Source organism: Sinomonas susongensis (assembly GCF_005877005.1).
Taxonomy (GTDB): Bacteria; Actinomycetota; Actinomycetes; order Actinomycetales; family Micrococcaceae; genus Sinomonas; species Sinomonas susongensis.
The window spans coordinates 229,289-284,300 of the sequence record NZ_SSNH01000003.1; the positions used below are offsets into that span (position 1 = coordinate 229,289).

Genomic DNA, 55,012 nt, shown 5'->3' on the forward strand with positions numbered 1-55,012 from the left:
TGCCTGCGATGACAAGCATGATGTTCGTGTGGTCGATCCGCTTGAGGATCGCCTTCACGGGAGGTGACCACCTGCCGCGGTGGTAGACCGCGGAAACGCTGAACAGGGCGAGGCCGGTGAATGCGTAGACGGCGCACGCGATCTTCCGGTCGGGCGTGGGAGCCAACGCGACGAGGACGATGCCGGCCACAAGCGCGATGGGCGCGGCGACGGTGTGGATCCAACCCCGCCACGACGGCTTGAGCGCCAAGAGTTCCGCGCGGTTCACCTCGTGCTGCCGCATGTTTCGAGTCTAGCCTCCATGTACCTAAGTTACTCCCCGGTAGCCAGCCGCCGGGGCCAGCCCCACCCGTGGGTCCAGCGCCGGCGCCCGCCGCGCTGCCGGTAGGCTGGGGGCCATGCGTGAGCGGTGGCCGGGACTCTGGTGCGTCGGTCCGGCGTCGAGTCGGGCCGCGGCCTGGCTGCACCCCGAGACCCGGGCGGTGACGGCGCCGTGACCGCGCGACGGCGTCACGGGAAGGACCGGATGGAGCTTCCCGCCTTCCTCTACGGGTACTACGAGCGACGGCTCCAGCGTGTCCTGACGCCCGAGAACATCCCCGGGCACATCGGCGTGATGGTGGACGGCAATCGCCGCTGGGCCCGGCAGTTCAACGCCCCGACGGCCCAAGGCCACCGGGCCGGGGCGGACAAGATCCACGAATTCCTTGGCTGGTGCCGCGAGCTCGGGGTGCGGGTCGTGACCCTGTACATGCTCTCGACCGACAACATGAACCGCTCGAGCGACGAGCTGGCGGAGCTCACGGAGATCATTGCCGAGACGCTCGACAGGCTCGACGACGACCCGAAAGTCTCCGTCCACGCTATGGGCGCCCCCGAGCTCCTCCCCGACCACCTCGCGGAACGCCTGGCCCGTCTCACGGCGAAGCCGAGCCCGTCGGAACCCCTCCACGTCAACGTCGCCGTCGGCTATGGCGGCCGCCGCGAGATCGTCGACGCCGTCCGAGATCTCCTCAGGGACGCGCTCGCCCGCGGCGAGGACATCACGGCGCTCGCCGATCGGCTCGACGTCGACGACATCTCCCGCTTCCTCTACACCGCGGGGCAGCCGGACCCCGACCTCGTGATCCGCACGTCGGGGGAGCAGCGGCTCTCCGGCTTCCTCATGTGGCAGAGCGCCTACAGCGAGTTCTACTTCTGCGAGGCCCTGTGGCCGGACTTCCGGAAGGTCGACTTCCTGCGCGCCCTCCGCGACTATGCGGGGCGTCAGCGCCGCTTCGGCGCCTGAGCGGCGCGCTTTTTAGGCCGCGCTGTTCAGGCCGCCGTACTTTTCAGGCCGCCGCGCTGTTCAGGTCGCCGCGCTGTTCAGGCGGTCGTGCTGTTCAGATCGCCCGCGCTGTTCAGATCGCCCGCGCTGTTCAGGCCGCCGCGCTTTTCAGGCCGCCGTCGACCTGATTCCGCGCGCGACCGCGACGAGGCACGCGAGGCACACGGCGGCGACCACGAGGAGCAGCACCGCGTAGGGGGCGAACCCTGCGAGGCCGGCCAGCACGATCGGGAGCAGGAAGCCGAGGTAGCTCAGGCTGTAGTAGACGCCCGTGAGGCCGGCGAGATCGTCGGGGCCCGCGATCGACTGCACCTCGCCCAGGCCCGAGACGAGACACGTCCCGTAGGCGGCCCCCAGGATCGCCGCCGCGAGTGCGCCGAGCCACGGTGAGAGGACGACGGCGTTTCCGGCGGCAGCCAGGAGCCCGACGAGCATTGCCGCCAGGCCGGCGACCCCGGCCCGCCCGTGCGTCAGGGCGTTGATCCGGGGAACGAACGGCTGCACGACGGCGCCCACGCCGAGGGTCAGCACCGTGAGGCCGGTTGCGTAGGCGAGAGCCCAGCGTCCGACGACGGGTGCTTCGAGCAGCGGAATGACGGCGTACCCGATTCCGGCGGTAGCGAAGATCCACGGCGCCCCGGGCACGACAACGCGCACGAATCTCTCATGCCCGACGAGCGGCACCCGGAGGTCGTCCCAGAGGCCCCTGGAGCTCCGGCTGCCCCCTGCGGACTTCGTTTCGGGCACGGAGGCGACGAGCGCGAGCGACGCGAGCGCGAGCACCACGTGGACCGCGTAGGGGAGGACCGACGGGAGGGGGCCCCATTGGGCGAGGGAGCCCGCCACCCCTGCGCCTAGCCCGAAACCGAGGGTGAGCGCGAGGGCGGGGCGTCGCGCCCCTGCGGCGGAACTGCCTTCCGGAGCGAGTGTCGGGTCGAACCGCGGTCCCGAGAGTTCCTTGACCCAACTCGTGCCGACTGACATCGCAACGCCCACCGAGGCACCGGCCAGAAACCGTCCGCCGCACATGGCCACGGCCGAGGCGGACCCCACGGCGAGGACGATGCTCGCAGCGGCCGAGAGCAGGACGCCGGCGAGCACGAGGGGGCGGCGTCCGTGGCGATCGGACAGTGCGCCCCCGAGCAGGAGACCGGGGACGAGTCCGGCCACGTAGGTTCCGAGGAAGACGTCGACCGCGAGCACCGAGTAGTGGAAGTTCACCTCGTAGAGGTGCAGGAGCGGGGTGAAGTGGTTCCCGCCCCACGCGATGGCGAACAGGGCAGACGAGGCACGGAGCCAGGGGCGGCGCATGAGGGGCTTTCTGTTGTTGGGGAGCGGGTAGGGTGCTGGGGCCCCGGGCTGCTGTCGGGACGGGCCCCCGATTCTGGCGGGCGGAGCCGTGTCAGGAGCCCGAAGCACCGCGGCCGCCGAGGCCGACGTGTGCGCGCAGCAGGCGGGAGTATCCCGCGGCATCACCGTGGGCGAAGAGCTCGGCGAGTTCCCGGTGCTGCGCAAGGAAGCGCGCGACGTCGGACCTGCCGCTGCGGACGACGGCGTGCGTGAGCCGCGCGAGCCGTGGGCGGAGCTGGGCGTAGAAGCCGTCGAGGATCGGATTCCGCGAGGCGCTTGCAACGGCCGCATGGAAGGCGTGGTCCGCACTCGCGAACGCGAGCGCATCCCCGCGTTCTCGGGCCCGCGCCTGCTCGTCGAGGAAGCCCCTGAGGGCAGATTCGGTGGTGGTCCGCGCCTCGGCCTCGGCGACCCGGACCGATTCCGCCTCGAGCATGACCCGGGCTTCGAGGAGATGCCGCGCGGCGGCGTCGTCCTCGGCGGTGACGATCGCGCCCTTCTTGGGGTAGAGGCGGAGCAGGCCTTCGGCGGCAAGCCGGAGGAAGGCTTCCCGGACGGGCGTCCGGCTCATGCCCAGGGAGTCGGCACGCTCGCCTTCGGTGATGAGCGATCCCGCCTGGAGCGTTCCCGAGACGATGTCCTCGGCGAGCGAGGCATAGGCCCTCTCGGCGGCAGTGGCGGGCGATCCGGGAAGAACCGGCGACAGGAACGACACAACCACAACTCTAGCCTGTTGTACGCAATGATAGATGCAACAACGGATCCCAGTGATTCAGGCAACATGCCCGGCATGTTCATTTCGCGGCAACCTCGTGCGGCGTAATGTGGCGGCATCGGGGGCATCCGCTTCCCGAACGGGGAGGCCGAATTGGGCGTTGCGTTTGCAGCTGCTCCAGGAGGCCGGTTCGGCCTCACGGCCGAGCCGGAAAAATCTGGAGACTGCCGGGGAAACCCGGGGGCTGGAGTCGACGTGACGACCACAGGAACGCTGTCCGGAGAGCCCACCGCCGCTGTCGGTCGGCGGACTTATGTGCTGGACACCTCCGTGCTGCTGTCGGACCCGAGGGCCGTGCTGCGCTTTGCGGAGCACGAGGTCGTGATCCCCGTTGTCGTGATCACCGAACTCGAGGCGAAACGCCATGATCCCGAGCTGGGCTACTTCGCCCGCAAGGCGCTGCGACTGCTGGACGATCTCCGCCTCGAGCACGGGAGCCTCGGCAGCCCGATTCCGATCGGTGCGCTGGGCGGGACGCTCGTAGTCGAGCTCAACCACATTTCGGCAGAGGTGCTGCCCGCCGGCTTCCGCAGCGGTGACAACGACTCGCGGATCCTCGCCGTCGCGAAGAACCTCGGCAATGAGGGACGTTCCGTCACGGTCGTCTCGAAGGACCTCCCGATGCGCGTCAAGGCGTCCGCGATGCAGCTCGACGCGGACGAGTACCGCAACGAGCAGATCGTCGATTCGGGGTGGACCGGGGTCGCGGAGATCGAGGCGAGCGAGGCGGAGGTCTCGGCGCTGTACGGCCACGAGCCGGTCTTCCTTCCGGAAGCGGCCGAGATGCCCGTCAACACGGGGCTTGTCATCATGTCCTCCCGCGGCTCGGCCCTCGGCCGCGTCGGCGCGGACAAGCAGGTCCGCCTCGTCCGCGGCGACCGTGACGTCTTCGGGCTCCACGGGCGCTCCGCGGAGCAGCGGCTCGCGATCGACCTCCTCATGGATCCCGCTGTCGGGATCGTGTCCCTCGGAGGGAAGGCCGGCACGGGCAAGTCGGCCCTCGCGTTGTGTGCCGGCCTCGAGGCCGTCATGGAGCGCCGCGAGCACAAGAAGGTCGTAGTGTTCCGGCCGCTGTTCGCCGTGGGCGGCCAGGAGCTCGGCTACCTGCCGGGCACTGAGGCCGAGAAGATGAACCCCTGGGGCCAGGCGGTCTTCGACACGCTCGGTGCGGTGACCAGCCCCGCCGTCATCGACGAGGTCATGGACCGCGGGATGCTCGAGGTACTGCCCCTCACCCACATCCGGGGACGGTCGCTGCACGACTCCTTCGTCATCGTCGACGAGGCGCAGTCGCTCGAGAAGAACGTCCTGCTCACGGTCATGAGCCGCATCGGTCAGAACTCGAAGATCGTCCTCACACACGACGTCGCCCAGCGCGACAACCTGCGGGTGGGGCGGCACGACGGGATCGCAGCCGTCGTCGAGACGCTCAAGGGCCACCCGCTCTTCGCGCACGTGACGCTCACACGGTCCGAGCGTTCGCCCATCGCGGCGCTCGTGACAGAGCTGCTCGAGCGGGCCGAGATCTAAGGGGCGATCTAGGAGCCGAGATCCAAGGGTGATTGCCACGGAGTGAGGGAGTCGTCGGATAGGGTCCAACTGTGACCCACCGACTCCCCGAGCTCTGGCACACGAGCCCGGTCGCGTTCTGGCTTGTCGCGGCGTGCCTGGCGTACTTCGTCTGGATGGCGGCGCGGCTCGCCGTGATCGACATCCGGAGCCATCTCCTGCCGAACCGGATTGTGCTGCCGAGCTACTGGGCGGCGTTGCCGCTCGCCGTTGCCGCCGCGATCGGTTCGGCGGGCGCCACGTTCGACGGCGGAGCGGTGGCTCGCGTGGTCGGCGGCGGGGCGGTGCTGTGGGCCGTCTACTTCGTGCTCCGCGTCGTGTACCCCGCCGGCATGGGCCTCGGCGACGTGAAGCTGGCGGGCGTCCTCGGCCTGTACCTCGGATACCTCAGCTGGGAGCACCTCCTCTGGGGCACCGCGGCCGCGTTCCTGCTCGGTGGACTCTACGGCGTCGTCCTCATCGTGCTGCGGCGCGCGACCGGCAAGACGGCCATCCCATTCGGGCCGTTCATGCTGGCTGGCGCCGCCCTCGCGCTCCTGCTGCCCGCCTAGCTGCTAGGACTCTCCCGCAGGAGCGCCCACGAAGTGCGCCCCGCGCCCGGGGTCGAGGGCCCACTCGATCGCCCTCCGGTGCAGCGGCGGCAGGTCCGGAACGCCCTCGGGCTCGAACCAGCGCACCTCGAGGTTCTCGTCGTCGTTGACCCTGGCGTCGCCCGAGACGTAGGCACACGCCATCACGACGTCGAGGTACTGTGCCCGGTCGCCGTTCGGATACACGACGGGAGCTGTCGTTCCGACACCGGCGAGGTGGCTGACCCGCACGTGCACCCCGGTCTCCTCGAGCACTTCCCGGACGGCCGTGGCCGCGGGTTCTTCGCCCGGTTCGACAATCCCGGCGGGGACCGTCCAGCGGCCGTTGTCGGCGCGGCGCACGAGGAGCAGCCGCCCGGCGTCGTCAGTCACCACTGCCTTGACGCCGGGCAGCCACAGAGGGTGGACGCCGATCATGTCCCGGAGCGCCAGGACGAAGTCGGGGGTGGGCATGGCTGTCTAGGCCTTGGCCTGCCCCGTCATCGTCGTGACGTCGAGGGCCTTGTCGAGCTGCTCCTCCGTGAGCTCGCCGCGCTCGACGAAGCCGAGGGCGATCGTGGCCTCGCGGATCGTGAGGCCCTCCTTGACGGCCTTCTTCGCGATGGCGGCTGCGTTCTCGTAGCCGATGTACTTGTTGAGCGGCGTGACGATCGACGGCGACGCCTCGGCGAGGAAGCGGGCGCGCTCGACGTTCGCGGTGATTCCGTCGACCATCTTGTCTGCCATCACGCGCGCCGTGTTGGCCAGCAGGCGGATCGACTCGAGCAGGTTGGCGGCCATGACCGGGATGCCGACGTTGAGCTCGAAGGCACCGTTCGTCGAGGACAGGGCGATGGTCGTGTCGTTGCCGATGACCTGCGCCGCGACCATGATCGCGGCCTCGCAGATGACCGGGTTGACCTTGCCAGGCATGATCGACGACCCGGGCTGCAGGTCGGGGAGGGCGATCTCACCGAGGCCCGTGTTGGGGCCAGACCCCATCCAGCGGAGGTCGTTCGAGATCTTCATCACGGAGTACGCGATGTTGCGGAGCTGGCCGGACGCCTCGATGAGGCCGTCGCGGTTCGCCTGCGCCTCGAAGTGGTTCCGGGCCTCTGTGATGGGGAGCGCCGTGTCCTCGGCGAGGAGCTTGATCACGCGCTGAGGGAAGCCCGCCGGCGTGTTGATGCCGGTGCCGACCGCGGTGCCTCCGAGTGGGACTTCCGCGACGCGCGGAAGGGACGCTTCGATCCGCTCGATGCCGTACCGGACCTGGGCCTCGTAGCCCGAGAACTCCTGCCCGAGGGTGACGGGCGTGGCGTCCATGAGGTGCGTGCGGCCCGACTTCACGACGTCCTTGAACTCCTCGGCCTTGCGGCCGAGCGCCGCCGCGAGATGCGTGAGCGCGGGGACGAGGTCGTTGAGCAGGGCGTTGGTCGCAGCCACGTGGACCGACGTCGGGAAGACGTCGTTCGAGGACTGCGAGGCGTTGACATGGTCGTTCGGATGGACCACCTTGTCCACGCCCTTCTCCCGGAGCGCGCGGCTCGCGAGCTCGGCGAGGACCTCGTTCATGTTCATGTTCGAGGACGTGCCGGAGCCCGTCTGGAACACGTCGATGGGGAAGTGGCTGTCGAATTCGCCAGCGGCCACGCGATCGGCGGCGCCGGCGATGGCGTCCGCGAGATCCCCGTCGATCACGCCGAGCTCCTCGTTCGCGCGGGCCGCGGCCTTCTTGACGCGGGCCAGGGCCTCGATGTGCTTGCGCTCGAGGGTCTTGCCCGAGATCGGGAAGTTCTCGACGGCGCGCTGGGTCTGGGCCCGGTACAGGGCGGCCGCGGGCACACGCACCTCGCCCATCGTGTCGTGTTCGATCCGGTATTCGGCAGAATCCTGCACGGCAGAGTCAGTCATGCCACCCAGATTAGCCCCCGGGCGGGGGCCGTTCCGAACCGGCTTTTGGACGTTGCGCCCGAGCTCCGGCTCAGATGTTGCCGAGGCTCGAGACGAGCTCGGCCTTGCCCTCGCCGAGGTGGTAGCAGACGCCGAGGACGGCGGTGCGGCCTTCCTCGACCGCCCGGGCGATGACCTGGGACGTCTCGAGCAGACGGTCGCCGGTCTGCTTGACGTGCTCGACGACCGTCTCGTCCACGGTCGTGGCGCCGTTGCGCTGCGCGGTGATGACGGACGGCATGATGCGCTCGACGAGGTCCCGCACGAAGCCCTGGGGCATGGTGCCGGTCGAGAACGCGTTCACGCTGGCCGTCACGGCACCGCATGAGTCATGGCCGAGGATCACGATGAGCGGGACCCCGAGCGGGTCGATCGCGTACTCGAGCGAGCCGAGCACCGCGTCGTCGATGACTTGGCCCGCCGACCGGACCACGAAGGCGTCGCCGAGGCCCAGATCGAAGATGATCTCGGCGGCCAGACGCGAGTCGGAGCACCCGAAGATGACGCAGAAGGGGTTCTGCGTCGCGACGAGCTCGCTGCGTCGGGCGGCATTCTGGTTCGGATGGATCGACATCCCGGCGACGAAGCGTTCGTTGCCGTCGCGGAGGGTTTGCCAGGCTTCTGCGGGGGTCAGGGTCTCAGACACGAGGCCACTCTAGACCCATCTGTCTACCTGTTGTCCGCATTGGTGTCATCGCAGCGTCACAACACTGGAGCTGCCGGCCCGGCGGCCCATCGGTGGGCAGCGCCGCGGGCAGGGCCGGTCTTTTGGCCCCCAGTACGGCCTATCGGCCCCCGGTGGCCGCGACGGCGGCGGCTACCACGTCGAACTCGGAGAAGCCCGCCGAGCCGCTCACGATCACCGTGGTCTTGCCGATCTTGCCCACGTAGCTCTTCTCGACTCCCGGCTTGTCGTAGAGCGTCCACGTGATCCCACCCGCGTCTCGGGTTCCGGTGGTGGGCGCCTCTTTGACCTGCTGCGTGATCCACGTCGGGTTCGCCATCGCCGTCTGCTCGATGGACACGAACTGCTGTTGGGGAGTGACCCAGCCGACGTCCCAGTGGTCGACGCCGTCGGAAGACCCCGACACCCAGCGCGCATAGTTCGCGGAATAGCCGGCAGGGAGCGACGGCGCGGCGGGGGAGAACCCGGCTACGCCCCTTGCGTCCGAAGCCACCGCGGAGACGTCGATCGTGGGGCGCTGCACCTGCGACCCCGAGTTCGCGCTGAGCAGCATGACAGGGACGATGGCGAGCAGGGACACGGCGAGGGCCATGATCATGCCGATGACCGAAGCGTTCGCGCGCTTTGCCGCGGCGGGGGTCAGGACCGGCTTCGCGATCGGGCGGTCGGTGCCGGGCTGGGCCTCTTCGTGCGTGCTGCTCACCCATCCATTGTCCCGCATCCCACGGGCCCGGCTGTCCCGCGTTTCCCGTCACATCCGGACCCATGTGACCCCCGTCATCGCAAGGGTGCGCTGCCGCCCCGCAGACTATGATCGAAAGAAATCCGACTCGAAGAAGAGGTCACCGTGTCCCCTGCGCCGATTGACAGCCAGTACTCGACCCTTTCCAGCTCTCTCACCCTCGGAGCCGACGAGCCGGACCGCAACCTCGCCCTCGAGCTCGTGCGCGTCACCGAGGCCGCGGCCATCGCCGGCGGCCACTGGGTGGGCTTCGGCGACAAGAACCACGCGGACGGCGCCGCCGTCGACGCGATGCGCTCGTTCCTCCACACGGTCCACTTCAACGGTGTCGTGGTGATCGGCGAGGGGGAGAAGGACGAGGCGCCCATGCTGTACAACGGCGAGCGCGTCGGCGACGGAACGGGTCCTGAGGTCGACGTCGCGGTCGACCCGATCGACGGCACCCGTCTCACGGCGCTCGGAATCAACAACGCCCTCGCGGTGCTCGCGGTCGCGGAGCGCGGCACGATGTTCGATCCCTCCGCCGTCTTCTACATGGAGAAGCTCGTGACGGGCCCCGAAGCGGCAGACCTCGTCGACCTCCGGCTCCCCGTCAAGCAGAACCTCCACCTCATCGCCAAGGCGAAAGGCGTCAAGGTCAACCAGATCAACGTGTGCATCCTTGACCGCGATCGCCACAAGCCGCTCGTCGAGGAGATCAGGGCCGCGGGCGCGCGCACGAAGTTCATCATGGACGGCGACGTCGCCGGCGCGATCGCGGCGGCGCGGGCGGGTACGGGCGTCGACGCGCTCATGGGCATCGGCGGCACGCCGGAGGGCATCGTCGCCGCGTGCGCGATCAAGTCGCTCGGCGGCGTGATCCAGGGTCGCCTGTGGCCCACGAGCGACGAGGAGAAGCAGAAGGCCCTCGATGCCGGCCACGACCTCGATCGCGTGCTCACCACGAACGACCTCGTGAAGAGCGACAACTGCTACTTCGCTGCCACCGGGATCACCGATGGGGACCTCCTGAAGGGCGTCCGGTACGAGAAGGACCGCGTGAAGACGCAGTCGATCGTGATGCGTTCCAAGTCCGGGACCGTCCGCTTCGTCGAGGCCGAGCACCTCGCGAGCAAGTGGGAGCCCTGGGCGCGTCAGGCCTGAAGCCCGGGCCCGTCCCAGTCCAGATCCGCCTCGGGCGGCTAGACTGGCCCGCGGCCTTTAGCGTTGCCCCACCACAGGAGGAACATGACCCCCCCGCCTAGCCTGACCGTCCGTGCCTGCACTGACCGGGGCGTCTGGGACAGCCTCGTCAACGAGCACGGCGGACACCCGCTGCAGCTGTGGGGCTGGGGCGAGGTCAAGGCCGCGCACCACTGGCAGGTCGAGCGCCTCACGGTCCTGGACGGCGACGCCACGATCGGAGGCGCACAGGTCCTGTACCGGGCGCTGCCGTGGCCGCTCAAGTCGCTCGCCTACCTCTCGCGCGGTCCCGTCTGCGCGCCGGAGGACGCCGCGAAGGTGGTCGACGCCGTCGCCCGCCACGTGCGCGCGACGCGGGGTTCGGTCGCCCTCGTCGCGGAGCCGGACTGGGACTCCGGCTCGGTGGGGGAGCAGCGCCTCGCGGCGGCCGGGTTCAAGCGCACCGAGAACACGATCCTCATCCCGCGAACCCTCATCCTCGACCTCACCCAGAGCGAGGACGAGCTCATGGCGGCGATGTCCCGCACGACGCGGTCGAACGTGCGCAAGAACCTCAAGAGCGAGCTGAAGTTCCGCCGGGTCGCGGGCGAGGAGGAGCTCGAGAAGATCCTCGCCATCTATCACGAGACGGCGAGTCGGGCAGGCTTCGGCATCCATTCGGACGCCTATTACCGGGACATCTGGCGCTGCCTGGGCGAGGACTCGCCGATCGTGGCGGCGTTCGACGACGGCGAGCCCGTGGCGTTCGTCTGGATCGCCAAGAGCGCGGGGACAGCGTTCGAGCTCTACGGCGGTGTAACCGCGGCGGGCCAGAAGGCGCGCGCGAACTATGGGGTCAAGTGGGCCGCCTTCACTGAGATGAAGGCCGACGGCTGCACGCGCTACGACCTCAACGGGCTCCTCAACGACGGCATTTCGGACTTCAAGAAGCAGTTCGCACCGCACGAGAACCTGCTCGCCGGGACCTGGGAACTGCCGCTCTCGCCCCTCTACCCGGTCTACGCGACGGGCATGCCGCTCGCCCGCCGGACCCTGCAGAGTGGCCGGTCCGCAGCCAAGGCAGCCGTCGGCCAGGCCAAGGCAGCCGTCGGCCGGGCCAAGGGTGCCCGCGGCCGGGCCAAGCAGCTCGCCGGGCGGTAGGCCGGCCAAAAGTGAACATCGGCCCGGGTGCGCTCTTCGATACCGTCGACCTCACGGGCGTGCTCGCGAACGCCATCCTGGGCGGGGCTGTGGCAAGGGAGCTCAAGCTCGACCCCGTGGGCTTCGTCGTGCTGGGCATCGTGTCGGGGTTGGGCGGCGGCCTCCTCAGGGACACCCTGCTGCAGGTGGGCTTCCCGGTCGCCTTCACGAACTCGGGTTATCTCATCTTCGCCATCGCGGGCGCCGCGGTCGCCTTCGTGCTGCCGCTCAAGGGCCGCTTCGCGCGAGGAGGCCTTCTCTTCGCGGACTCGCTCGCCCTCGGCTGCTGGGCGGCCACCGGCGCGGCGAAGGCCCTCGGGGCGGGGCTCGGGTGGCTCCCCGCGATCCTCCTCGGCGTCCTCACGGCCGTGGGCGGCGGCATGATCCGTGACATCGTGATCGGCCGCCTGCCCGTGATCTTCGGCGGCAACACCCTCTACGCCACGGGCGCGCTCATAGGGAGTGCCGAGATGACGCTGCTCATGAGCCTCGGGCACCCGACCTGGGGGATGGCGGTCTCGATCCTCACGACGTCTGCGATCAGCATCCTCGCGCGTTGGCGCGGCTGGGTGCTCCCGGCGCCCGGCGAGCTCCGGCTGCCGAAGCGCGGTCCGGGGAACGGGCAGCGCTAGGCGAGGTCCGTCCCGAGCCCCGTCGTGACAGCGAACGCGAGCACTCCGCCGTCGCCCGCGTGCGCGAGGGCGGGAGCTTCGATGTCCGGCACGAAGGCCGCCTGCCCACGCGAGACGACGAGGTCGCCCTTGGGGGTGTCGAGGGTGAGCGAGCCGTCCACGACGAGGACGACCGCGGCCCCGGCCTGCGCGACCGGCACCGGTTCCGGACTGGGGGCGCCCATCCCGGCCTCCGACGCCGGGACGTGGATGCGCTGGAGCTGGAACTCCGCGAAGCCCGGCCGGTAGAGCTCCTGGCCGAGGGCAGACTCGTCGGCCTCGACCGTCGGCAGGGGGAGCGAGCTGAAGTCCACCGTCTCCAGGAGCTCGGCGACGTCGACGTGCTTCGGGGTGAGGCCCCCGCGCAGCACGTTGTCCGAGGAGGCCATGACCTCGATCCCGAGCCCCGAGAGGTAGGCGTGGACGTTGCCCGCATCCAGGGCGAGCGCCTCTCCGGGCTCGAGGGTGACGCGGTTGAGCAGGAGGGAGACTAGGACGCCCGGATCCTCGGGGTACTCGCGGGCGAGCGCCGCAACGGTGAGGAGCCCGGCGTCGTCCGTCGCGGACGCTTCGATAGCGGCTGCGGCCGCTTGCACGGCGGTCCGCACCTGGCTGCCGCCTGCCATGAGCCGTGCGAAGGCCTCCCGCAGCGCCTCGCCCTCGTCCGGGCCCCGGAGGAGCTCCGCGACCTGCTCCGTGACCTCTGCCGCCTCGTGTCCGGCGAGCAGTGCGGTGAGCACCTCGAAGCGCGCCGCAGCGTCCGCCGTCGCCCGGAACCCGCACAGGGCCTCGAAGCGGCTCAGCGCGAAGATCATCTCGGGCTTGTGGTTGTCGTCCTTGTAGTTGCGGTGCGGCGCCCCGCGGTCGACGCCGGCACTCTCCTCGGCCGCGAAGCCCGCTTGAGCCTGTTCGAGGGTCGGGTGGACCTGGAGCGAGAGGGCGTGGTCGGCGGCGAGGACCTTGAGGAGGAACGGGAGTCGCGGCCCGAACGCCGCGATGCTCTCGGCACCGAGTGCAGCCTCGGGGTCGCGGGCGATGAGCTCGTCGAGCCCGCCGCCGTCTTCACGCTCCGCTCCCGGGCCCTCGGCAGGAGCTTCGGCCTCCTGCTCACCCGCTTCGCCGACGACGCGCGACGGCGAGTCCGGGTGCGCGCCGATCCACAGCTCGGCCTCGGGCCCTCCCGAGGGTTCGCGTCCGAGGAGCTCCGCTATCGCGGTGGTCGAGCCCCAAGCGTAGGGGCGGAGGGTGTTCAGCAGGAGGTGCATGGGCTGCTCTGGCTGCCTCTCAGGTAGGTCCACTAAAGGGAGAAGGGCTCTCCCGGCGCGGCTTCCGGCGCGAGCTGGGCCGGTGCGTCCTGCGCCGGTGCGTCTCGTGGCGCGAACACTTCCGCGACCTTGCTCCGCAGCGATTCGCCCTTTCGCGCCGCCGTGGCATTGAGTTCGTCCGCAAAGCGCGAGAGGTCCGCCGAGAGCCGGTCGGCGAGGGCGTCGGAGCCTGAGGCGAGGATCCGCACCGCGAGGAGCCCCGCGTTGCGAGCTCCGCCGATCGAGACGGTCGCGACCGGCACGCCGGCCGGCATCTGCACGATCGAGAGGAGCGAGTCCATCCCGTCGAGAGTCTTGAGCGGGACGGGGACGCCGATGACCGGGAGCGTCGTGACGGCCGCAAGCATGCCCGGAAGGTGGGCTGCCCCGCCGGCGCCCGCGATCACGACGCGCAGCCCGCGCTCGCGCGCCGAGGCTCCGTAGGCGACCATCTCATGCGGCATCCGGTGGGCGGAGACGACGTCGGCCTCGAACGGCACACCGAACTCCGCGAGGGCCTCTGCTGCGGCCTCCATGACGTTCCAATCGGAGTCGGACCCCATGACGAGGCCGACGAGCGGCTGGACGGCTCCGGGGGTGCTCACGCGGTCTCCTTCGTGTCGCTGTGGGAGTTGGTCTGGAAGTCGGCACTCGCTAGGCCGTCGCGAACGACGCCGGCGACCCGGGCGGCCCGGGACCGCAGTTCCTCGGGGTCATTGCCCCCCCGGCCGACAAGGTTCACGTGGCCGATCTTCCGGCCCGGTCGGACCGACTTGCCGTACGTGTGGAGCTTCGCGTCGGCGTCGGCCGCGAGGGCCGCGGGGAACGCGGAGTAGAGGTCGTTGTTCTCGCCGCCGAGGATGTTCTTCATGACGGCCCATTCTCCGAGCACGCCGGTGCCCCCGAGCGGGAGGTCGAGGACGGCGCGGAGGTGCTGCTCGAACTGGCTCGTGACGCAGCCGTCCTGCGTCCAGTGGCCTGTGTTGTGCGGGCGCATCGCGAGCTCGTTGATGAGGAAGCCGGGACCGCGGCCCGGCGTCTCGAAGAGCTCGGCCGCCATGACGCCCGTGACGCCGAGCTCGGTGGCGATCGCGAGAGCCGCAGACTGCGCGGCCTCGGCGACGGCGGGATCGAGGTTCGGGGCGGGCGCGATGACTTCGTCGCACACGCCGTCGACCTGCACGGTGTGGACGACGGGCCACGCCCGGGAGGCGCCGCTCGGGGTGCGGGCGATGAGCGCCGAGAGCTCACGCGAGAACGGGACCATCTCTTCGGCAAGGAGCGGGGTCATGGCGCCGAACCAGTCAATCGACGCAGCGGCATCCGCGGATGAGCCGAGGACGCGGACGCCCTTTCCGTCGTAGCCGCCCCTAGGGGTCTTGAGGACGATCGGCCAGCCGATCTCGTGGCCGAACGCGACGAGGTCGTCGACGTGGTGGACTGCGGCCCAGCGTGGGTTGGGGAGGCCGAGGCGGTCGACGGCGGCGCGCATCCTGAGCTTGTCCTGCGCGTGGACGAGCGCGGCGGGCCCGGGCTGGACGTTGACTCCTTCGGCCATGAGCGTCAGGAGGTGCTCGGTCGGCACATGCTCGTGGTCGAAAGTGAGGACGTCGACGCCTCGGGCGAACGCACGCAGGTCGTCGAGGCTCCGGTAGTCGCCCACGGGTGCGGTCGCGACGGCCGGCACCGCTGAGACGTCCGCGGCCTCGGCCAGGACGCGCAGTTCGATACCGAGGGCAGTGGCGGGAGGAGCCATCATGCGGGCCAGCTGGCCGCCGCCGACGACTCCGATCACAGGGAAACTCACCCGCCAAGCCTACCGAACCCGTTGCCCCTGGCTGTGAACCCTGAGAACTGCCTGAGGGCACTTCCTGGTTCGCGCGTAGAATGTATCCCTGAGCGTCGCGCGGCCAGATCCTCCCAGAGCTTCCACGGCTCCTGGGTCCCGCTTCTACGGCTCGTGAAGCGGCACTTGGGGCCTGGCTTCATGGCCGGTCCTGCCGCCGACGACAGGCCCGAGGCAAGGGGCCGCAGTGCACGGACTCGGAGGAACATGATCAACGCCATCTCGGATCGATTGAACGGTCTCGTCTCGCTCTTCTGGCGGGAAGTGGCGAAGTTCGGAGCTGTCGGCGGCATCGCGTTCGTCGTCGACTCCGCCATCTTCATCTGGCTCCTCAACGGTCCGCTCCACAGCGGCGAGGTCTGGGCCAAGTCGATCGCGACGATCGTCGCGAGCATCTTCTCGTGGGTCGCGAACCGGTACTGGACGTTCCGTCACCGCAAGCAGGCGAACGTCGTGCGCGAGGCAGTCCTCTTCGCCGTCATGAACGGCGTGGGCCTCCTCATCGCTGCCGGCTGCGTCGCCTTCACGAAGTACGTCCTGCTCATGACCGACAAGGTCTCGATCTTCGTCGCCGGCAGCGTCGTCGGCCTCATCCTCGGCACGATCTTCCGCTTCTTCGCGTACCGCTTCTGGGTGTTCAACACCGAGCTGGACGCCGAGCCCGGCTTCGAGGTCGACCACGAGATCATCGAGGGGCACCACGAGTCCGGGCACCTGGCCGCCGCGGGCGAGTCCGCGCAGGGCGGGACGGCCCACGGAGGGCACGGACCAACCGAGCAGCGCGAAGCCTAGCGCCAGCGCCTACCCGGGCCGTCGAGCGCTTACCCGGCCGTCCCGCGCCTATCCGGCAGTGATTCGCTCGGTGGCGCGCAGGTTCGGTGTGTCCTCCACGTCCGGGTGGCGGAGGACCGCTGAGCCGTCGGCCGCCCAGACGCCGAGAAGCGTCGCGAGCACCTCTCGCAGCGGCCGCCCCCCGTCCACCAGCACCCTGGCGCCCGGCTCGGCAGCTCGGGCGAACTGCTCAAGCAGCCCAGACTGTGTGATCCGCTCTCCGTCGAGCTCCGCGGCGACATCGTTCCCCGCGGGTGGATCGAAGGGCTCGAAGGAGTCGGCGAACTGGCGCACGAGTGCGGCGTAGTCGATGTCGCCCGGCGCAAGGACGCCCCGATAGGCGAGGTCGAGTGCCCCGAGGGCGACGACGACGCGCACCCCTGAGCCTTCCCGCTCCTGCCCGGCCTCGGCCGAGAACACAAGGTCGGCGGCGCCGTCGACGAGCACCGCTCCCGCCTGCCAGGCCCCTAGGGCGATGACCGCGCTCTTCCAGTGCGGGGGAAGGTCCATGCGGAAGCGCACGCCGGTCTCGGCGTCGAGCTCCTCCGTGAGCAGGTTCGATGTCTTGGCCGCCCAGTTGTCCAGCACCCGCCCGGAGAGCTCGACCCGTTCGGCATCGGGGCCGTACCAGGTCAGCCTGGGGGCCGAGGAGTTCCCTCCACGGAGTCGGTGAAGGACGGTGGCGACGGTCGATTCCATGGCTCTATTGTGGCCTGACCTCGGACGTCGTTCCCTCCACGGTTACTCCGAGCCCACGCGCTCGGGCGTGGCGAAGCCGGATCCGGCAATTTCGCTCGCTACAATTCCCGCCCCCCGCTTGACCGGACCGACTTACACACGTGTAATTAGAACCGGACAGCAACTGCGCCGGCAGATGGGGCCAAGCCGGGAGCCTCCCGGAGTCTGGTGCCTTTTCAGGCAGGCAGGCGTGGACGACCACCGAGGAGGAGCACCGTGGGACAGGCGGAGCGTTTCCAGAACGAAGAAATCGAGGCCGCACAGGCCATGTACGCGCATCCGCGGGGCATTCCCGCGGACTGGTACGTGGACCCGGCCGACCCTGAGGCGGGGGAGCGGTATCGCGAGATGTCGGCCGCCGCCCTCGAGGATGCGGCAACCGCGTTCCTCGCCGAGCATGCGCTGGGCGACGCCGCGCTCGACGGCGGCGACCTCGCCGACGACGACGCCGACGAGCCGGGCGACGAGCACGAGGCCGAGGTGGTCTCGCTGCTCGATCGGCAGGCGCCCGGTCGGCCCACGCCCGAGCGCGTGCCGATGGCGCGTCCGGTGGAGCCGGTGTGGCTGACGCTTCTGCAGTCGGCCCCGCCGATCGACGGCGAGCTCGCATGGCAGGCCGACGCGCTCTGTGCGCAGACCGATCCCGAGGCGTTCTTCCCCGAGAAGGGCGGCTCGACCCGGGACGCCAAGAAGGTGTGCGGCTCGTGCACCGTGCGGGCCGAGTGCCTCGAGTACGCGCTCTCCAACGACGAGCGCTTCGGCATCTGGGGCGGGCTGTCGGAACGCGAGCGCCGCCGCCTGCGCAAGCGGGCGGTCTGATCCTGGACGGCGTGCACGTCACCGCAGTCGTCGTCGCCCAGGACGGCGCCGGCTACCTCCCGCGTACCCTCGCGGCCATTGCCGCGCAGACACGTCCCGCGGACGTCCTGATCGGCGCCGACGCGGCCTCCCGCGACGGCTCCGGGGACATTCTGCGCCGCACGCTCGGCGCCGACTCCGTCGTCGACGCCCCCGCGGCCTTCGGTGCCGCGGCAGCCGCAGCCCTCGCCGCCGCACCCCGTCCCACGGGCGGCGCGGGCCGCAACGACGAATGGGTCTGGCTCCTCCATGACGATGCGGCTCCCGAACCGCGCGCTCTCGCCGAGCTGCTCCTCGCCGTCGAGCGCGCCCCAGCCGTCGCCGTAGCGGGCTGCAAGCAGCTCGACTGGGATGAGCCGCGCCGGCTCGTCGACGTGGGGCTGTTCGCGAGCCGCTGGGCCGAACGTCTCCCGCTCATCGACGACGATGAGCAGGATCAGGGACAGTACGACGACCGCAGCGACGTGTTCGCCGTCAACTCGGCGGGAATGCTCGTACGGCGCGACGTGTGGGATGCGCTCCGGGGCTTCGACCCCGCCCTTCCGTCCACAGGCGACGACATCGACTTCTGCTGGCGGGCCCGCCTCGCCGGACACCGCGTGGTCGTCGTGCCGGCCGCCCGAATGCGTCACGTGACGAACCGGCCCGAGAACGCAGCGACGCCCTTCGCCGAGCACCGCGCAGAGGTCTACACGCGGCTCAAGCACGCCGCGATCTGGTCGCTGCCGCTCCACTACGTCGGAGCGTTCTTCGCCGGATTCTGGGCGCTGATCCTGGGGTTCATGAACAAGGAGCCGGGCGTGGGGCTCGCGCGTTGCGCCGCGGCCCTTGCAGCCCTCGGCGGCGTCGTGCGGCTTGCGCGCGGGCGCCGGTCCGCTTCCCGGACCCGCGCGGTGTCCCGCGGCACCGTTCGCGGTGTCCGCGCCTCGCGCGAGGAGATCCGCAGCCACCGGCGCGCCTTCCTCGAATACGCCGACCCCGATCTCGTCATCGGCGACGGGTCCGGCAGCGACGACGCGCGCTCGGAGCCGACCGGCGACTCCGACGACGACTTCGCCTCGCTCGCCGTCTCGGCGCGCGGCTGGGCTGGCACGGGCGCGGTCGTGGTCGCTGTCCTCGCGCTCGTGAGCTCCGTCCTCGCCCTCATCCCGCTCCTCGGAGCCCAGGCCGTCGCCGGCGGAGGGCTCCTCCCCGTATCGACCGAGCTCGGCGCCATCTGGCAGCACGCCACCTCCTGGTGGACGCAGCTCGGCGCGGGAGAGCCCGGTCACGGCGACCCGTTCGACCTCGTCCTCTGGGCGCTCGGCGTCCTCGGCTTCGGGGACCCGAACCGCGCCGTCGTGTGGACCCTTGTGCTCGCCCCCGCCGTTTCCGGCGTCGGAGCGTGGGCCTTCGCGTCCACCCTCACGTCCCATCGTTGGCCTCGGGTTGTCGCAGGCCTCGTCTGGGCGGCGGCCCCCGCGCTCCAGGAAGCCGTCGCGCAGGGGCGTTTCGGCGCCGTCCTCGCGTTCGTCTTCCTCCCATGGGCCGCGCTTGGCGTGGTGCGATCTGTCGGTGCGGCGAGGGTGCGCGGAACCGTCGGAGTCGAGCGGACTCCTCGCCCCGGATCGGGCGGGGTCCCGTCCTGGACCGCTGCAGCCGCCGGCGGCCTCGCCCTCGCGGTTGTGACGGCGGGTTCGCCGAGCCTGCTGGCGCTCGCGGTCGTCGTCGTCGTCATCCTGACGGTCGCGCTGCGACGCCGCGCGCGTTCGCTGTGGTTCATCCTCGCGCCGTCGGTCGCGCTCTTCCTCCCGGTTTGGGCCTCGTCGCCCGAGGACCCCCGCGCGTGGATCGCCGACCCCGGAGTTCCCGCGGCCTATGCAGCCGCGGCGCCTTGGCAGCTCGTCCTCGGGCAGCCGGTCGCGTTCGATGCCCGGGCGGGCCTGAACGGCGTGGGCTGGCTCCCCGGAGGAATACCGTGGGCGCTCCTCGACGCGCTCCTCGTAGGGATCCCGGTGCTCGCAGCAGCGGTCGCGGCGATTGTGGCCCTCCCCGGGCGCAGGGGCGCGCTTGCCCGTACGGCTGGCGTCGTCGCGGTCGCCGCGCTCGCCCTCGCCTGGGGCGTCTCGCGCTTCCCGGCAGCGGTCTCGGGCGACAGCCTCGTGCCCCCCTTCGCCGGCCCGGCCGTCGGGGCGGCCGTGCTCGCCCTGCTCGCCGCCGGAGTCGTCGGCGCGGACCGGGTGCTCGACCGCCGCGAGTCGGCAGTCCAAGCGCGCGCGCCACGATCCACGGGTGCCGCTCGGCTGCTCGTCGTCGGAACGGTCGGTCTCGTCGTGGCTCTCATTGTCGCGGCAGCCGGCCCGGCGCTCGGCCTCGCGCGCTCGGCAGTCGCCGGGATTGCCCCGGTCGCCGCACCCCAGGGAAGCCTCGGTGGCGCCGTCCAGGTCACGCCGAGCCAGACCCGCACCCTTCCCGCGACCGCGAGCGATCTCGGGCTCGGTGCCGAGCAGACGAAGACCCTCGTGCTCCGCAGCACCCAGCAGGGCGGCTTCACGGCGGCCCTCATGCGCGGGTCGGGCACGACGCTCGATGCACTGACGTCCGTCGCCTCGGCGAGCCGAATCACCGGCAGCCTCCTGTCGCCGTCCATCGCCGCAGACGACGCCGCCGACGCGACGATCCGGCGCGCCGTCGCCACCGTCTCCAGTTCGTCGGGAGTGGATCCGCGCCCGGATCTCGAGGCGCTCGGCGTGGGCTTCGTCGTGCTCCAGCAGCGCGATGCGGCCGACGCCGTCACGGCGTCGCAGATGGACGCAGTCCCAGGGCTGACTGCGGTGGGGCAGACCGACGTCGGCTGGCTCTGGCGGGTGACCCCGCCGGGCCAGCAGCAGGCTGCAAAGGACCCGGGGATTGCCCACCGGGGGAGCATCGTCGACTCGAAGGGCAATGTGGTCGGCACCGTTGACTCCGGGCCCGAGTCGGTCCAGGCCACGGTGCCTTCGGGACCCGACGGTCGGCTGCTCGTCCTCGCCGAACGCAGCGACGCCCACTGGTCGGCCTGGATGGACGGCCGTCGGCTCACCTCGACAACGCAGGGGTGGGCGCAGGCGTTCACCCTGCCGGCGTCGGGCGGACAGCTGCAGGTCCGCTACGACCAGCCTGCCGCCTTCCCGCTCGGGCTCCTCGCAGCAGCAGTCCTCGCCATCGCCGGGCTGACGGCCATCCCGACCCGCGCCGCACCTCGGCGCCGGAACTCGCGCCGCCCGGGCGCCGCGAGTGCACGTCGGGCCGCCCCGGCCCGTGCGGACGTGGAACCCGAGACGCCCGGTCCCGGTGCCGAGGGCGGCACGACGCATCCGGACCCTGCCCCAGGCGCCCGCCATAGCGACGCCCCGGGGAACGAGTCAAGCGACCAGTATCCGCGTCGCGACAAGACAGCAAGGGATACCAATGACGCCCGAGTCTAAGGCGCGCCGTTCCAAGGCGGGCACTTCCACGGCGAGCAGTTTAAAGGCGAGCGGTCGGACCAAGCGCCGCCTGCGCCGCGCCCTCGGTGTCGCCGCGGGCGTCGTCGTCCTCGGTGCGGGGACGGGGCTCGTGGTCGCGGCCGGCGCCGTGCCCGCGCCCGCGGGCCTGCGCCCCGGAACGGCCCCCGCGGTGGACGTTCCGGTGGGCCAGACCGTTGGAGTCTGCCCCGGTCCGGCAGAGTTGCTGCAAGGCACCCCGGCCCAGGGGGATCCGCAGTTCAGCGCGGCGAGCAGCACTGCGTCGAGCACACTCACGGCGGCGGTGCTCGGCGAGCCGTCGGGCGCGCTCCCCGCGAGCTTGATCAAGGGCGTCGACGGCTCGGTCCTGCAGAAGGTCAGCGACGGGCAGAAGGCACCGGTGACACCGCCAGCGGCCGCTCCCGCCGTGATCGCGACCCGTGCGACGACCGGTGCGGCCCTCCTTTCGACGGCGGCGCTCGACGGGCGCCCGTCGTCGGCCGCTGCGCTCTTCCGCTACAGCGCGACGGACGGGGACCTCCGTGGCCTCGCCGCAGGGCCGTGCGCCTCGCCCTCGAACGACCTCTGGCTGGGCGGGGCGAGCACCCTGGTCGGCCGCACATCGGTCCTGTACCTGACGAACCCGTCGACGACTCCCGCGACTGTCGATCTGGAGTTCTTCGGTGACCAGCCGCTCGGCCAGGCTCCGGCCGGCAGCAGGGGAATCCAGGTGCCGCCGGGCAGCACCAAGTCCTTCGTGCTCGGAGGCTTCGAGCCGGGGCAGCGCAACGTCTCGGTCCACGTCCGCAGCTCCGGAGGCCCCGTCGCTGCCGTCATCCAGCAGAGCACGCTTCGCGGGCTCACGCCCGGGGGAGTGGACTTCCTCACGCCCGTCGCAGCGCCTTCGACCCGCGCGGTGGCTGCCGGCATCGAGCTCCAGGATCCCGCGGCGTCGCGCGACCTCTCCTCCCAGCAGGGCTTCGACGACGCCACGGCTGCCCTTCAGGTGACCGTGCCCGGCGCAGTGAACGCAGTCGTCCAAGTGCGCGTCTTCGGCCAGAACGGACCGGTCACGCTTCCTGCGGGCGCGGTGTTCACCGCGAGGGCGGGATCGGTCACGGAGATCCCGCTCACGGGCCTGCCCGCTGGCAAGTACTCGGTCGCGGCGGCGTCCGACGTCTCGTTCACGGCAAGCGTCCGGATGGTCAAGGGGACGAGCCCCACCGATCCCTTGGACTTCGCCGTCTCGGGCGCACAGCCTCGCCTCGGCGACGGGCACGTGGTCCCGGTCGGCGTGACGGGCCTGCGGACCCTCGTTTTCGCGGTACCGGACGGGAAGGCCCGCGTGACCGCCACGCCGATCAGCGACGACGGCAAGGTGCACGCCCCCGTGACCCTCGACATCGCGGGGGGCACGACCGCGACGCTCCAAGTGCCGAGCACGGTCGACGGCGCGAAGACTGCCGGCTACTCGATCTCGTCCTCCGGCGATCCGGCCTACGGTTCGCTGCTCCTCGAATCCGACCAGGGCGACGGGATCGCTGTCGCGTCGATCCTGCCGCCAGCTGGGGGACGGGAATCAATCCCCGTCACGCTGGGCTACTGAGGCGCGCTCGGCTGCGGAGCCGCGCTGGGCTGCTAAGCCGGGCTGTCACCCTGCTTCGGCGGCAGGCCTGATGGTCAGCGGTAGCCCCGGTAGTCCGCGGCAGGCCTGGTAGTCAGCGGTAGCCCCGGTAATACGGGTCGAGCGACTCGGGTTCGACGTTGAGGAGCGCAGCCGTGTACTCGACGACGACGTCGTGAACGAGATCCTGGGCCTCCGCGGGGGAAGGCGCCTCGGTCTCGACGACGCGCCGGAAGATCGTGATGCGTGCGGGACGGCCTTGGGCGGCGCGGGTGACGTTGCCCTGCGGGACGCGCCCGCCGTCGCGGAGGATCTTCTCGAGCCCGGGCGGGATCTCCTCGACGACGTACTCGACGTTGTCGAGCTCGCTGCCGCGCAGCTCCTGGAGCCGATCGGCCGAGTCGAGCACCCAGTCCTCGAACCGCTCGCCGCGAGTGCGGCTCCCGGGCAAGATCGCGGGCATGATCTCGCCGCGCAGCCCGCGCCCGTGCCGGTTGCGACGGCGCTCCCGGAATCCGCGGGGGCCCGCGCCCTGTTCGCCAGCGGGCGGGAGGGGGCGGATGCTCAGGCCCGCAGGGCCCGGCGTGGAACGATCCTGCATGTATCGACTGTAGACCCGGCCCCCAGCCGGCGCTAACCGAAGGTCATCCTTGCCCGAGTCGCTCACGACGCAGGCGCCGAGCGCAGAGTAGGGTACTGGCTGTGCGAGAAGTCCGCCATTGTTCCCGATCGGCCTGCCGCGAGCCCGCGGTTGCGACGCTGACCTATGTCTACGCGGATTCCACTGCTGTGCTGGGGCCGCTCGCAACGTTCGCCGAACCGCACACGTATGATCTGTGCGCGAAGCACGCGGACAAGCTCACCGTCCCGCGTGGCTGGGAAGTCCTGAGGCTTGCGCTTCCGGCTCGGCAGCCGAGCCCCGACGACCTCCTGGCGCTTGCGGAGGCTGTCCGGGGCTCACGCGAGGACGACGACGCGCCCGCCGAGGCCCCCCAACGCACCAATCGGGAGGGCCAGGCCATGCTGACGCCGCCCGCCGGCGTCGACATCCCGTCCGGCAGGCACCTGCGGATCCTCCCCGAACTGCACTGAGCCGGTAGGCTTGGCCCATGCCGTACATCAGTTCTTCGATCCTCGCTGTGCTGCGCTGTCCCGTGACGGGCACCGCACTGGTCCAGGAGGGCGACGAGCTCGTGGCCAGCGCGGCCGGACCCGACGGCGTGGTCCCGCGCTACCCGATCGAAGACGGCATCCCCGTGCTGCTGCCCCCGGCTGAAGCCCCGGCAGGCTCTTAGGGCAGCGCCTGCCCGGGCCTTGCGCGGCAGCCTTCCGTTCCGCCGAGCCCGCGTCGCCGGTCCTTCCAATATCCCATTTCTGTTCCGTACCCTTCACTTTCCGCCTTCAGGAGCACCCGTGACCTTCGACTACCGCGTCGCCGACATCTCGCTGCACGAGGCAGGCCGCCACCAGATCCGCCTCGCCGAGCATGAGATGCCGGGCCTCATGGCCCTTCGCAAGGAGTACGGGGAGTCGCAGCCGCTCAAGGGCGCCCGCATCGCGGGCTCGCTGCACATGACAGTGCAGACGGCCGTCCTGATCGAGACGCTCGTTGCCCTCGGGGCCGAGGTCCGTTGGGCGTCGTGCAACATCTTCTCGACTCAGGACGAGGCCGCCGCCGCGATCGTGGTCGGCACCGGCACCCCCGAGCATCCGAACGGCGTCCCGGTCTTCGCCTGGAAGGGCGAGTCCCTCGAGGAGTACTGGTGGACGGCCGAGCAGATCCTCACGTGGCCGGGCGCCGACGAGGACCCCGAGCTGGGACCCAACATGATTCTCGACGACGGCGGCGACGCGACGCTCCTGGTCCACAAGGGAGTGGAGTTCGAGGCGGCTGGGGCCGTTCCGCAGGCCACGCCGGAGGATCCCGAGGAGTACCGCATCATCCTCGATGTGCTTCGCGCGGGGCAGGAGCGGGACCCGCAGAAGTGGACGCGCATCGCGGGCCGCATCCAGGGCGTGACGGAGGAGACCACGACCGGCGTCCTCCGCCTGTACCAGCTCGCCGAGCAGGGCAAGCTCCTGTTCCCCGCGATCAACGTCAACGACTCCGTCACGAAGAGCAAGTTCGACAACAAGTACGGCATCCGCCACTCGCTCCCGGACGGCATCAACCGGGCCACGGACGTCCTCATCGGCGGCAAGGTCGCCGTCATCTGCGGGTACGGCGACGTCGGCAAGGGCGCCGCGGAGGCGCTTCGCGGTCAGGGCGCTCGCGTCATCGTGACGGAGATCGACCCGATCTGCGCCCTCCAGGCCGCAATGGACGGCTATCAGGTGGCCCGTTTGGAGAGCGTCCTCGGCGAGGGCGACATCTTCATCACGACGACGGGCGGCAAGGACATCATCATGGCCGAGCACATGGCCGCGATGAAGGACAAGGCCATCGTGGGCAACGTGGGCCACTTCGACAACGAGATCGACATGGCCGGCCTCGCGAAGTGGCCGGGCGTCCGGAAGATCGAGATCAAGCCGCAGGTCCACGAGTGGGTCTTCCCGGCCGAGGAGCAGGACGGCCAGTCGGCACGCGAGGGCGGCGCCGGGCGCGGAGAGCACTCGATCATCGTCCTGTCGGAGGGTCGTCTCCTGAACCTGGGCAATGCGACCGGCCACCCCTCGTTCGTCATGAGCAACTCGTTCGCCAACCAGACGATCGCCCAGATCGAGCTCTGGACCAAGCACGGACAGCCGGAGGCCGAGCGCGAATACGAGAAGAAGGTCTACGTCCTCCCGAAGATCCTCGACGAGAAGGTCGCACGACTTCACCTCGACGCCCTCGGCGTCGAGCTCACGGAGCTGACGAAGGACCAGGCTGAGTACCTGGGCCTCGACGTGGCCGGCCCGTACAAGTCTGACCACTACCGCTACTGATCGGCGTGGAAGAGATGCGGACCGAGGAAGCCTCCGGCGAATCCGCTCCCGGCGCGCCGGGCGCAAGCGGAGCCGGGGACGGGGGGACGACGGCGCCGGCTCCGCGGAAGCGGTGGCCCGCCGGGAAGACGATCGTGATTGCGGCCGTCGTACTCGCACTTGCGCTCGGCGGCGGCGCGTTCGCGGCCCTGTGGCCGCACGCCACGTCGATCGGGTCCGAGGCCGGTACAGCGGTCCGGAGCCAGCCGGGCGCGGTGTTCCCCGTGGTCCAGCCGGCGACGGCCGTCACGGCTCCGGTAGCGGACGCCACGGAGGTCAACCCTGCCGCGCCTGTCACGGTGACCGCGAAGAACGGAACCCTCGACAACGTGAGCCTGAGGTCCTCGACCGGCGATGACGTGGAGGGAACGCTCGGATCGGGCCGCACGGTCTGGACGTCCACGGGCCAGCTCACCTTCAACAGGACCTACACGCTGAGCTACACGACCCTCGATGCTGCAGGGCGCACGACGACGGCGACGTCGACGTTCAAGACCGTCTCGACTGCCAATGAGGCCGACGCGGCGATGTACCCGCTCGACGGGATGAGCGTCGGCGTCGCGCAGCCGATCCAGCTCACCTTCAGCGAGCCGGTCAAGAACAAGAAGGCCGTCGAGAAGGCCATCACGATCACGTCCACCTCGGGACAGACGGGCGCGTTCCACTGGTTCAGCGACACCGTGGTCCGTTACCGCCCCGAGCAGTTCTGGGCCGCTCACAGCACCATCAGCGTCAAGATGGACCTGTTCGGGGTGGACCTCGGGAACGGCCAGATCGGGAACTTCTCGAAGACGGACACGGTGCACATCGGAGACAAGCGCACCGCCGTCGCCGATGCCCAGGCCCACACCTTCACCGGCTACGTCAACGATCAGCCAGTCCAGACCTGGCCCGCAACGCTGGGCGACACCCGCTTCCCTTCGGCCAAGGGCTTCCTCGTGCTCATGGAGAAGCAGCGCAAGGCGCACTTCGTTGCCGCCTCGATCGGCCTGAAGCCCGGTGACCCCGCCAACTACGGGGAGCTCGACGTCGAGTACGCGACCCGTCTCACCCCGAGCGGCGAGTTCATCCACCAGGCCACCGACACGGCGTTGCCATATCTCGGAGTGGCGAACGTCTCCCACGGCTGCATCGGCCTCGGGCCCGACGGCGCGTCATGGGTCTTCAACAACATGACGACTGGCGACGTCGTCCAGGTCGTCAACACCGCAGGCGACTTCGCGAACTTCAACGACGGCTTCGGAGACTGGAACATCCCGTGGTCCCAGTACGCGAACGGCTGAGGTCGCAATTCCCGCTCTTCCGGGCCGTTCCGAGCCGATAACGCTTCGGCCACAGGGCGGCCTACTTCCGGTCGGCGACAGGTGGGACCGGCTACCGTGGGACAGAGGACAGACCACACTCGGGTCCGCCTGCGTCGCGGGCCCATGAAGCTTCGAGCGGATGATGCATGTGACGGAAGACAGGCGTGACCTCGAGCCGGAGGTGAACCTGGACGATTCCCAGGACACCGAAGAGCCGGCCTTCGACTGGATGCGGCCTTCCGGGCGCCGCTCCGCCACTGACAGTGCCGCTCCCCGCCGGGACGGTGCTGGGCAGGACGAGAGCGCTGCGCAGAACGACAGTGCGCTCAGGAACGACAGCGCAGCCAGGAACGACAGCGCAGCCAGGAACGACAGCGCAGCCAGGAACGACACCGCAGTCAGGAATGAAAGTGCGCTCAGGAACGACAGCGCAGTCAGGAACGACACCGCGCTGCAGAACGAGAACAGCACTGCACCGCAGGAGAAGGCGTCCCGAGAGCCCGTGGCGGAGCCGCTAGCCGACCGCCGGGAGCCGTCGCCGACGTCTGCGCTCCAGATGCGCCCGCCCGAGGACGAGGTCCGGCGTCGGACGGCGCAGCGCGAGGCTGCCGCTCAGGCCAAGCCGGTGGCCCCGCGGGTGCTGCAGGTCCTCATGGCGATCTTCCTGCCGTTCCTTCTGCTCATAGCTGCCGTGCGGGTCGTCGCGACGCCCGCGTTCCTGTGGCTCGAGTACTTCCGCCCGGGCTTCCCGGGCGACGGCTACGGCTTCTCGATGGACGACCGCCTCACGTACGGCTCGTACGCCGTGGACTACCTTTCCAACTTCGCGGGCCGACGCTATCTGGGAGACCTGGTCCAGTCCTCGGGAGCGCCTCTGTTCACGGATGCCGAGGTCAGCCATATGGCGGACGTGAAGTCCGTCATCTTCATCGCCTACGCCGCGGGCCTTGTGCTCCTCGCGTTCTTCGTCGTCGCGTTCCTCGTGCTCCGGAAGCGGCCTGGCGCATTTGCCCGGGGCCTGTTCGCGGGGGCCATTGTCACGTTCCTGATCGTGGCGGGCCTCGCCGTCCTCGCGTTCCTGGGCTGGGAGCAGTTCTTCACGGACTTCCACCGCATCTTCTTCTCGAAGGGCAACTGGACATTCCAGCTGTCCGACACGCTCATCAGGCTGTTCCCGTCGGAGTTCTGGGTGGATGCCGCGATCGTGATCGGTGTCCTGACTCTCCTCGTGAGCTCGCTCATCATCATCTTCGCGTGGCCCATCAAGAGGAAGGCCCCGGCGCCGGAGACCCGCGCGTCGCGCAGCGAGGCCGCCTAGGGACGTGCTGGGAGCGGCACGCCCCCGTGGGCAGCCGCTCCCTCAGGAGCAGACGTCCCTCAGGAGCAGCCGTCCCTCAGGAGTAGAGCGCCTCGACCTCGTCGTGGCACTCCGCGAGGATGGCGTCGCGCTTGAGCTTGAGGGACGGGGTGAGGTTCCCGCCCTCGATGCTCGGCGAGATTCCGACGACGGCGAACTTGCGGATGCTCTCGGCGCGCGAGACGAGTGCGTTGGCGGAGTCGACGGCGGCCTGCAGCTCGTCCAGGACCTCGGGATCGGTCGCGGCCGCGTCGGCGTCCAAGGTGCGGCCGCGCTCCCGGCACCATGAGGCAAGCCCGTCGCGGTCCAGGACGATGAGGGCCGCGACGAACGGCCGCCCCTCTCCGACCACGACCGCATGCTCGACGAGCGAGCTCTCCCGGACCGTCTCCTCGAGTGGCTCGGGTGCCACGTTCTTGCCTCCGGCTGTCACGAGCACGTCCTTCTTGCGCCCGATGATCGTGAGGAAGCCGTCCTCATCGAGGCGTCCGAGGTCGCCGGTGGGGAAGTAGACGCCGTCCGCCTGGTCGTCCGAGTGGGCCTCGTTCCCTTCGTCCGAGGACCCGTGGTAGCCCGCGAAGACGCCGATGCCTCTCACGAGGACCTCGCCGTCGTCGGCAATCTTCACGGAAGTGCCGGGGATGGGCCGGCCGACGGTGCCCACGCGCACGGCGTCGACGGTGTTGACGGTGCACGGGCCCGTCGTCTCAGTGAGCCCGTAGCCTTCGAGCACGGGAACCCCCACGCCCCGGAAGAAGTGCGCGAGCTGCGGGCTCAGCGCTCCACCGCCGCTCACTGTGGTCTCGAGCGCGCCGCCGAACACAGAGCGCAGGCGCGCGTACACGAGGCGGTCGAACACGGCGTGCTTGAGCCGGAGGCCGCGGCTCGGACCCTCGCCGCGGCCTGCGGCGGCGTCGTCGAGCGAAGCCGAGTATTCGCGTGCCACGGCGGCCGCTCGGGTGAAGACGCCGGACCTTCCCGAGCGGACGGCCTGTTCCCGGGCCCCCGCGTAGACCTTCTCGAAGATGCGCGGCACGCCCAGCAGGAAGGTGGGCCGGAAGCTCCGCAGGGTCGAGAGCAGGTCGTTGGGGCTGCTGTACGCGACCGTGACGCCGGCGGCGAGGCACACCACCTGGACGGCGTGGGCGAGCACGTGGGCGAGCGGAAGGAACATGACGGTACGCGCGTCGGGGGACGCGAGCGGCACGGGCAGGTGTGGGATGAGGTTGTCCGCGAGGTCCACGAAGTTCGCGTGCGTGATGACGCAGCCCTTGGGGCGGCCGGTGGTGCCGGAGGTGTAGACGATCGTCGCAGGGGTGCGGAGTCCCGCCGCAACCCGGTGCCGTTCGAGCTCGGCGTCGCTCACGCCCTGGCCCGGCCCGGCGAGGCTGCTGAGCGTCGCGCCCTCACCGTCCAGGGCGAGGGACGTGATCTGGATGAAGCGTTCGGCGAGCTCGGCCGAGCCCTCGATGACGCCCGAGACCATCGGCACCAGCCCAGGCGCGGCGAAGACCCGCCGGGCGCCGGAGTCCCGGAGGATCCATTCGATCTGGGCCGGTGAGTCCGTCTCATAGACAGGGACGGTCGCGCCGCCCGCGTACCATACGGCGAAGTCGGCGAGCGTCCACTCGTAGCTGCTGGGGGCGAGGATCGCGACCCGGTCGCCGACCCCGAGGCCCCCCGCGACGAGTCCCTTTGCGAGCCAGCGGACGTCCGCGAGGAACTCGGCCGCCGTGATCCGGCGCCGGGACGTCCCCTCGCGCAGTGCGTAGACGGGGCGTTCGGGGGACGCGGCGGCGCGCTCCAGGAGGAGATCGGTGACGTTGGTGCCCTCGGGGCGGGGCGGCGCGAGGAGCGGCGTGCCGGACTCGGTGCGCGCGGCGACGTCCCGCGTTGAAGCGTCCACAGCGCCCTGCCTTCCGTCGGCCTCGGTCATGCCCATTCTGCCCGCCTCACACCCAGCTCGGCATCCACATGTGCATGCGCCAGTCGAGATACGTGATGGTCTCAGCGGTCCAGATCGGCATGAAGTAGGCCGAGACCGCCACGACGAGGACGAGGTACACGCCGACCCCGAGGAACCCTGCCTGCCGTCGCCACGGCGGGTCCGTGGGCCTGCCGAGGATGTGTCCGAGCACGTACGCGAGGACGAGGATGAAGAACGGTTCGAACGAGACCTCGTAGAACGCGAACATCGTGCGCTCGGGGTACATGAACCACGGCAGGTACCCGGCAGCCACGCCGCACAGCAGCCCGCCCGCACGCCAGTCCCGGCGCCCAGCCCAGAGGAGGACGGCGATCGCGAGGGCGATCGTCCCGGCCCACCAGATGAGGGGGTTGCCGACGGAGAGGATGGCCAAGCTGCAGCGGTCCGCGCCGCAGCCGCTGGGCTCGACGTAGTAGAACGACGTCGGGCGGCCCTGGACGAGCCAGCTCCACGGGCTCGCAGCGTAGGGGTGGCTCTCGCTCAGGCCCGTGTGGAACGCGTACGCCTCGAGGTGATAATGGGCGAGCGAGCGCAGCGATGCGGGAACCCAGGACCATGTGGGATCCGGGTTGGCGTCGGCCCAGTGGCGGAAATATGCGTCCGAGGAGAGGAACCAGCCGGTCCACGTCGAGAGGTACACGACGCCGCCCACAATGACAATGCTCGCGAAGGCGAGCGGAGCGTCGCGCACGACGGCGGCCGGCAGCCAGGCGCGGATGCCCGCCGTGCGGCGGGCGCTCGCATCCCAGAGGACCGTGAGCAGCCCGAACGCGAGGACGTACGCGAGGCCCGACCACTTGACCCCGACCGCGCAGCCGATGCAGACCCCCGCGGCGATGCGCCACCAGCGAATCCCGAGCCAGGGGCCGGCAGCGAGGGCGGTCGCGGGGATCCGCCCGCTCGGCAGGGCCGACGCGGCGAGCCGTGCCGCGAGCCGTCGTCGCCCGTCCTCGCGGTCCTTGAGGAGCGCGCAGAAGGCCGCAAGCAGCCAGAACGAGAGGAAGATGTCCAAGATCCCGATGCGCGACATCGTGATGTCGTGGCCGTCGACGGCGAGCAGGAGGCCCGCTGTTCCCGCGAGGACGGGGGAGCGGAAGAGTTTGTACGCGGCCCACGCGACGAGCGCGACGGAGAGCGTCCCGAACAGGGCGGAGGAGAACCTCCAGCCGAACGAGCTCGACGGCCCGAAGAGCCACATGCCGAACGCGATCATCCACTTGCCCAAGGGCGGGTGCACTACGTATTCGGGCGAGGACAGGATGCCGCTGAAGTTCCCCGTGACGAACAGGGAATTGGCGTTGTCGCTCCAGTTCTTCTCGAAGCCGAAATGCAGGTAGGAGTAGGCGTCCTTGACGTAGTAGGTCTCGTCGAAGATGAGGGAGTGCGGGGTGCCCAGGTTCACGAAGCGGAGGACGCCCGCCACGACGGCGCACGCGAGCGGGATAGACCAGTACAGCGTTCGTTCGAGGCGCGGCCAATCGCGCCAGCGGTCGAGGGGACCGAGGAGCCGTTCGCGCAGCTCGGCGGCCGTCTGGGCAGCGGGGGGCCGAGGGGCGACCCACCGGCGGCGGGTGTTCCAGCCGAGCTGCGGCTCGCGGGTGTCGGTGGCGGCGCTCATCCCGGCCCATGCTACCGGCGTAGTCTGAGCGGGTGCGTGAATCAGAGCCGGACCGCGGGCGTGTGGTCCTCGCGGCGACCCCGATCGGCAATCTGGGCGACGCGAGCCGTCGGCTGGTGGAGCTCCTCGGCGAGGCGGACGTGATCGCCGCCGAGGACACCCGCCGGCTGCACCGCCTCGTCCAGGGCCTTGGCGTCCAGCCGGGCGGCCGCGTCCTGAGCTATCACGAGCACAATGAGGCATCGAAGACCCCTGAGCTCCTCGACGAGGTGCGGGCTGGCCGGACGGTGCTCCTCGTGACGGACGCCGGGATGCCGAGCGTGTCCGATCCGGGCTATCGGCTCGTCGAGGCCGCCATTGCCGAGGGGCTCACTGTGACAGCGGTGCCGGGGCCGTCGGCGGTTCTCACCGCGCTCGCGCTTTCGGGGCTGCCGACTGACCGCTTCTGCTTCGAGGGCTTCCTGCCGCGGAAGGCGGGGGAGCGGGCCGCGCGGCTGGCGGACCTGGGGGGCGAGCGCCGGACCATGGTCTTCTTCGAGGCTCCGCACCGTCTCCCGGTGATGCTCAGGGCGGTCGCGGATTCCTTCGGCCCCGAGCGGCCCGTCGCCGTCTGCCGCGAGCTGACCAAGACGTACGAGGAGGTACTGCGGGGCACGGCCGGCGAGCTGGCCGCGTGGGCCGAGTCGGAGGAGGTGCGGGGCGAGATCGCCGTCGTCGTCGGTGGCGCGGCCGAGACGGAGCCCGCGAGTGCCGAGGACCTCGTGGACGCCGTCAACCGCCTCGTGGCGGACGGCGCGCGGCTCAAGGACGCCGTGACGGCCGTCGCGGCGGACGCCCGGGCCAGCAAGCGCGAGCTCTACGCCGCCGTGCTGGCCTCCCGCTAAATCCGTCGCTCGATCTCGGAGGCTCTCCCTTGGAATGACGGGGAAGTTGACTGTGCACTCGCACAGGAGCCTTCCGGAGTTGTCGTGCACGCGTGCGTAGACACCTGCGGGGTATGAGCCTAGCGTTGAACAGGAACCCAGGGGCCCGAAGGTGAGTCCCGCACGGCGAAAGGAGCCGAGATGTCTGACAACACCAAGAATGTCACTCCCGAGCGCGAGCAGGAACTTCTCGCGAAGGTCCCCACCGGCCTTCTCATCAATGGCGAGTGGCGCGATGCGACCGGCGGCAAGACGTTCGCCGTCGAGGACCCTGCGACCGGAAAGACCCTTCTCGAAATCGCCGACGCCACGAGCGAGGACGCGGTTGCCGCCCTCGATGCGGCCGACGCCGTCCAGGCCTCGTGGGCCCGCACGGCGCCGCGAGAGCGCGCCGAGATCCTCCGGCGCGCGTTCGATCTCGTGACCCAGCGGGCCGACGACTTCGCCCTCCTCATGACGCTCGAGATGGGCAAGCCCCTGGCCGAGTCGCGCGGCGAGGTCACGTACGGCGCCGAGTTCCTGCGGTGGTTCTCCGAAGAGGCCGTGCGCGACTACGGCCGGTACGTCACGACCCCGGAGGGCAAGAACAAGATCCTCGTCCAGCGCAAGCCGGTCGGCCCCTGCCTCCTCATCACCCCGTGGAACTTCCCGCTCGCGATGGCGACCCGCAAGATCGCCCCCGCGGTCGCCGCCGGCTGCACGATGGTCGTCAAGCCCGCCAAGTTCACCCCGCTCACGACGCAGCTCTTCGCCGCCGTCATGCAGGAGGCGGGCCTCCCGGCCGGCGTCCTGAACATCGTGTCGTCGTCGTCCGCCTCTGGCATCTCGGGCCCGCTCATGAAGGACTCCCGCCTGCGCAAGGTCTCGTTCACGGGCTCGACGCCGGTGGGCCGTCGCCTCATCGCCGACGCCGCCCAGAACGTCCTGCGCACGTCGATGGAGCTCGGCGGCAACGCGCCGTTCATCGTGTTCGAGGACGCGGACCTGGACAAGGCCGTCGAGGGCGCGATGGCCGCCAAGATGCGCAACATGGGCGAGGCCTGCACCGCCGCCAACCGGTTCCTCGTCCAGGAGTCGGTCGCGGAGGAGTTCACCCGCAAGTTCTCCGAGGCGATGGCCGCCCTCAAGACCGGCCGCGGCACGGAGGCCGACTCCAAGGTCGGCCCGCTCATCGATGGCGGCGCCCGGAAGGACGTCCACGCGCTCGTGACGGAGGCCGTGGAGGCCGGCGCCCGTGTGGCGACCGGCGGCGCCCCGCTCGAGGGCGACGGCTACTTCTACGCCCCGACCGTCCTCGCGGACGTCCCGAACGACGCCGAGATCCTCAAGAACGAGATCTTCGGTCCTGTCGCCCCGATCACGACGTTCAGCACCGAGGAGGATGCCATCCGGCTCGCGAACGCGACCGAGTATGGCCTCGCCTCGTACCTCTACACCCGCGACTACGCCCGGATGTTCCGGGTCGCGGAGCAGATCGAGTACGGCATGGTCGGCTTCAACGCGGGCGTCATCTCGAACGCGGCCGCCCCGTTCGGCGGCGTCAAGCAGTCCGGACTCGGCCGCGAAGGCGGTGCCGAGGGCATCGCGGAGTACACGACGACTCAGTACATCGGCATCGCGGACCCGTACGCGGGCTAGGGCTGGCCGCCTCAGTCTCCCGGACGCCTCAGCCGTCCGAGCCTGGCCCTCGCCGCACTCGCGGCGGGGGCCAGTCGCTTGATGGCAGGCCGCACGCGCTTGAGCAGGGGCGAGACGGCGCTGATGACCACCTCCCGGGTGCGGGCGCGCGCCGTGCGGAACGCGCGCCGGATTCCGTGGCTGGGCCTCGCGAAGGCTGACGGCGGAAGGACGGCGATGCGTGCCCGGGCCAGCGGCGATCGTACGGCGCGGCCCGCGCGGGCGACGGCGGCGAGGGCCTCGCGAGCCGCGGCGTCGTCGGGCGTGTAGCCGGGCCGGCCGTACTCGTGGCGTTCGTATTCGCCCGTGAGTGTCGCGAGTGCGCCCCGGAGGCTTACGCCCTCGGAGGAGCGGCCGTCGTCGGCGCCGTCCCATCGCTCGAGCCGCCTCGCATAGCTGCGCGGGGTGTCGGCGGGGTCGGCGGGGAGGCCGTGGTCGAGGCCGAGGGCCTCGAGCTCCTCCCACATCCCCTCCACGCCGCGCCTGAGGCGGCGGCGCCGCTGCATTGCGCGGATGGCCGCGGGGAGGATGACGAGTGCCGCGAGCAGTGCCGCCCCGAGCGCGACCCCGGTGGTCTCGGTCCGGGCTTCGGCCGAGGTCGCGGCCGCCGGGTGGGAGGCGGCAGCGCTCGGAGTGGGGGTCGCGGCCTTGGGAACCGCGCTGGGCCGCGCGGCGTCGTTCGGGTTGTCGAGGTTGGTGCTGGTCCCCGCAGGGGCGTCGGTCTGGGCGTAGGCGGGCACCGACCCGCGGGACGGCGTCGGCTCGAAGGGCACCCAGCCGAGGCCTTCGAAGTAGAGCTGAGGCCACGCGTGCGCGTCGCGGGCGTCCACCTGGTACTCGGGCAGCGAGCCCAGCCCGGCCACGGCCACGGTGGCCCCGGTCGGGTGTCCGGGCGCGAAGCCCACGGCGATCCGGCTGGGGATGCCGACGAGGCGCGCCATGACGGCCATCGCTGCGGCGAAGTGGATGCAGTAGCCCGACTTCTTCTCGAGGAACTTCTCGAGGACGTCCATGCCCGTGCCGTCATAGCCCTGCTGCACCGGCGCCTGCTCCGAGTAGGTGAAAGTGCGGAGATATGCCTGGATCGCGAGCGCCTTCGTGTACGCCGTCGTCGCGTCCTTGGTGATCGTCGTCGCCGTCGTCCGCACAAGGCTCGGGACGTTGCTGGGGACGGCGGAGGTTTCGAGCCCGATCCCGCGGGGCCGGGTGCGGGCCGCTGCGAGTTCCGCGGGCGTGAGGGTGGGAGCCACGGAACGGACGACATAGTTCTGGCCTAGGCTCGCGCCGGGATCGCCCTTGATGCTGAGGTTGAGCGGATCCCAGCCCATCCGACCCTGCACGCCGGAGACCGAGACTGGCGCATAGGGGACCGGGAGGTACGGGCTCGTGAAATTCCCGGTCGAGATGACCGTGGTCGTCGTGGTGAGCTGCGCGGTCTGGACCGTGTCGGTTCCGATGGCGCTCAGATCGTACCGCCGCTGGTCATCGCGGTTGTCGGGCCCCCACGTGCTTCCCTCGAAGGAGTCGACGGTCGTGGTCTGCAGGTAGACGGGCTGGTTCGAGTCCGTCGCGTAGCGGATGATCCCCACGCCCTGACCGCCCCTGAGATCGCTGCCGAGGCTGATGAACGGGTTGAGACCGACGTTCTGGCCGAAGTACTTGAGCCGCGAACCCTCTGGAAACGCTCCGCTGTCGAAGCCGGGGACGAGCGCCGGCAGGACGAGGGCGCCTCCCACGACCACGGCCACGAGCGTGATGACGCGCGACGGCGAGACCGCGGCTCCCGCCGGACGCGCAGTCCTCGGTCCGGGATCGTGGGCGGACACCACGTCGGCGCGTGCGAGCGCGAGCGCTGCGAGGTAGGCCGCGCCGCCGAGCGCGAAGCCCCACACCCCAGGGCCCTCGGTCTTGAGGAGCGCGGGCACGGCGAGCACGGAGAGCGGCGCGACGCCCGCGACGGCGGGCATGCGGCACGCGACGCCGATCGCCTCGCCGATGAGCGCCGTGAGGCCGAGGGCCCCCGCGAGGAGCGCGACGATGCCGACGTTCGGTGATGCGGGGACGGCCTCGAACGAGATCGTGTTCCATGCCTCGTCGAGGGCTTCCCGTGCACCCTCGATTGTCTGGGCGGTGGGAAGGAATCCGAGCAGGGTCGTGTCGCGGAGGAACATGCTGCTGACGGCCAACGCCCACGCTACGAGGCCCACGATCGACGGCACGACGTGCGGCGCCCGCACGAGGCGCGCGGCCGCGACCGCTATCCCGGTTGCGAAGACGACCACGACGGTCGGGTACAGCCACGCCCAGCTGCGCAGCACGCCGTCGTACGAGATCGCGGCGCCCACGACGGATGTGGCGAGCAGCAGGCCGACGGCGGCCTGTCGCCAGGCCAGGGGACGCGGGTCGGGCAGGAAGGACCGGGTCTGGCGTCGTGGCGGCCGCCCCGCGGGCAGGCCGGGCGTCGGCGGGGCAGGGGCACTCGTCACCACGGGAGGACCTCGGCTGTGAGGGCGAGCCACGCGGCATCGATCCGGGTTGAAGGGGTCGCTTCGACCGCGAACCAGCCGGCTGAGCGCAGCACCTCGACGGCGCCGCGGCAGGCGCCCGGATGGTCGGAGACCACGAGCGCGAGAGCACGCTCGGCAACCGTGCCCGCGGGCGCGAGGACGCGCGCGTCGTCGGCGGTCGTCCGGCCGAGGACGGCGACGATCGGGCCCCGCTGGCCGTGCGCCTCGAGCCGGTCGAGCAGCAGGTCGCCGAAGCCGTCGCCCGTGTGCGGCCCAGAGGTGCCGTTCTCGCGCCCTCGGGGCAGGATCGCCGCGAGGCCCTCCGCCACCGCGGCAAGGCCCGTGCGGCCCGAGTACTCGGGGGCGTCCGGCCCGGACGACGACGGCGAGTGCGAGAGCGCGAGGCTCCCGTCCGTGTCGAGCAGGCGGAGCGAGTAGTCGAGGTCGGCGAGGTGGGCCGCGACGGACATGGCGGCCGTGACTGCCCACTCGAACTCGGGCGGACCCGGCGCCCACTCTCCCGTCGGCGTCGGCCTTCCGGCCACAACGGGGAACGCGCCCCGTCGAAGATCGAGGATGATGGTCGCCTCAGGGGAAGTGGCCGACTCCTCCTGACGGACCATGAGCTGGCCATGCCGGGCGGTCGCTGCCCAGTGGACCCGCCGCATGGGGTCTCCATGGCGGTATTCGCGGGTCATCACATCGTCCTCGGCAGGATTCGCCTGCATCCGGGTTGCGATGACTCCCTCGATTCCGCGGAGGCCCGAGAGGACGGACGCCGCGAGCGGGACGGGCGCCGGAGTGACCGTGAGGAGGGTTCCATCGTCTATCCGCGTGCGCTGCTCGGTCACGCCGAACACGTCGGAAGAGCGCGCTTCGACCGGACCGAGGACGAAGAGGCCCCGGTGCGGGCATGAGAGCTGGTAGCGGTAGCGGCTGACGCCGTCGGCCCCCACCGTCCGGCCCGGGTAGGCGAAGTCGGGACCCGTGCCGAGCGTGGAGGGGAGCTGCTCTGCCATGGACATGCGGCCCACGAGGGCCCCGGTGTGACTGATGGCGAGGTGGACCTCGGCCCGCTGTCCAGCCTCGACGACCGGCGGCTCGGTTGAGCGCTCGACCGTCAGCCCGGGCCGGAACAGCCGCGTCGAGATCCAGGCTGCGGCGGGGACGAGCAGGAGGAAGACCGAGAGGTGGAGGAGGTCCCGGCGCCCCATGGCCTGAGCGGCGAGAAGGACGACCGCCCCAGTGATCACGAATCCCCAGCCGGCGCTTGTGAGGCGTCCCTGCCGCAGTGCACGAGGGGCGGCCATGGCTGGTCAGGCCTGCCGGCGAAGGCGGCCGGCACCGTCGGACGGGAGCGGCACGGTGGCGATGAGTGCTTCCAAGACGCCCGCCACGGACAGCCCGGCTGCTGCAGCCCTGCGCTCGAGGATCAGCCGGTGGACGAGCACGGTGGGGGCCATGGCCGCGACGTCGTCGGGCAGCACGAAGTCGCGGCCGTCAAGCGCGGCCCGTGCCTTGGCCGCACGGAGGAGCTGCAGGACCGCGCGGGGGCTCGCCCCGAGCCGGATCCTCTCGCTCGTGCGGGTCGCTCGGCCCAGGGCGACAGTGAATTCCTTGACGGGGTCGGAGACGTAGACCGCCTTGACGGCCTGGATCATCGCCGCGACATCGGAGGCCTCCGCGACGGGCTCGACCGAGACCAGCGGGGACTCCGACTGGTGGCTCTCGAGCATCTCGATCTCGGCGGCCTCGTCGGGGTAGCCCATCGATATGCGCGCCATGAAACGGTCGCGCTGCGCCTCAGGGAGCGGGTACGTCCCCTCCATCTCGATCGGGTTCTGGGTCGCTATGACCATGAACGGCTCGCTCAGCCCATACGACGTCCCGTCAACCGTGACCTGATGCTCCTCCATGCATTCGAGGAGGGCTGATTGGGTCTTCGCGGATGCGCGGTTGATCTCGTCGCCGATCACGATGTTGGCGAAGACGGCGCCCGGCCGGAACTCGAACTGGCGGGTGGCCTGGTTGTAGATCGACACGCCCGTGACGTCACTCGGCAGGAGGTCCGGCGTGAACTGGATCCGGCTCACCGAACAGTCGATGGTCCGCGCGATTGATTTCGCGAGCATGGTCTTGCCCACGCCGGGAACGTCCTCGACAAGCAGGTGGCCTTGGGCGAGCAGCACGGTGAGCGCGATGCGTGAGGCCTCCGCCTTGCCGTCGATCACCCGGTCCACCGAGGCGAGGATGTTTTCGCACAGCTCGCGGAAGCGGCCGGCGGCCATGGGCGCTGACGGAGGGGCCGCTCTGCGCGGCGTGAGGGCCGTCGGCGCGGCGTGGTGCACGTCCATGCATTCCCCCTGGGCCGGTGGGAGTGTGAACACTGACGAGACGTCCGTCACACCTCTGTCCAGTCCACGTTACCCTCAACACCGACCTTCGACCCCTCCGATTCTGTGACCTCGCTGTGACCCTTATTTTGTCGGACGGCAGTGGGAGGCTCTCCTCATGGGGGAGGAATCGGGGGATCGCCGGGAAGACGGGGGCCCGACACCGGTCGATGGCGCTGGGGTGGGCGACGGCGCTGGGCTGGGCGACGGCGCTGGGCTGGGTGACGGCGCTGGGCTGGGCGACGAGTCTTCTGTCGCCGAAGCCCGCTTCCAACATGAGGCCCGAGCCCTCTTCGTCGACTCCTTGGTGACGACTGTTCGCGGACTCGAGTTCGTGGAGTCGCGGGTGCATGCCTTGAGATTGAAGGCTGTCGCTGCCCTGCATACAGAGCTCCGACGGGCGGCGGCCAGTCGAGCCGAGGCGGGCGGTGCGGCGTCGACGACGGCAGCTGAGGTCGCCGCGGCCCTCAACGTCTCGCAGCGCACGGGCCGGGCCCTGGTGGAGGAGGCCTTGATGCTGACCGATCCAGGGCTGGCGCCGGTGCTCGATGCGATGGAAGACGGGCGGATCGACCGCCGTCGCGCGCGGGCCGTGATGGAGCAGGCGTGCGTTCTGCCAGCCGGAAAGGACGCGGATTTCTGCGCCGCCGCAGTCGACCTCGCCTGCCCGGACGACGGCGGACGCGCGCCGAGTCCCGGCGCCTTCGCCCGCCGCCTGAGGCGCCTCGCGGAGGAGTACCACGATGAACCGTTGGCCTCGCGGAAGGATCTCGCAGCTTCCTTCAGGAGGGTTGAGGTCGAGCCTGCGAAGGATGGGATGTGCTGGATCACGGCCCACCTTCCCGTCGAGGTCGGTGCAGCGATCGACACGCGTCTCGAAGCCCTCGCGAGATCCTTGCAGGGGGAGGGAGAGGCACGGGGGATCGGCCAGTTGCGCGCCGACGTCTTTCGCGACCTGCTCGTCGGCGCGCAGCTACCTCGCGATTCTGCCCGGAAGCCCGGTGCAAGAGCCGCTCGGCCGGAATTCGAGAACGGCAATTCGTGTACCGGGGAGCTGCACGTCGCGGGCGTGAGGACGGAAGTGGTTGTCACGGTTCCGGCCCGGACCCTCTCGGGCGAGGCAGAGACCCCGGGAGAGATCTTGGGGTATGGGCCGGTCGATGCGCCGGCTGCCCGGCTGCTCGCAGCAGAGGCGGCAACGTGGACCACCATGTACGTCGATCCCGGGTCGGGCGCGCCGTTGGCTCTCGGACGGAAACGCTACGCGCCCTCGCTCGCGATCCGGCGGTTCCTCGGGGCACGGGACAAGACCTGTCGCTTTCCCGGGTGCGACAAGCCGGCGTCCGCCACAGAAGCCGACCACACCGAAGAATGGCACCAGGGTGGCGTCACCGACGTCGCCAACCTGGCGCTCCTCTGCCGCGAGCACCATCGCCTCAAGAGCCTGGGCATCTGGAAGCTGCGGCAGGTGGGGCGAGAGGAGCCGATGAGGACCGACAGGCCGCCCGACGCGGTCACAGGGTCCGAGTCAGGCACCGGGGATCCACCGGCGCGGGAGGCTCCGGCCTGCGAGGCGCCCCGTGAAGTTCCGGACCGCGAGGTTCCGGCCTGCGAGGTTCCGGACCGTGAGGTTCGGGCCTGCGAGGTTCGGGCCCGCGAGGTTCCGGCGCGTGTACTTCCGGCCCGAGTGACCCCGGACGAGAGTGCTGCTCCGACCGGCGTTCTCGAGTGGATCTCGCCGACCGGTCGGCGATACGTCACGCACCCGGAGTCGGACGCCCCGCCGCCCTTCTGAGGCGGCAGGCTGAGGTGGCAGGCTGAGGCGGCAGGCTGAGGCGGCAGGCTGAGGCGGCAGGCTGAGGCGGCAGACCGGTGGCGGATGTGACACCGCGCGCGTCCTAGAGTGGAAGCCATGTGTGCATCTCTCCCGCCCGCTGCCTACCGCTTGAACGAGACCGACGACGGGCACGCCGGCACGGTGAGCGCGGACACGGTGAGCGCCGGCACTGTGAGCGCCGGCACTGTGAGCGCCGGCACCGTGAGCGCCGAGGTGCGTCCGGTCCACGATGAGAAGGGTCGGAAGCGGCGGATGGAGTACCCGCCTGCGCCGGAGCCGCTGCCGGTCCCCGTGATCGACAACCACACACACCTGAACTTCCGGGACGGACTCGTTGAAGTGGGGGTCCGGGAGGCGCTTGACGCCGCCGAGGCAGTGGGCGTGCACCGTGCCGTGCAGGTCGGCTGCGACCTTCCCTCGTCGCGCTTCACGGTCGAGGCGCTCGACGCCGACGCCCGCCTCCTCGGGGCGGTCGCTCTGCACCCGAACGACGCTCCCGAGTACGCCCGGCGGGGGGAGTTCGAGTCGGCGCTCGCCGAGATCGAGGAACTCGCCGCACACCCCCGCGTCCGGGCGATCGGCGAGACGGGGCTCGACTACTTCCGGACGCACGGCGAAGCCCTGAAGGTCCAGCACGAGTCGTTCCGTCGGCATATCGACATCGCCAAGCGGCTGGGCCTGACCCTGCAGATCCACGACCGCGACGCGCATGACGACGTCCTCCGCATCCTCGGAGAGGAGGGGGCGCCGGAGCGCGTGGTCTTCCACTGCTTCTCGGGGGACGAGGAACTGGCCAGGACCTGCAACGAGAACGGGTGGTTCCTCTCGTTCGCGGGCACCCTCACGTTCAAAAACGCCGAGAACCTGCGCCGGGCGATAGCGATCGCCGAGCCCACCCGGATCCTGGTCGAGACTGATTCGCCGTTCCTCACCCCGCACCCGTTCCGAGGCCGCCCCAACGCGAGCTACATGGTCCCGTACACGGTTCGTGGCATGGCAGAAGTCCTCGGCGCCGACCTCTCGGAGCTGTGCACGCGCCTCGGGGACAACACCGTCGAGGCCTACGGCAGCTGGGACTGAAGTCTCGGCTTGTGTGGCCGAACTGTAATCTTCGCTTGCTCCTTTGTAACGCTTCGATTACGCTCAGTTCCCAGTAGCCGGGGTCGGGGAAGGCCCGCGGACGAGTTGAACCCCGTGCAGTCGCGCGTCCAGCTGCATCCGGGGTCCGGTCACACCTGTGCCCGCGTCCGCTGCCTCCGTGCCCGGACCCTGTGAGGTTAGGGCCCATGTGAGCAGATACTCCGCCGAGAGCGCCACGGCGAAGCCGTTTCGGATCGCCGGCCAGGTCGCAGTCGTCGGCGCGCTCGTGCTCGGCACGACCGCGTTCGTCGCAAATGCGAAGACCGTCACGCTCACCGTCGACGGCAAGGCCAGCACCGTCCAGACTTTCGCCGGGACCGTTGAGCAAGTGGTCCGAGGCGCCGACGTGGAGGTCAACCCGGCCGACGTCGTCCAACCCGCCCTCTCCGAGCCTGTGGCGAGCGGTGCCGTGATCACTGTCAGCCGCTCGAAGGAGGTCACGGTCCGCCTCGACGGTGCGCAGCGCACGGTCGAGACGACAGTGCCAACCGTCGATGCTCTCGTCCGCCAGCTCGGCGTCGCCTCGAACAGCGTCGTCTCGCTCGCCGGATCCACCGAGCTCGCTCCCAAGGGGAGCGTCGTCGCGATCTCGACCCCGAAGGACGTCACCGTCCTCGTGGACGGCCAAGCCGTCACGCGTACGACGGCCGCGGCGACCGTCCGGGATCTGCTCGCCGAGCTCGGACTCACGCTTGCCCCGAATGACATCGTCTCCCTGCCGGGCAATACGTCGATCGTGACCGGCCTCGTGCTCAAGGTGACCCGCGTCGACGCCGGCAAGGCGGACACCGTCACCGAGTCCGTCCCGTTCAGCACGGACAAGACCGACAGCGCCGACCTTCCCGTGGGCCAGACCAAGGTGGTCCAGCAGGGAGTCCCGGGCACCCTCGTGAAGAACTACCAGGTGCTCTCTGTCGACGGCCACGAGGCCGGCCGCACGCTCCTGTCGCAGGACGTGAAGGTGCAGCCGGTCGCCGAGAAGATCCTCGTCGGAACGAAGCAGCCCGACCCCCAGCCGTCGTCCTCGCCGTCGCCGTCGCCGACACCGTCGCCGTCGTCCTCCGGATCGACCTCGGCGGCCGCCCCTGCCGTGGCGAACGAGGCGATGTGGGACAAGATCGCCCAGTGCGAGTCCGGCGGCAACTGGGCGATCAACACGGGCAACGGCTACTACGGCGGCCTCCAGTTCGACATCTCGTCCTGGGTGGCGAACGGAGGCGGGCAGTACGCGCCGAACGCCGCGCTCGCGAGCAAGGCCCAGCAGATCGCCGTCGCAAACACCTACTACGCGAAGGCCGGTCTCTCTCCGTGGGGCTGCGCGTGGGCGGCCAAGGGCTGACGGGCGACAGGTAGTCCACCGGGAGAGACAGCCGGTCCGCCAGGAGAGAGAAGTCGTCCACCCGAAGAGACAGCCGGTCCGCCAGGAGAGCTGACGATGCCCCGGTAGGATGCTCTGGTGACTGAACCCGCGCACCTGCTCGGGGCGGCCGACATCCGGGCGCTCGCCGAGGAACTCGGCATCCGCCCGACCAAGACCCTCGGCCAGAACTTCGTGATCGACGGCAACACGATCCGCCGGATCGTCACTGCGGCAAAGGTCGACCCGGCGGAGACGGTTCTCGAAATTGGGCCCGGGCTCGGTTCCCTCACGCTCGGGCTCCTCGACGCCGCGGCCCACGTGGTCGCGGTCGAGATCGATCCCACTCTTGCGCGGAAGCTCCCCGACACCGTCGCGGAGTGGCGTCCGGATGCCGTCGACCGCTTCGACCTCGTCCTGGCCGACGCGCTGAAGGTCAAGGAATTGCCTTCCGGGCCCTCCTCTCAGCCCACGGCGCTCGTTGCCAACCTTCCCTACAACGTGGCGGTTCCGGTCGTCCTCCACCTGCTCGAGCACTTCCCGAGCCTTCAGCACGGCCTCGTGATGGTCCAGGACGAGGTGGCCGACAGGCTCGTCGCCGGTCCCGGATCGCGCATCTACGGCGTTCCGAGCGTCAAGGCAGCGTGGTATGGCACGATGCGCAAGGCGGGCGTGATCGGCACCAACGTCTTCTGGCCAGCGCCTCGGATTCACTCGGGGCTCGTCGCATTCGAACGGCAGGAGCCGCCGCAGACGACGGCGACCCGGGTCCAGGTCTTCGCCGTCATCGACGCAGCGTTCGCCCAGCGACGCAAGACGCTGCGGGCGGCCCTGTCGGGGTGGGCAGGCGGAGCGCCCGCAGCCGAGCGGGCCCTGGTCGCCGCTGGCATCGACCCGAGCGCTCGAGGCGAGACCCTCGGCATCGAGGACTTCGCGCGCATCGCCGAGCAGCGCGAGCCTGCAACGGGGGGAGCGTCTGCGTCTGGCGGAGAGCCGGGGCCTGGGGGAGCGTCTGCGTCTGGCGGAGAGCCGGCACCCGGGGGAGCGTCTGCGCCCGGGGGAGCGCCGGCGCCCGGGGGACAGGCACTGCGCTAGCGTGGGGGGCATGCGTTCAGGGAGCGGTGGCGGCCGCAGATCAGTGCGGGCCAAGGCCCCCGGCAAGATCAACGTCTCGCTCCGCGTCGGGCCGCTCCGTCCGGACGGCTACCACAGCGTGGCGAGCGTCTACCTCGCCGTCTCGCTCTTCGAGGAGGTCCGGGCCACGGCCACGGACGAGCCCGGGATCACCGTGAGCCTGAACCCCGAGAGCACGCTCGACGTCGACGAGCTCGAGATCCCCTTGGACGAGACCAACCTTGCCGTCCGAGCGGCCGCCCTCATGGCGGAGGTCTCCGAACATGCGACGGGCGTGCACCTCGAGATCACCAAACGCGTGCCCGTTGCCGGCGGCATGGGCGGCGGTTCGGCCGACGCCGCCGCAGCCCTTGTCGCGTGCGACGCCCTGTGGGGGAGCGGGCTCTCGAGAGAGGAGCTGGCCCATCTGGCCGCCGAGCTCGGCGCCGACGTGCCGTTCGCGCTCCTCGGCGGTGCTGCAGTCGGCCTCGGCGTGGGGGACCGCCTCTCGCCCGCACTCGCGACCGCGCGCCTCGACTGGGTCCTCGCTCTCGCCGATTTCGGCCTCAGCACGCCCGCAGTGTTCCGCGAACTCGACCGGCTGCGCGGCCAGGAAGGCCTCGAGGCGGAGGAACCGGTCGACGTCGAGCCGGGGATTCTCGCGGCTGTCCGCGCCGGGGACGCTCCGGCCCTGAGCCACCTCCTCGTGAACGATCTCCAGCGGGCCGCGGTCTCCCTCGCTCCCGGGCTCCGCGACACCCTCGGCTGGGGCGACTCGCACGGTGCCCTGGCCTCGATCGTCTCCGGCTCGGGCCCGACCGTTGCGCTGCTGGCGGAGGACGCCTCGGCTGCGTCGGACCTGACGGAGGCGCTCACCCACCGAGGCGCCCACGCCGTCGCAGTCCACGGGCCCGTCCCCGGCGCGCGGATCGTGAGCGATACCCTGCTGTAGTCTCATTTTTCCAGTCCCCCTCGAGAAAGCGACCCGTGGCACACCTGCTCGGCGGCGAGAACCTCACCATCTCCTTCGGCACCCGCACCGTCCTCGACGGCGTGACGGTGGGTCTCAACGAGGGGGACCGCGTCGGCATCGTGGGCCGGAACGGGGACGGGAAGTCGACGCTCATGCGCCTCCTCTCCCAGCGTGCCGAGCCGGACGAGGGCCGCGTCACGAAGCGGCGGGGCGTCGACGTCGGATATCTGGACCAAGGCGACGTGCTCGACGGCGATCTCGACGTGGGCCGCGCGATCGTCGGCGAACGCGCGGCCCACGAATGGGCGGCCGACCCGCGCGTCCGCGAGATCATGGCCGGGCTCGTCGGGGACGTCGACTGGCGCGCCGAGGTGCGCTCTCTTTCCGGAGGCCAGAAGCGCCGCGTCGCCCTCGCGAAGCTCCTCATCGAGCCGCACGACGTGATCATGCTCGACGAGCCCACGAACCACCTCGACGTAGAGGGTGTCGCATGGCTCGCGAGGCATCTCAAGACGCGGTGGCGCGCCAACGAAGGCGCCTTCGTCGTCGTGACCCACGACCGCTGGTTCCTCGACGAGGTCTGCACGGGGACGTGGGAGGTGCACGACGGGATTGTGGATCCCTTCGAGGGCGGCTACGCCGCGTACGTCCTTGCCCGGGCCGAGCGCGACCGCATGGCGGCCGTCGTCGAGGGCAAGCGGCAGAACCTCATGAAGAAGGAGCTCGCGTGGCTCCGCCGGGGCGCCCCGGCCCGCACGTCGAAGCCGAAGTTCCGCATCGACGCGGCCAACGCGCTCATCGCGGACGTGCCCGAGCCGCGTGACGCCGTCGCCCTGTCGAAGATGGCGACTGCGCGGCTCGGCAAGGACGTCGTCGACCTCGAGGGCGTGACGCTTGCGTACGACGGCGCGCGACCCCTGTTCGACAACGTCACCCTCCGCCTCGCGCCAGGGGAGCGGGTCGGTGTGGTCGGCGTCAACGGCGCGGGGAAGTCGACGCTCCTCCGGCTCATTGCCGGAGAGCTGCAGCCGACGTCGGGCCGCGTCAAGCGTGGGAAGACCGTGGTGACCGCGGTGCTGAGCCAGGACGTACGGGAGTTGGACGATGTCGCCGACCTCCGCGTCATCGAAGTGATTCAGCGCGAGAAGCAGAGCTTCACGGTCGGTTCGAAGGAGCTGACGGCAGGGCAGCTGGTCGAGCAGCTCGGGTTCACGAATCAGAAGCAGTGGACCCGGGTCGCCGAGCTTTCAGGCGGCGAGCGGCGCAGGCTCCAGCTCCTTCGCCTGCTCGTGGGCGAGCCCAACGTCCTCATGCTCGACGAGCCGACCAACGACCTCGACACCGATACGCTCGCGGCCGTCGAGGACGTGCTCGACGGCTGGCCCGGGACGCTCGTCGTCGTGAGCCACGACCGCTATCTCCTCGAGCGCGTGACGGATCACCAGCTCGCCCTGCTCGGCGACGGGAAGATCCGCGCGCTCCCCGGTGGCGTCGAGCAGTACCTCGAGCTGCGGGAGGCGTCGCTCGGGGCGGCCGACGGCGGCAGCGCGGGTGGCCAGAGCGCACTCCCGGGCGCGGGGGAAGGCGCAGACGGCGGCGCGGCGCGTGGTTCGGCCGCGGGCACAGGCCAATTCGCGGCAGAAGCGGGCGACGGCGGGGCGTCAGGGGCGACTTCAGGGGCGAGCGAGGCCGAGAAGCGCCAGGCCCGGAAAGAGCTCAGCCGGGTCGAGCGGCAGCTCGGCAGGATAGGAGAGCAGGAGACGAAGCTGCACCAGCAGATGGCCGAGGTGGCGGACGACTACGGCCGGCTCGCCGAGCTCAACGCGCAGCTTCAAGCCCTGCTTGCCGAGAAGGAAGAGCTCGAGCTCGAGTGGCTCGAGGCGTCGGAGATCCTCGAGTAGGTCGCGCGAAGCGCGAAGTTGACGGGCACGGTCCACGGGCGCCGTTCACGGGACACCAGTAGGATCAGGCCAATGGGCTCCTTCGTCAGCGCGATCCTCGGCATGCCGCCGCTCCTGGCGTATGTCCTCGTGTTCTCCCTCGTCTTCGCCGAGGACGCCATCTTCGTCGGTTTCGTCGTCCCGGGTGAGACCGCTGCTGTGATCGGCGGGGTGCTCGCCAACCAGGGGCACGCGGACATCTGGGTCATGGCGCCGCTCGTCGTTCTCGCCGCAATCGTGGGCGACACGGTCGGGTTCGAGATCGGCAAGCACCTCGGACCCCGGCTGCTGGGCTTCCGCATCTTCGACCGCCACCGCAAGAAGCTCGACGACGCCCAGGAGTTCCTCCGCAAGCGCGGGGGCTGGGCCGTGTTCCTCGGCCGGTTCGTCGCCTTCTTCCGCGCCATGATGCCCGCCCTCGCGGGCGCGTCGCAGATGCACTACCCGAAGTTCCTGGCGTTCAATGCGCTCGGCGGACTTGTCTGGGGCGTGGGTTTCACGCTGCTGGGCTACGTCGCCGGTGCATCGTACGACGTCGTTGCCAAGCAGGCGGGGCGGGACATCGCCGCCGTCGTGGTGGCGATCGCTGTCATCGCCTTCGTGGTGTGGCGGATCCGCAAGAGCCGCGCAGAGCGACGCCGGGAGCGCACGTACGGGAGCGGGAACCCCAAAGCAGAGCCCGGGGCGCGGGGAGACGGCTAGCCGCCCAGCTGCGGATCCTTCTGCAGCCCCGTGAGGCCGTTCCACGCGAGGTTCACGAGGTGCGCCGCGACCACATGCTTGTCCGGCTGCCGCGCGTCGAGCCACCACTGCCCGGTCATCGCGACCATCCCGACGAGCATCTGGGCGTACATCGCGCCGTCGCCCGCGCTGAAGCCCCGCGCCGCGAACTCGTCGGCGAGGATGTCGCCGACGCGCACGGTGATCCGCTCGAGCACCCGGGCCAGTGCGCCCGCGCCGTCCCCGGGCGGGGCGTCCCGCACGAGGATCCGGAACCCATCGCCCCGCTCCTCGATGTAGGTCAGGAAGGCCATGGCGGCGCGTTCGAAGAGCACCCGCGGCCCCGTCTCCCCTCCGAGGGAATCGCCGATCGCGAGCAGCAGATGCCCGGATTCCTCCTCGACGACGACCCGGTAGAGGCCTTCCTTCGAGCCGAAGTGCTCGTAGATCACGGGCTTGGTGACGCCCGCCTTGGTCGCGACTTCTTCGATGGTTGCGCCATCGCGGCCCTTGGCCGCGAAGAGGCCGCGACCGACGTCGACGAGCTGGCGACGCCGCGCCGGCCCGGTCATCCGGATCCTCGGGACGGCGGGCTCGGCGTGGGGTTGGCTCACTGGAACATCCTAGGCAGTACGGGCGCCATCTGCCCGAGCTCCTCCCCAGACGTGGCAGAATGGACGACTGTGCCGAACGCTGCGACCGGGATCGTCCGGGGCGGCCACGGCGCCCTCCGCCCTGGTGTAATGGCAGCACGCCGGCCTTTGGAGCCGTGCAGTCTAGGTTCGAATCCTAGGGGCGGAACGCGAAGGGCCGGAACCGCCTGTGGATAGAATGGCCCCGGCTTGCACCGCGCATCGCGATGATCAGGAGAACCAGCGACAGTGAATTCGGAGAACCCCGGACAGCGTCCCCCAGCCGACCGCCCGGAGTCTCCCCAGGCCGGGCTCGGTCCTGTTCCCTATGGTGCGGCGAGGCAGCCGACTGCTGTCATCGTCCTTGCGGCAGGCGCCGGGACGCGCATGAAGTCCCGCACGCCCAAGATCCTCCACGAGCTCGGCGGGCGGTCGATGGTCGCCCATGCACTCGCTGCGGCCCGTGGGATCGATCCCCGCACCCTCGCCGTCGTCGTGCGCCACGAGCGTGACCGGGTCGCCGAGCACGTCGCCGCCGTCGACGCCGAGGCTCTCATCGTCGACCAGGACGAGATCCCCGGAACGGGCCGCGCGGTCGAGGTCGCGCTCGACGCGCTCGCGTCCGCGAACCCGGGCGGCGCCCCTCTCGAGGGGACCGTCGTCGTCACGTATGGTGACGTCCCCCTCCTGAGCGCCGAGCTCCTGCGCGAACTCGTCGCCCTTCACGAGGCCGACGGCAACGCCGTGACCGTCCTGACCGCGGTGCTGGACGATGCGACAGGGTACGGGCGCATCCTCCGCGACGCCGAAGGGGGCGTCGCAGCGATCCGCGAGCACAAGGACGCGAGCGAGGACGAGCGCTTGGTCCTCGAGGTCAACTCCGGCATCTACGCGTTCGACGGCGCCGTCCTCGCCGATGCCTTGCGCCGCGTCACGACCGAGAACGCCCAGGGCGAGAAGTACCTCACCGACGTCCTCGCCATCGTGCGCGAAGACGGCGGCCGCGTCGCCGCGCTCGTGACCGAGGACCGCTGGCAGGTCGAGGGCGCCAACGACCGCGTCCAGCTCCAGGCCCTCGCCGCGGAGCACAACCGCCGGATCGTCGAGGAGTGGATGCGCGCGGGCGTCACGGTCGTGGATCCCGCGACGACGTGGATCGACGGCAGCGTGCGACTCGCCGAGGACGTCACGATCAAGCCCAACACCCAGCTCCACGGGGCCACCGTGATCGAGCGGGACGCCGTCATCGGGCCTGACACGACCCTCGTCGACGTCATCGTGGGGGAGGGCGCGAACGTGCGGCGCACCGAGGGCACGAAGTCGGAGATCGGCCCCGGCGCGACGGTTGGCCCCTTCACGTACCTCCGGGCCGGTACCGTCCTCGGCGCCGACGGCAAGATCGGGGCCTTCTACGAGACGAAGAACGCGCAGATCGGCCGGGGAGCCAAGCTCTCCCACCTCGGGTACGTCGGCGACGCCGAGGTCGGGGAGGGCACCAACATCGGCTGCGGCAACATCACCGCGAACTACGACGGCGTGAACAAGCATCGCACCGTGATCGGCGCGCATGTCCGGACGGCGTCGAACACCGTCTTCGTCGCACCCGTCACGGTCGGCGACGGGGCCTACACGGGGGCCGGCGCGATCGTGCGGAAGGACGTGCCGCCGGGTGCCCTGGCCCTGAGCGTCGCACCCCAGCGCAACGCCGAGGGGTGGACCGAGGCCAGGCGCCCGGGCTCGCCGTCGGCCGCGGCCGCCGCAGCAGCCAGGGAATCCGCCGCCAGTGGCCTGCCGCAGGCCCCGGCCGCCCTGGATCCCTCTGAAGCTTCCCCCTCTGCCAGCACTCCCCCAACAGAAGAAGGCAAGTAGATGACCGAGATCACGGCCAACGGCGAGAAGCGCCTCGTCGTCGCGTCAGGCCGGGCCCATCCCGAACTCGCGCAGGAAATCGCCAAGGAGCTCGGCACCGAGCTGCTTCCGACGTCGGCGTACGACTTCGCGAATGGCGAGATCTACGTTCGGTTCGAGGACAGCGTCCGCGGCGCCGACGCGTTCGTGATCCAGGCCCACCCGGCTCCGATCAACGAGTGGATCATGGAGCAGCTCATCATGATCGATTCGCTCAAGCGCGCGAGCGCCAAGCGGATCACGGTCGTCTCGCCGTTCTACCCCTATGCCCGTCAGGACAAGAAGCACCGCGGCCGCGAGCCCATCTCGGCCCGTCTCATGGCCGACCTCTACAAGACGGCCGGCGCGCACCGCCTCATGAGCGTCGACCTGCACACCGCGCAGATCCAGGGCTTCTTCGACGGCCCCGTCGACCACCTCATGGCCATCCCGCTCCTCGCCGACTACGTCCGCACCCGCGTGGACCTCAACAAGGTCACCGTCGTCTCGCCGGATACGGGGCGTGTCCGCGTCGCGGAGCAGTGGGCCGAGCGGCTCGGCGGCGCCCCGCTGGCATTCGTGCACAAGACGCGCGACGTCACGGTCCCGAACCAGGCCGTCTCGAAGCAGGTCGTGGGCCAGATCGACGGCCGCGACTGTGTCCTCATCGACGACATGATCGACACCGGCGGAACGATCTCTGGTGCCGTCCAGGTGCTCAAGAACGCCGGCGCGCGCTCCGTGATCATCGCGGCCACCCACGCCGTGTTCTCCGATCCCGCATCCCGCCGCCTCGCCGAGAGCGGAGCCCGCGAGGTCGTGGTCACCAACACGCTGCCGATTCCCTCAGACAAGCACTTCGAGCAGCTCACGGTCCTCTCGATCGCGCCGCTCATCGCCCGCGCGATCCACGAGGTGTTCGACGACGGCTCCGTCACGAGCCTGTTCGACGGCCGCAGCTAGAGCGCAACTGGCCCGAGGTTCGCCGTCCGTCTGATCTGTTAGGATTGACGGCGAACCTTGGCGAGGGACCGGCGTGGATGCGCTGGTCCGTGATCGACTGGGTCTGAACGCTTCGATGGAGTCCCGTGGCCCGAAAGGGTCCCGTGGCCCGATGGTGATCTCGGTTCAGACACCCGCTTTCGCGCCAGGCCACCTGACCATCGAAGGAGCATTCCATGAGCGACAAGCTCGCCGCCCAGAAGCGCACTGAGTTCGGCAAGGGCTACGCCCGCCGCGCCCGCGCCGCAGGCAAGATCCCCGCAGTCATCTACGGCCACGGTGCCGAGCCGATGCACGTCAACCTCCCCGGCCGGGAGACCGTCCTCGCGGTCCGCGTGGCCAACGCCCTCCTCACCATCGACCTCGAGGGCACCGAGCACCTCGCGATCGTCAAGGACATCCAGCGTGATCCGGTCCGCCAGATCATCGAGCACATGGACCTCCTCACGGTCCAGCGTGGCGAGAAGGTCGAGGTGGACGTCCCCGTCCACGTCGTCGGCGAGACCGCTCCGGGCACCGTCGTCACGCACGAGACCGTCGCCGTGACCGTCGAGGCCGAGGCCACCCACCTCCCGACCGCGCTCGAGGTGAGCATCGAGGGCCGCGGGGCGGGCGAGCACGTCCACGCCTCCGACGTCCAGCTCCCGCAGAACGTCACGCTCGTCACGGACGCCGAGACGATCATCGTCAACATCTCCGAGGCAAGCGCGGCTGTGACCGAGGAGCCGGCCGAGGCGGGCGAAGAGGCCGCTGCAGAGTAGCTGACCCTCTCGAGGAACTCGAGGCGGCCTTCCCCCTGAGGGTGGGCCGCCTCTTCCCTCGTTTCGGCCCTCTCGGTTCTGGCCGTTGCACGTCCTGGTTCCACATCTGGGCTCCACATCCTGGTTGCCCATCCTGAAGGAGCAGTCCCCATGGCAGAGACTTGGCTCGTCGTCGGGCTCGGCAACCCGGGCCCGAAGTACAGCGGCAACCGGCACAACGTCGGCCAGATGGTCCTTGACGAGCTCGCGGGCCGCGTCGGCGGGACCTTCTCGTCGCACCGGTCGCGCGCCGTCGTCCTGGAGGGCCGGCTCGGCATCGGGGGCCCCCGCGTCGTGCTCGCAAAGCCCCTCACGTACATGAACGAGTCCGGAGGCCCGGTCTCGGCTGCGGCCAAGTTCTACGGGATAGATCCCGAGCACGTCATCGCTGTCCACGACGAGCTGGACATCCCGTTCGACGCGGTCCGCCTCAAGCGCGGCGGGGGAGAGGGCGGCCACAATGGGCTCCGGGACATCTCGCGAGCCCTCGGCACCAAGGACTACTACCGCGTGCGGGTGGGCGTCGGGCGCCCTCCCGGACGGACGGACCCCGCCGACTTCGTGCTGCACGACTTCTCGCCCACGGAGCGCAAGGACCTTCCGTTCCTCCTGGGGGAGGGGGCCGACGCCGTCGAGCTCCTCGTGCGCGAAGGCCTCCTCGCCGCGCAGCAGAAGCACCACCCCGCAAAGGCGTAGCCGGGGCTCTCCTCAGGGTTGAGCGGTCCCATCCGCCTCATCGAAGCAGCGAAGCGTTGCATCCCGCGCCTTCGCCAGAGCGTCCATCAGGGGCCTGGCCCGGTGTTCTGCGGCGAGCATCTCCACGCCCCAAGGCCCATCCCAGCCGATGCGCCGCATGGTGCTGATGAATCCGACAACGTCCTGATCCCCTTCGCCCGGGTAACGGCGGTTGTCGCGCGTGTCTTCGAACAGCGTGCCTCGCGGCTCTGCATCGGCGTCGCACAGCTCGACGCCGAAGACCATCGAGGGAGTCAGCGCCACGGCGAGTTGATCGAGCGTCGTCCCCGCACGGAAGACATGCCAGTAGTCCACGATGAGGCCCGCTGCCTGGTGGTCCACTCTTCCTACCAGTTCAACGCCCTGCGGAATCGAGGCGATCATTGCGAAGGGGAGGGGCTCGAGGGCGACCCTGGTGCCAGCCGCGGCAGCCTCGTCGGCCAGGCTCCGCAAGGGCTCAACCAAGGGGGCGACCGAGGGAATTGCGCTCCCGAAGCTCGTGCCCACCTTGATCCACCGCGAATTGAAGGCCTTGGCCGCCTCGACAAGGAGCGACCAGGTGGTCCGCCATGGCGAGGCGTCGGTGTCAAGCCACCAGTCGCTCGCAAGCTCGACCTCGATGGGGCCGATGCCGACGGCGTCTGCGTGCGCCCGCAGCCGGTCGAACCCGAGGTCGTCCCGGATTCGCCCCAGATCGCTCTGGGAGAAACCCATTCCCGTATAGCCCAGGTCCGCGCAGGCGCTGACCCTGTCGAGGGCAGAGAACGGGCTGAGGTCGGGGGTGCCCAGGGGTGCCACTGGACCGGCGCTTGTCCAACACGTGGCAACCAGATTCCGTGAGGGGAGTGACATCTTGCTCCTCGTCAGGTCTCGCTCCTAGTCAGGCCAACGCGCCTAGTTGGAGGGGAAGTTGTAGGAGGCGCCGGAGGCGTGGGTGGGTTCGGGCCAGCGTTGGGTGACGACCTTGGCGCGGGTGTAGAAGGAGACGCCTTCTTCGCCGTAGATGTGCTTGTCGCCGAAGAGGGAGTTCTTCCAGCCGCCGAAGGAGTGGTAGGCGACCGGGACGGGGATCGGGACGTTGACCCCGATCATGCCCACGTGGACGCCGCGGTGGAACTTGCGGGCGTTGGAGCCGGAGGAGGTGAAGATCGCGGTGCCGTTGCCGTAGGGGTTGGAGTTGATCAGCTCGATGGCCTCCTCCACGGTCTGCACCCTCACCACGCCCAGGACCGGGCCGAAGATCTCCTCGGTGTAGGCGGCCATGTCCGTTCCGACGTTGTCGATCACGGTGGGGCCGAACCAGAACCCGTCCTCCTTGCCCGGGACGGTGAACTCGCGCCCGTCCACGACCAGGTCGGCCCCGGCCTCGGCCGCGGAGGTCACGATCGACTTCATCCGCTCCTTCGAGGCCGCGGTGATGACCGGGCCCATCTCCGCCCCCGGGTCGGTGCCCTCGGCGACCCTGACCGCCTCGGC

At 70.4% G+C, this 55,012-nt stretch carries 48 protein-coding genes and 1 tRNA gene (1 of these 49 only partly in view); 29 read left to right on the plus strand and 20 right to left on the minus strand.

Annotated features, from left to right (window positions below; all coding sequences use genetic code 11):
• On the minus strand, window positions 1-283 hold the start of the coding sequence (gene trhA, locus E6A21_RS06290; protein WP_138443287.1) for a PAQR family membrane homeostasis protein TrhA. 392 nt of this gene lie to the left of the window's left edge; only the first 283 of its 675 coding nucleotides appear in the window; its start codon is at window positions 281-283; its stop codon lies beyond the left edge, outside the window.
• A gap of 243 nt (window positions 284-526) precedes the next feature.
• On the opposite strand from trhA, the gene E6A21_RS06295 reads away from it, so the two are divergent.
• Entirely contained in the window at window positions 527-1,288 is a 762-nt protein-coding gene (locus tag E6A21_RS06295; RefSeq protein WP_138443347.1) for an isoprenyl transferase, read from the plus strand.
• 147 nt (window positions 1,289-1,435) lie between these two features.
• Here E6A21_RS06295 and E6A21_RS06300 read toward each other — a convergent pair whose 3' ends face one another.
• On the minus strand, window positions 1,436-2,638 hold the full coding sequence (locus E6A21_RS06300) for an MFS transporter (RefSeq protein WP_138443288.1): 1,203 nt from the start codon (window positions 2,636-2,638) through the stop codon (window positions 1,436-1,438).
• A 91-nt stretch (window positions 2,639-2,729) separates the two neighbouring features.
• Entirely contained in the window at window positions 2,730-3,392 is a 663-nt protein-coding gene (locus E6A21_RS06305; protein ID WP_138443289.1) for a GntR family transcriptional regulator, read from the minus strand.
• Window positions 3,393-3,647: 255 nt separating this feature from the next.
• Here E6A21_RS06305 and phoH2 point away from each other — a divergent pair, with 255 nt between their 5' ends.
• Together phoH2 and E6A21_RS06315 are read left to right on the plus strand one after the other, a co-directional pair.
• The gene (gene phoH2 / locus E6A21_RS06310; RefSeq protein ID WP_138443290.1) at window positions 3,648-4,982 is read left to right on the plus strand and encodes an RNA 5'-3' helicase PhoH2; all 1,335 of its coding nucleotides are present in this window, start codon (window positions 3,648-3,650) and stop codon (window positions 4,980-4,982) included.
• 71 nt (window positions 4,983-5,053) lie between these two features.
• On the plus strand, window positions 5,054-5,572 hold the full coding sequence (locus E6A21_RS06315) for a prepilin peptidase (protein ID WP_138443291.1): 519 nt from the start codon (window positions 5,054-5,056) through the stop codon (window positions 5,570-5,572).
• 3 nt (window positions 5,573-5,575) lie between these two features.
• On the opposite strand, the gene E6A21_RS06320 is transcribed toward E6A21_RS06315, so the two are convergent.
• The 4 genes from E6A21_RS06320 to E6A21_RS06335 all read right to left on the minus strand — a co-directional run bounded on the left by E6A21_RS06320 (window position 5,576) and on the right by E6A21_RS06335 (window position 8,931).
• Entirely contained in the window at window positions 5,576-6,064 is a 489-nt protein-coding gene (locus E6A21_RS06320; protein ID WP_138443292.1) for an NUDIX hydrolase, read from the minus strand.
• Window positions 6,065-6,070: 6 nt separating this feature from the next.
• Window positions 6,071-7,504: a class II fumarate hydratase gene (locus tag E6A21_RS06325; RefSeq protein ID WP_246036232.1), complete on the minus strand. Its 1,434-nt coding sequence runs from the start codon at window positions 7,502-7,504 to the stop codon at window positions 6,071-6,073.
• Between the two features lie 70 nt (window positions 7,505-7,574).
• A complete protein-coding gene (locus E6A21_RS06330) occupies window positions 7,575-8,189 on the minus strand; it encodes a carbonic anhydrase (RefSeq protein ID WP_138443293.1) in 615 nt (204 codons plus the stop codon).
• Between the two features lie 139 nt (window positions 8,190-8,328).
• Window positions 8,329-8,931: a DUF4245 domain-containing protein gene (locus E6A21_RS06335; RefSeq protein ID WP_171041287.1), complete on the minus strand. Its 603-nt coding sequence runs from the start codon at window positions 8,929-8,931 to the stop codon at window positions 8,329-8,331.
• Window positions 8,932-9,075: 144 nt separating this feature from the next.
• Here E6A21_RS06335 and glpX point away from each other — a divergent pair, with 144 nt between their 5' ends.
• The 3 genes from glpX to E6A21_RS06350 all read left to right on the plus strand — a co-directional run bounded on the left by glpX (window position 9,076) and on the right by E6A21_RS06350 (window position 11,963).
• Window positions 9,076-10,113, plus strand: a complete 1,038-nt coding sequence (gene glpX / locus E6A21_RS06340) for a class II fructose-bisphosphatase (RefSeq protein ID WP_138443295.1) — start codon at window positions 9,076-9,078, stop codon at window positions 10,111-10,113.
• 84 nt (window positions 10,114-10,197) lie between these two features.
• A complete protein-coding gene (locus tag E6A21_RS06345; RefSeq protein WP_138443296.1) occupies window positions 10,198-11,292 on the plus strand; it encodes a lipid II:glycine glycyltransferase FemX in 1,095 nt (364 codons plus the stop codon).
• 11 nt (window positions 11,293-11,303) lie between these two features.
• Window positions 11,304-11,963, plus strand: coding sequence for a trimeric intracellular cation channel family protein (locus E6A21_RS06350; protein WP_138443297.1), 660 nt, complete (start codon window positions 11,304-11,306; stop codon window positions 11,961-11,963).
• Here E6A21_RS06350 and manA read toward each other — a convergent pair.
• The 3 genes from manA to E6A21_RS06365 are packed head-to-tail and all read right to left on the minus strand — an operon-like array spanning window position 11,960 to window position 15,113.
• The gene (gene manA, locus E6A21_RS06355) at window positions 11,960-13,267 is read right to left on the minus strand and encodes a mannose-6-phosphate isomerase, class I (RefSeq protein ID WP_138443298.1); all 1,308 of its coding nucleotides are present in this window, start codon (window positions 13,265-13,267) and stop codon (window positions 11,960-11,962) included. The two genes, E6A21_RS06350 and manA, sit on opposite strands and share 4 nt — an antisense overlap.
• A gap of 32 nt (window positions 13,268-13,299) precedes the next feature.
• Window positions 13,300-13,869 carry a 5-(carboxyamino)imidazole ribonucleotide mutase gene (purE, locus tag E6A21_RS06360; RefSeq protein WP_138443349.1) on the minus strand — a complete coding sequence of 190 codons (570 nt, stop codon included), beginning with the start codon at window positions 13,867-13,869 and terminating at the stop codon, window positions 13,300-13,302.
• A gap of 38 nt (window positions 13,870-13,907) precedes the next feature.
• Window positions 13,908-15,113, minus strand: coding sequence for a 5-(carboxyamino)imidazole ribonucleotide synthase (locus E6A21_RS06365; protein ID WP_138443299.1), 1,206 nt, complete (start codon window positions 15,111-15,113; stop codon window positions 13,908-13,910).
• A gap of 246 nt (window positions 15,114-15,359) precedes the next feature.
• Between E6A21_RS06365 and E6A21_RS06370 the strand changes: the two genes are divergently transcribed.
• On the plus strand, window positions 15,360-15,944 hold the full coding sequence (locus E6A21_RS06370) for a GtrA family protein (RefSeq protein ID WP_138443300.1): 585 nt from the start codon (window positions 15,360-15,362) through the stop codon (window positions 15,942-15,944).
• A 48-nt stretch (window positions 15,945-15,992) separates the two neighbouring features.
• Here E6A21_RS06370 and E6A21_RS06375 read toward each other — a convergent pair whose 3' ends face one another.
• On the minus strand, window positions 15,993-16,682 hold the full coding sequence (locus E6A21_RS06375; RefSeq protein WP_138443301.1) for a TIGR03089 family protein: 690 nt from the start codon (window positions 16,680-16,682) through the stop codon (window positions 15,993-15,995).
• A gap of 255 nt (window positions 16,683-16,937) precedes the next feature.
• Between E6A21_RS06375 and E6A21_RS18125 the strand changes: the two genes are divergently transcribed.
• Genes E6A21_RS18125 through E6A21_RS06390 form a run of 3 tightly spaced genes read left to right on the plus strand, consistent with a single transcriptional unit; the run spans window position 16,938 to window position 22,649 of the window.
• Entirely contained in the window at window positions 16,938-17,540 is a 603-nt protein-coding gene (locus tag E6A21_RS18125) for a WhiB family transcriptional regulator (protein ID WP_138443302.1), read from the plus strand.
• Between the two features lie 11 nt (window positions 17,541-17,551).
• Complete coding sequence (locus E6A21_RS06385; protein WP_171041288.1) at window positions 17,552-21,025, plus strand: glycosyltransferase family 2 protein; 3,474 nt, start codon at window positions 17,552-17,554, stop codon at window positions 21,023-21,025.
• Window positions 21,009-22,649, plus strand: coding sequence for a DUF5719 family protein (locus E6A21_RS06390; protein ID WP_212745882.1), 1,641 nt, complete (start codon window positions 21,009-21,011; stop codon window positions 22,647-22,649). The genes E6A21_RS06385 and E6A21_RS06390 overlap by 17 nt, the downstream gene beginning before the upstream one ends.
• A 112-nt stretch (window positions 22,650-22,761) precedes the next feature.
• Here E6A21_RS06390 and E6A21_RS06395 read toward each other — a convergent pair whose 3' ends face one another.
• Complete coding sequence (locus E6A21_RS06395) at window positions 22,762-23,268, minus strand: metallopeptidase family protein (protein ID WP_246036233.1); 507 nt, start codon at window positions 23,266-23,268, stop codon at window positions 22,762-22,764.
• A gap of 101 nt (window positions 23,269-23,369) precedes the next feature.
• Between E6A21_RS06395 and E6A21_RS06400 the strand changes: the two genes are divergently transcribed.
• The 5 genes from E6A21_RS06400 (at window position 23,370) to E6A21_RS06420 (ending at window position 28,256) form a co-directional block, all read left to right on the plus strand.
• On the plus strand, window positions 23,370-23,759 hold the full coding sequence (locus E6A21_RS06400) for a DUF3499 domain-containing protein (RefSeq protein ID WP_138443304.1): 390 nt from the start codon (window positions 23,370-23,372) through the stop codon (window positions 23,757-23,759).
• A 17-nt stretch (window positions 23,760-23,776) separates the two neighbouring features.
• On the plus strand, window positions 23,777-23,962 hold the full coding sequence (locus E6A21_RS06405) for a Trm112 family protein (protein ID WP_138443305.1): 186 nt from the start codon (window positions 23,777-23,779) through the stop codon (window positions 23,960-23,962).
• A gap of 118 nt (window positions 23,963-24,080) precedes the next feature.
• Entirely contained in the window at window positions 24,081-25,595 is a 1,515-nt protein-coding gene (gene ahcY / locus E6A21_RS06410; protein WP_138443306.1) for an adenosylhomocysteinase, read from the plus strand.
• Between the two features lie 14 nt (window positions 25,596-25,609).
• A complete protein-coding gene (locus tag E6A21_RS06415) occupies window positions 25,610-26,917 on the plus strand; it encodes an Ig-like domain-containing protein (protein ID WP_138443351.1) in 1,308 nt (435 codons plus the stop codon).
• Between the two features lie 160 nt (window positions 26,918-27,077).
• Window positions 27,078-28,256: a TIGR01906 family membrane protein gene (locus E6A21_RS06420; RefSeq protein ID WP_246036235.1), complete on the plus strand. Its 1,179-nt coding sequence runs from the start codon at window positions 27,078-27,080 to the stop codon at window positions 28,254-28,256.
• 76 nt (window positions 28,257-28,332) lie between these two features.
• On the opposite strand, the gene E6A21_RS06425 is transcribed toward E6A21_RS06420, so the two are convergent.
• Together E6A21_RS06425 and E6A21_RS06430 are read right to left on the minus strand one after the other, a co-directional pair.
• Window positions 28,333-30,231, minus strand: a complete 1,899-nt coding sequence (locus E6A21_RS06425; protein WP_138443353.1) for an AMP-dependent synthetase/ligase — start codon at window positions 30,229-30,231, stop codon at window positions 28,333-28,335.
• A 16-nt stretch (window positions 30,232-30,247) separates the two neighbouring features.
• A complete protein-coding gene (locus E6A21_RS06430) occupies window positions 30,248-31,900 on the minus strand; it encodes a dolichyl-phosphate-mannose--protein mannosyltransferase (protein ID WP_138443307.1) in 1,653 nt (550 codons plus the stop codon).
• 32 nt (window positions 31,901-31,932) lie between these two features.
• On the opposite strand from E6A21_RS06430, the gene rsmI reads away from it, so the two are divergent.
• Window positions 31,933-32,784 (plus strand): 16S rRNA (cytidine(1402)-2'-O)-methyltransferase, encoded by an 852-nt coding sequence (gene rsmI / locus E6A21_RS06435; protein WP_138443308.1) that lies wholly within the window; start codon window positions 31,933-31,935, stop codon window positions 32,782-32,784.
• Window positions 32,785-32,964: 180 nt separating this feature from the next.
• Window positions 32,965-34,461, plus strand: coding sequence for an NAD-dependent succinate-semialdehyde dehydrogenase (locus E6A21_RS06440; protein WP_138443309.1), 1,497 nt, complete (start codon window positions 32,965-32,967; stop codon window positions 34,459-34,461).
• 11 nt (window positions 34,462-34,472) lie between these two features.
• On the opposite strand, the gene E6A21_RS06445 is transcribed toward E6A21_RS06440, so the two are convergent.
• From E6A21_RS06445 to E6A21_RS06455, 3 genes are all read right to left on the minus strand, one after another.
• Window positions 34,473-36,986 carry a transglutaminase TgpA family protein gene (locus E6A21_RS06445; RefSeq protein ID WP_138443310.1) on the minus strand — a complete coding sequence of 838 codons (2,514 nt, stop codon included), beginning with the start codon at window positions 36,984-36,986 and terminating at the stop codon, window positions 34,473-34,475.
• Window positions 36,983-38,260, minus strand: coding sequence for a DUF58 domain-containing protein (locus E6A21_RS06450; protein ID WP_171041289.1), 1,278 nt, complete (start codon window positions 38,258-38,260; stop codon window positions 36,983-36,985). Before E6A21_RS06450 ends, E6A21_RS06445 begins: the two co-directional genes overlap by 4 nt.
• Window positions 38,261-38,323: 63 nt before the next feature.
• On the minus strand, window positions 38,324-39,361 hold the full coding sequence (locus tag E6A21_RS06455; protein ID WP_138443312.1) for an AAA family ATPase: 1,038 nt from the start codon (window positions 39,359-39,361) through the stop codon (window positions 38,324-38,326).
• A 157-nt stretch (window positions 39,362-39,518) separates the two neighbouring features.
• Between E6A21_RS06455 and E6A21_RS06460 the strand changes: the two genes are divergently transcribed.
• From E6A21_RS06460 to E6A21_RS06490, 7 genes are all read left to right on the plus strand, one after another.
• On the plus strand, window positions 39,519-41,195 hold the full coding sequence (locus E6A21_RS06460) for an HNH endonuclease signature motif containing protein (RefSeq protein ID WP_138443313.1): 1,677 nt from the start codon (window positions 39,519-39,521) through the stop codon (window positions 41,193-41,195).
• 294 nt (window positions 41,196-41,489) lie between these two features.
• Window positions 41,490-42,317, plus strand: a complete 828-nt coding sequence (locus E6A21_RS06465; RefSeq protein WP_138443354.1) for a TatD family hydrolase — start codon at window positions 41,490-41,492, stop codon at window positions 42,315-42,317.
• Window positions 42,318-42,525: 208 nt separating this feature from the next.
• The gene (locus tag E6A21_RS06470) at window positions 42,526-43,716 is read left to right on the plus strand and encodes a resuscitation-promoting factor (RefSeq protein ID WP_138443314.1); all 1,191 of its coding nucleotides are present in this window, start codon (window positions 42,526-42,528) and stop codon (window positions 43,714-43,716) included.
• Window positions 43,717-43,830: 114 nt separating this feature from the next.
• Window positions 43,831-44,829 carry a 16S rRNA (adenine(1518)-N(6)/adenine(1519)-N(6))-dimethyltransferase RsmA gene (gene rsmA, locus E6A21_RS06475; RefSeq protein WP_138443315.1) on the plus strand — a complete coding sequence of 333 codons (999 nt, stop codon included), beginning with the start codon at window positions 43,831-43,833 and terminating at the stop codon, window positions 44,827-44,829.
• Window positions 44,830-44,839: 10 nt separating this feature from the next.
• Complete coding sequence (locus tag E6A21_RS06480; RefSeq protein ID WP_138443316.1) at window positions 44,840-45,799, plus strand: 4-(cytidine 5'-diphospho)-2-C-methyl-D-erythritol kinase; 960 nt, start codon at window positions 44,840-44,842, stop codon at window positions 45,797-45,799.
• 35 nt (window positions 45,800-45,834) lie between these two features.
• Entirely contained in the window at window positions 45,835-47,721 is a 1,887-nt protein-coding gene (locus E6A21_RS06485) for an ABC-F family ATP-binding cassette domain-containing protein (protein ID WP_138443317.1), read from the plus strand.
• A gap of 72 nt (window positions 47,722-47,793) precedes the next feature.
• Window positions 47,794-48,462 (plus strand): DedA family protein, encoded by a 669-nt coding sequence (locus tag E6A21_RS06490; RefSeq protein WP_138443318.1) that lies wholly within the window; start codon window positions 47,794-47,796, stop codon window positions 48,460-48,462.
• On the opposite strand, the gene E6A21_RS06495 is transcribed toward E6A21_RS06490, so the two are convergent.
• Window positions 48,459-49,052: a TetR/AcrR family transcriptional regulator gene (locus E6A21_RS06495; protein WP_138443355.1), complete on the minus strand. Its 594-nt coding sequence runs from the start codon at window positions 49,050-49,052 to the stop codon at window positions 48,459-48,461. The two genes, E6A21_RS06490 and E6A21_RS06495, sit on opposite strands and share 4 nt — an antisense overlap.
• A 157-nt stretch (window positions 49,053-49,209) precedes the next feature.
• Between E6A21_RS06495 and E6A21_RS06500 the strand changes: the two genes are divergently transcribed.
• The 5 genes from E6A21_RS06500 to pth all read left to right on the plus strand — a co-directional run bounded on the left by E6A21_RS06500 (window position 49,210) and on the right by pth (window position 53,497).
• Window positions 49,210-49,281, plus strand: a tRNA-Gln gene (locus E6A21_RS06500).
• An 80-nt stretch (window positions 49,282-49,361) separates the two neighbouring features.
• The gene (glmU, locus tag E6A21_RS06505; protein ID WP_138443319.1) at window positions 49,362-50,981 is read left to right on the plus strand and encodes a bifunctional UDP-N-acetylglucosamine diphosphorylase/glucosamine-1-phosphate N-acetyltransferase GlmU; all 1,620 of its coding nucleotides are present in this window, start codon (window positions 49,362-49,364) and stop codon (window positions 50,979-50,981) included.
• The gene (locus tag E6A21_RS06510) at window positions 50,982-51,962 is read left to right on the plus strand and encodes a ribose-phosphate diphosphokinase (RefSeq protein ID WP_138443320.1); all 981 of its coding nucleotides are present in this window, start codon (window positions 50,982-50,984) and stop codon (window positions 51,960-51,962) included.
• A gap of 215 nt (window positions 51,963-52,177) precedes the next feature.
• On the plus strand, window positions 52,178-52,762 hold the full coding sequence (locus tag E6A21_RS06515) for a 50S ribosomal protein L25/general stress protein Ctc (protein WP_138443321.1): 585 nt from the start codon (window positions 52,178-52,180) through the stop codon (window positions 52,760-52,762).
• A 150-nt stretch (window positions 52,763-52,912) separates the two neighbouring features.
• Window positions 52,913-53,497, plus strand: a complete 585-nt coding sequence (pth, locus tag E6A21_RS06520; RefSeq protein ID WP_138443322.1) for an aminoacyl-tRNA hydrolase — start codon at window positions 52,913-52,915, stop codon at window positions 53,495-53,497.
• 12 nt (window positions 53,498-53,509) lie between these two features.
• On the opposite strand, the gene E6A21_RS06525 is transcribed toward pth, so the two are convergent.
• Together E6A21_RS06525 and E6A21_RS06530 are read right to left on the minus strand one after the other, a co-directional pair.
• Window positions 53,510-54,334, minus strand: a complete 825-nt coding sequence (locus tag E6A21_RS06525) for a sugar phosphate isomerase/epimerase family protein (protein WP_246036237.1) — start codon at window positions 54,332-54,334, stop codon at window positions 53,510-53,512.
• Window positions 54,335-54,430: 96 nt separating this feature from the next.
• Window positions 54,431-55,012 (minus strand): aldehyde dehydrogenase family protein (locus E6A21_RS06530; RefSeq protein ID WP_138443114.1); only part of this gene is annotated, 582 nt, incomplete at its 5' end.

What these genes read in the sequence shown, in the direction of transcription:
- E6A21_RS06295 (WP_138443347.1), top strand. Translation starts at nt 527, where the DNA reads ATGGAGCTTCCCGCCTTCCTCTACGGGTACTACGAGCGACGGCTCCAG.
- E6A21_RS06300 (WP_138443288.1), bottom strand. Translation starts at nt 2,638, where the DNA reads ATGCGCCGCCCCTGGCTCCGTGCCTCGTCTGCCCTGTTCGCCATCGCG.
- E6A21_RS06320 (WP_138443292.1), bottom strand. Translation starts at nt 6,064, where the DNA reads ATGCCCACCCCCGACTTCGTCCTGGCGCTCCGGGACATGATCGGCGTC.
- E6A21_RS06325 (WP_246036232.1), bottom strand. Translation starts at nt 7,504, where the DNA reads ATGACTGACTCTGCCGTGCAGGATTCTGCCGAATACCGGATCGAACAC.
- E6A21_RS06345 (WP_138443296.1), top strand. Translation starts at nt 10,198, where the DNA reads ATGACCCCCCCGCCTAGCCTGACCGTCCGTGCCTGCACTGACCGGGGC.
- manA (WP_138443298.1), bottom strand. Translation starts at nt 13,267, where the DNA reads ATGCACCTCCTGCTGAACACCCTCCGCCCCTACGCTTGGGGCTCGACC.
- purE (WP_138443349.1), bottom strand. Translation starts at nt 13,869, where the DNA reads ATGGGGTCCGACTCCGATTGGAACGTCATGGAGGCCGCAGCAGAGGCC.
- E6A21_RS06370 (WP_138443300.1), top strand. Translation starts at nt 15,360, where the DNA reads ATGATCAACGCCATCTCGGATCGATTGAACGGTCTCGTCTCGCTCTTC.
- E6A21_RS06375 (WP_138443301.1), bottom strand. Translation starts at nt 16,682, where the DNA reads ATGGAATCGACCGTCGCCACCGTCCTTCACCGACTCCGTGGAGGGAAC.
- E6A21_RS06390 (WP_212745882.1), top strand. Translation starts at nt 21,009, where the DNA reads ATGACGCCCGAGTCTAAGGCGCGCCGTTCCAAGGCGGGCACTTCCACG.
- E6A21_RS06395 (WP_246036233.1), bottom strand. Translation starts at nt 23,268, where the DNA reads ATGCAGGATCGTTCCACGCCGGGCCCTGCGGGCCTGAGCATCCGCCCC.
- E6A21_RS06405 (WP_138443305.1), top strand. Translation starts at nt 23,777, where the DNA reads ATGCCGTACATCAGTTCTTCGATCCTCGCTGTGCTGCGCTGTCCCGTG.
- E6A21_RS06415 (WP_138443351.1), top strand. Translation starts at nt 25,610, where the DNA reads ATGCGGACCGAGGAAGCCTCCGGCGAATCCGCTCCCGGCGCGCCGGGC.
- E6A21_RS06420 (WP_246036235.1), top strand. Translation starts at nt 27,078, where the DNA reads ATGATGCATGTGACGGAAGACAGGCGTGACCTCGAGCCGGAGGTGAAC.
- E6A21_RS06425 (WP_138443353.1), bottom strand. Translation starts at nt 30,231, where the DNA reads ATGACCGAGGCCGACGGAAGGCAGGGCGCTGTGGACGCTTCAACGCGG.
- E6A21_RS06430 (WP_138443307.1), bottom strand. Translation starts at nt 31,900, where the DNA reads ATGAGCGCCGCCACCGACACCCGCGAGCCGCAGCTCGGCTGGAACACC.
- E6A21_RS06440 (WP_138443309.1), top strand. Translation starts at nt 32,965, where the DNA reads ATGTCTGACAACACCAAGAATGTCACTCCCGAGCGCGAGCAGGAACTT.
- E6A21_RS06455 (WP_138443312.1), bottom strand. Translation starts at nt 39,361, where the DNA reads ATGGACGTGCACCACGCCGCGCCGACGGCCCTCACGCCGCGCAGAGCG.
- E6A21_RS06460 (WP_138443313.1), top strand. Translation starts at nt 39,519, where the DNA reads ATGGGGGAGGAATCGGGGGATCGCCGGGAAGACGGGGGCCCGACACCG.
- E6A21_RS06465 (WP_138443354.1), top strand. Translation starts at nt 41,490, where the DNA reads ATGGAGTACCCGCCTGCGCCGGAGCCGCTGCCGGTCCCCGTGATCGAC.
- E6A21_RS06480 (WP_138443316.1), top strand. Translation starts at nt 44,840, where the DNA reads ATGCGTTCAGGGAGCGGTGGCGGCCGCAGATCAGTGCGGGCCAAGGCC.
- E6A21_RS06490 (WP_138443318.1), top strand. Translation starts at nt 47,794, where the DNA reads ATGGGCTCCTTCGTCAGCGCGATCCTCGGCATGCCGCCGCTCCTGGCG.
- E6A21_RS06495 (WP_138443355.1), bottom strand. Translation starts at nt 49,052, where the DNA reads ATGACCGGGCCGGCGCGGCGTCGCCAGCTCGTCGACGTCGGTCGCGGC.
- E6A21_RS06510 (WP_138443320.1), top strand. Translation starts at nt 50,982, where the DNA reads ATGACCGAGATCACGGCCAACGGCGAGAAGCGCCTCGTCGTCGCGTCA.
- E6A21_RS06515 (WP_138443321.1), top strand. Translation starts at nt 52,178, where the DNA reads ATGAGCGACAAGCTCGCCGCCCAGAAGCGCACTGAGTTCGGCAAGGGC.
- pth (WP_138443322.1), top strand. Translation starts at nt 52,913, where the DNA reads ATGGCAGAGACTTGGCTCGTCGTCGGGCTCGGCAACCCGGGCCCGAAG.